This window comes from uncultured Nisaea sp., assembly GCF_963974195.1.
Classification (GTDB): domain Bacteria; phylum Pseudomonadota; class Alphaproteobacteria; order Thalassobaculales; family Thalassobaculaceae; genus Nisaea.
This window is the reverse complement of the sequence record NZ_CAXBDC010000018.1, coordinates 1-52,626: the sequence shown is the minus strand read 5'-3', so window position 1 is coordinate 52,626 and position 52,626 is coordinate 1. Positions and strand designations below refer to the sequence as shown.

The 52,626-nt window shown below is 61.8% G+C and carries 47 protein-coding genes; 30 read left to right on the top strand and 17 right to left on the bottom strand.

The features are described 5' to 3' along the window. A partial coding sequence (locus AAC126_RS06315) for an FAD-binding oxidoreductase (RefSeq protein ID WP_339851195.1) occupies window positions 1-438 on the top strand: 438 nt, incomplete at its 5' end. 64 nt (window positions 439-502) lie between these two features. On the opposite strand, the gene AAC126_RS06310 is transcribed toward AAC126_RS06315, so the two are convergent. Beyond that, the gene (locus tag AAC126_RS06310; RefSeq protein ID WP_339851192.1) at window positions 503-2,794 is read right to left on the bottom strand and encodes an arginine/lysine/ornithine decarboxylase; all 2,292 of its coding nucleotides are present in this window, start codon (window positions 2,792-2,794) and stop codon (window positions 503-505) included. 297 nt (window positions 2,795-3,091) lie between these two features. Here AAC126_RS06310 and AAC126_RS06305 point away from each other — a divergent pair, with 297 nt between their 5' ends. From AAC126_RS06305 to AAC126_RS06295, 3 genes are all read left to right on the top strand, one after another. Beyond that, entirely contained in the window at window positions 3,092-4,690 is a 1,599-nt protein-coding gene (locus AAC126_RS06305) for an MBL fold metallo-hydrolase (RefSeq protein WP_339851189.1), read from the top strand. Between the two features lie 120 nt (window positions 4,691-4,810). After that, entirely contained in the window at window positions 4,811-5,719 is a 909-nt protein-coding gene (locus tag AAC126_RS06300; RefSeq protein WP_339851186.1) for a LysR family transcriptional regulator, read from the top strand. Window positions 5,720-5,839: 120 nt separating this feature from the next. Continuing rightward, complete coding sequence (locus tag AAC126_RS06295) at window positions 5,840-6,829, top strand: zinc-dependent alcohol dehydrogenase family protein (RefSeq protein ID WP_339851183.1); 990 nt, start codon at window positions 5,840-5,842, stop codon at window positions 6,827-6,829. 45 nt (window positions 6,830-6,874) lie between these two features. Here the strand turns inward: AAC126_RS06295 and AAC126_RS06290 are convergent, their stop codons facing one another. After that, entirely contained in the window at window positions 6,875-8,074 is a 1,200-nt protein-coding gene (locus AAC126_RS06290) for a CoA transferase (protein WP_339851181.1), read from the bottom strand. Between the two features lie 347 nt (window positions 8,075-8,421). Between AAC126_RS06290 and AAC126_RS06285 the strand changes: the two genes are divergently transcribed. Together AAC126_RS06285 and AAC126_RS06280 are read left to right on the top strand one after the other, a co-directional pair. Next, complete coding sequence (locus tag AAC126_RS06285; RefSeq protein WP_339851179.1) at window positions 8,422-9,111, top strand: hypothetical protein; 690 nt, start codon at window positions 8,422-8,424, stop codon at window positions 9,109-9,111. A 133-nt stretch (window positions 9,112-9,244) separates the two neighbouring features. Further along, on the top strand, window positions 9,245-10,510 hold the full coding sequence (locus AAC126_RS06280) for an MFS transporter (RefSeq protein WP_339851176.1): 1,266 nt from the start codon (window positions 9,245-9,247) through the stop codon (window positions 10,508-10,510). Between the two features lie 35 nt (window positions 10,511-10,545). On the opposite strand, the gene AAC126_RS06275 is transcribed toward AAC126_RS06280, so the two are convergent. From AAC126_RS06275 to AAC126_RS06260, 4 genes are all read right to left on the bottom strand, one after another. Next, complete coding sequence (locus tag AAC126_RS06275) at window positions 10,546-12,066, bottom strand: tripartite tricarboxylate transporter permease (RefSeq protein ID WP_339851174.1); 1,521 nt, start codon at window positions 12,064-12,066, stop codon at window positions 10,546-10,548. A gap of 1 nt (window position 12,067) precedes the next feature. Then, window positions 12,068-12,562 carry a tripartite tricarboxylate transporter TctB family protein gene (locus AAC126_RS06270; RefSeq protein ID WP_339851172.1) on the bottom strand — a complete coding sequence of 165 codons (495 nt, stop codon included), beginning with the start codon at window positions 12,560-12,562 and terminating at the stop codon, window positions 12,068-12,070. Window positions 12,563-12,683: 121 nt separating this feature from the next. Beyond that, complete coding sequence (locus tag AAC126_RS06265) at window positions 12,684-13,685, bottom strand: tripartite tricarboxylate transporter substrate binding protein (protein ID WP_339851169.1); 1,002 nt, start codon at window positions 13,683-13,685, stop codon at window positions 12,684-12,686. Window positions 13,686-13,747: 62 nt separating this feature from the next. Next, window positions 13,748-15,457: a thiamine pyrophosphate-binding protein gene (locus tag AAC126_RS06260; RefSeq protein WP_339851167.1), complete on the bottom strand. Its 1,710-nt coding sequence runs from the start codon at window positions 15,455-15,457 to the stop codon at window positions 13,748-13,750. Window positions 15,458-15,616: 159 nt separating this feature from the next. On the opposite strand from AAC126_RS06260, the gene AAC126_RS06255 reads away from it, so the two are divergent. The 4 genes from AAC126_RS06255 (at window position 15,617) to AAC126_RS06240 (ending at window position 20,284) form a co-directional block, all read left to right on the top strand. Then, window positions 15,617-16,303: a GntR family transcriptional regulator gene (locus tag AAC126_RS06255; RefSeq protein ID WP_339851164.1), complete on the top strand. Its 687-nt coding sequence runs from the start codon at window positions 15,617-15,619 to the stop codon at window positions 16,301-16,303. Window positions 16,304-16,469: 166 nt separating this feature from the next. Then, the gene (fumC, locus tag AAC126_RS06250) at window positions 16,470-17,858 is read left to right on the top strand and encodes a class II fumarate hydratase (protein WP_339851161.1); all 1,389 of its coding nucleotides are present in this window, start codon (window positions 16,470-16,472) and stop codon (window positions 17,856-17,858) included. A gap of 430 nt (window positions 17,859-18,288) precedes the next feature. Next, window positions 18,289-18,720, top strand: a complete 432-nt coding sequence (locus AAC126_RS06245; RefSeq protein ID WP_339851158.1) for a universal stress protein — start codon at window positions 18,289-18,291, stop codon at window positions 18,718-18,720. A gap of 16 nt (window positions 18,721-18,736) precedes the next feature. Further along, on the top strand, window positions 18,737-20,284 hold the full coding sequence (locus AAC126_RS06240) for an alanine/glycine:cation symporter family protein (RefSeq protein ID WP_339851155.1): 1,548 nt from the start codon (window positions 18,737-18,739) through the stop codon (window positions 20,282-20,284). Between the two features lie 122 nt (window positions 20,285-20,406). Here the strand turns inward: AAC126_RS06240 and AAC126_RS06235 are convergent, their stop codons facing one another. Further along, window positions 20,407-22,413, bottom strand: a complete 2,007-nt coding sequence (locus AAC126_RS06235) for a methyl-accepting chemotaxis protein (protein ID WP_339851152.1) — start codon at window positions 22,411-22,413, stop codon at window positions 20,407-20,409. Window positions 22,414-22,823: 410 nt separating this feature from the next. Between AAC126_RS06235 and AAC126_RS06230 the strand changes: the two genes are divergently transcribed. Next, the gene (locus tag AAC126_RS06230; protein ID WP_339851148.1) at window positions 22,824-23,438 is read left to right on the top strand and encodes a flavin reductase family protein; all 615 of its coding nucleotides are present in this window, start codon (window positions 22,824-22,826) and stop codon (window positions 23,436-23,438) included. Window positions 23,439-23,447: 9 nt separating this feature from the next. On the opposite strand, the gene AAC126_RS06225 is transcribed toward AAC126_RS06230, so the two are convergent. From AAC126_RS06225 to AAC126_RS06205, 5 genes are read right to left on the bottom strand one after another with little or no spacing between them, the layout of a single operon-like run. Beyond that, entirely contained in the window at window positions 23,448-23,843 is a 396-nt protein-coding gene (locus AAC126_RS06225; protein WP_339851145.1) for a nuclear transport factor 2 family protein, read from the bottom strand. Further along, a complete protein-coding gene (locus tag AAC126_RS06220; protein ID WP_339851140.1) occupies window positions 23,840-24,739 on the bottom strand; it encodes an NAD(P)-dependent oxidoreductase in 900 nt (299 codons plus the stop codon). Before AAC126_RS06220 ends, AAC126_RS06225 begins: the two co-directional genes overlap by 4 nt. Further along, window positions 24,736-25,446 carry a hypothetical protein gene (locus AAC126_RS06215; RefSeq protein ID WP_339851137.1) on the bottom strand — a complete coding sequence of 237 codons (711 nt, stop codon included), beginning with the start codon at window positions 25,444-25,446 and terminating at the stop codon, window positions 24,736-24,738. The genes AAC126_RS06220 and AAC126_RS06215 overlap by 4 nt, the downstream gene beginning before the upstream one ends. A 41-nt stretch (window positions 25,447-25,487) precedes the next feature. Continuing rightward, window positions 25,488-26,294 (bottom strand): TIM barrel protein, encoded by an 807-nt coding sequence (locus tag AAC126_RS06210; protein ID WP_339851135.1) that lies wholly within the window; start codon window positions 26,292-26,294, stop codon window positions 25,488-25,490. Beyond that, window positions 26,291-27,139 carry an IclR family transcriptional regulator gene (locus AAC126_RS06205; protein WP_339851132.1) on the bottom strand — a complete coding sequence of 283 codons (849 nt, stop codon included), beginning with the start codon at window positions 27,137-27,139 and terminating at the stop codon, window positions 26,291-26,293. The genes AAC126_RS06210 and AAC126_RS06205 overlap by 4 nt, the downstream gene beginning before the upstream one ends. A gap of 150 nt (window positions 27,140-27,289) precedes the next feature. On the opposite strand from AAC126_RS06205, the gene AAC126_RS06200 reads away from it, so the two are divergent. The 19 genes from AAC126_RS06200 to AAC126_RS06110 all read left to right on the top strand — a co-directional run bounded on the left by AAC126_RS06200 (window position 27,290) and on the right by AAC126_RS06110 (window position 47,215). Beyond that, entirely contained in the window at window positions 27,290-29,041 is a 1,752-nt protein-coding gene (locus AAC126_RS06200; protein WP_339851129.1) for an FAD-dependent oxidoreductase, read from the top strand. Window positions 29,042-29,068: 27 nt separating this feature from the next. Continuing rightward, window positions 29,069-29,428, top strand: coding sequence for a cupin domain-containing protein (locus AAC126_RS06195; RefSeq protein ID WP_339851127.1), 360 nt, complete (start codon window positions 29,069-29,071; stop codon window positions 29,426-29,428). A 110-nt stretch (window positions 29,429-29,538) separates the two neighbouring features. Next, window positions 29,539-29,748 (top strand): PLD nuclease N-terminal domain-containing protein, encoded by a 210-nt coding sequence (locus tag AAC126_RS06190; protein ID WP_339851125.1) that lies wholly within the window; start codon window positions 29,539-29,541, stop codon window positions 29,746-29,748. Between the two features lie 110 nt (window positions 29,749-29,858). Continuing rightward, window positions 29,859-30,905, top strand: a complete 1,047-nt coding sequence (locus AAC126_RS06185) for an AI-2E family transporter (RefSeq protein WP_339851123.1) — start codon at window positions 29,859-29,861, stop codon at window positions 30,903-30,905. A 222-nt stretch (window positions 30,906-31,127) separates the two neighbouring features. Then, window positions 31,128-32,030 (top strand): PRC-barrel domain-containing protein, encoded by a 903-nt coding sequence (locus AAC126_RS06180; protein ID WP_339851120.1) that lies wholly within the window; start codon window positions 31,128-31,130, stop codon window positions 32,028-32,030. Window positions 32,031-32,128: 98 nt separating this feature from the next. After that, the gene (locus AAC126_RS06175; protein ID WP_339851118.1) at window positions 32,129-32,461 is read left to right on the top strand and encodes a hypothetical protein; all 333 of its coding nucleotides are present in this window, start codon (window positions 32,129-32,131) and stop codon (window positions 32,459-32,461) included. A 2-nt stretch (window positions 32,462-32,463) separates the two neighbouring features. Further along, window positions 32,464-32,904, top strand: a complete 441-nt coding sequence (locus tag AAC126_RS06170) for a hypothetical protein (RefSeq protein ID WP_339851116.1) — start codon at window positions 32,464-32,466, stop codon at window positions 32,902-32,904. A 137-nt stretch (window positions 32,905-33,041) separates the two neighbouring features. Then, on the top strand, window positions 33,042-33,509 hold the full coding sequence (locus AAC126_RS06165) for an NAD(P)H-dependent oxidoreductase subunit E (protein ID WP_339851115.1): 468 nt from the start codon (window positions 33,042-33,044) through the stop codon (window positions 33,507-33,509). Further along, window positions 33,506-35,056 carry an NADH-ubiquinone oxidoreductase-F iron-sulfur binding region domain-containing protein gene (locus AAC126_RS06160; RefSeq protein ID WP_339851112.1) on the top strand — a complete coding sequence of 517 codons (1,551 nt, stop codon included), beginning with the start codon at window positions 33,506-33,508 and terminating at the stop codon, window positions 35,054-35,056. The genes AAC126_RS06165 and AAC126_RS06160 overlap by 4 nt, the downstream gene beginning before the upstream one ends. A gap of 11 nt (window positions 35,057-35,067) precedes the next feature. Next, a complete protein-coding gene (fdhF, locus tag AAC126_RS06155; RefSeq protein ID WP_339851110.1) occupies window positions 35,068-37,920 on the top strand; it encodes a formate dehydrogenase subunit alpha in 2,853 nt (950 codons plus the stop codon). Between the two features lies 1 nt (window position 37,921). Further along, a complete protein-coding gene (fdhD, locus tag AAC126_RS06150; RefSeq protein WP_339851108.1) occupies window positions 37,922-38,746 on the top strand; it encodes a formate dehydrogenase accessory sulfurtransferase FdhD in 825 nt (274 codons plus the stop codon). Continuing rightward, entirely contained in the window at window positions 38,743-38,955 is a 213-nt protein-coding gene (locus tag AAC126_RS06145) for a formate dehydrogenase subunit delta (protein ID WP_339851105.1), read from the top strand. Before fdhD ends, AAC126_RS06145 begins: the two co-directional genes overlap by 4 nt. A gap of 45 nt (window positions 38,956-39,000) precedes the next feature. After that, entirely contained in the window at window positions 39,001-39,888 is an 888-nt protein-coding gene (locus AAC126_RS06140) for a LysR family transcriptional regulator (protein WP_339851104.1), read from the top strand. A gap of 126 nt (window positions 39,889-40,014) precedes the next feature. Continuing rightward, window positions 40,015-40,524, top strand: a complete 510-nt coding sequence (locus AAC126_RS06135) for a sigma-70 family RNA polymerase sigma factor (RefSeq protein ID WP_339851102.1) — start codon at window positions 40,015-40,017, stop codon at window positions 40,522-40,524. A gap of 115 nt (window positions 40,525-40,639) precedes the next feature. Then, window positions 40,640-41,617: a FecR domain-containing protein gene (locus AAC126_RS06130; RefSeq protein ID WP_339851100.1), complete on the top strand. Its 978-nt coding sequence runs from the start codon at window positions 40,640-40,642 to the stop codon at window positions 41,615-41,617. 156 nt (window positions 41,618-41,773) lie between these two features. After that, the gene (locus AAC126_RS06125) at window positions 41,774-44,254 is read left to right on the top strand and encodes a TonB-dependent receptor (RefSeq protein WP_339851098.1); all 2,481 of its coding nucleotides are present in this window, start codon (window positions 41,774-41,776) and stop codon (window positions 44,252-44,254) included. Then, window positions 44,254-45,414: an ABC transporter substrate-binding protein gene (locus AAC126_RS06120; protein WP_339851096.1), complete on the top strand. Its 1,161-nt coding sequence runs from the start codon at window positions 44,254-44,256 to the stop codon at window positions 45,412-45,414. Before AAC126_RS06125 ends, AAC126_RS06120 begins: the two co-directional genes overlap by 1 nt. After that, on the top strand, window positions 45,411-46,460 hold the full coding sequence (locus AAC126_RS06115) for an iron ABC transporter permease (protein WP_339851094.1): 1,050 nt from the start codon (window positions 45,411-45,413) through the stop codon (window positions 46,458-46,460). Before AAC126_RS06120 ends, AAC126_RS06115 begins: the two co-directional genes overlap by 4 nt. Then, window positions 46,454-47,215 (top strand): ABC transporter ATP-binding protein, encoded by a 762-nt coding sequence (locus AAC126_RS06110; RefSeq protein ID WP_339851092.1) that lies wholly within the window; start codon window positions 46,454-46,456, stop codon window positions 47,213-47,215. Before AAC126_RS06115 ends, AAC126_RS06110 begins: the two co-directional genes overlap by 7 nt. A gap of 15 nt (window positions 47,216-47,230) precedes the next feature. On the opposite strand, the gene AAC126_RS06105 is transcribed toward AAC126_RS06110, so the two are convergent. The 5 genes from AAC126_RS06105 to AAC126_RS06085 form a co-directional block, all read right to left on the bottom strand. After that, window positions 47,231-48,457 (bottom strand): SPFH domain-containing protein, encoded by a 1,227-nt coding sequence (locus tag AAC126_RS06105; RefSeq protein ID WP_339851089.1) that lies wholly within the window; start codon window positions 48,455-48,457, stop codon window positions 47,231-47,233. Next, the gene (locus AAC126_RS06100; protein ID WP_339851087.1) at window positions 48,450-50,168 is read right to left on the bottom strand and encodes a cyclic peptide export ABC transporter; all 1,719 of its coding nucleotides are present in this window, start codon (window positions 50,166-50,168) and stop codon (window positions 48,450-48,452) included. The genes AAC126_RS06105 and AAC126_RS06100 overlap by 8 nt, the downstream gene beginning before the upstream one ends. Before the next feature lie 24 nt (window positions 50,169-50,192). Further along, entirely contained in the window at window positions 50,193-50,387 is a 195-nt protein-coding gene (locus tag AAC126_RS06095) for a hypothetical protein (protein ID WP_339851084.1), read from the bottom strand. Window positions 50,388-50,484: 97 nt separating this feature from the next. Next, window positions 50,485-50,979 carry a YcjF family protein gene (locus AAC126_RS06090; protein ID WP_339851082.1) on the bottom strand — a complete coding sequence of 165 codons (495 nt, stop codon included), beginning with the start codon at window positions 50,977-50,979 and terminating at the stop codon, window positions 50,485-50,487. Window positions 50,980-51,124: 145 nt separating this feature from the next. Then, window positions 51,125-52,626, bottom strand: a 1,502-nt coding sequence (locus AAC126_RS06085) for an autotransporter domain-containing protein (protein ID WP_339851079.1), incomplete at its 5' end; no start/stop codon positions are given.

Below are 52,626 nucleotides of genomic sequence, written 5' to 3'. Positions count from 1 at the left end.
CGCTATATTCTCGATTATTACCGCCTGTCGGCCGACAAGCGCATGCTGTTCGGCGGCGGTACGGTCTATGGCGGCACGGACCCGCACGATATCAGAGCCAAGCTGCTACCGAACATGAACAAGGTTTTCCCGCAGCTGAAAGGCGTGAAGATCGACTTCGCCTGGAGCGGGAATTTCGCCCTCTCGTTCAGCCGCGTGCCGCAGATGGGCCGGATTGGCAACAACACCTATTTCGCCCACGGCTATAGCGGACACGGCGTTACCGGCTCCCACACCTTCGGCCGTATTCTGTCGGAAGCCATCAATGGCGACAGGACCAGGTTCGACGTGTTCGAGAAGGTGCCGTGGTACCCGTTCCCGGGCGGCCGGATGTTCCGGGTGCCCTATTCGGCGGCCGGATCATGGTGGTACGCGCTCCGGGACAAGCTGGGGATCTAGTTACAGAAAAGGCGCGGCCTGCGAAGGCCGCGCCTTTTGGCTTTTACAGATATAACCGCTCAACTCACTCAGCCACACAATCCGCGAAATAGTGCATCTGCCCGTCTTCGCCGACTTCCTGCACGAGGCCGTGAATATCGGTTTCGAAGCCGGGGCATTCGCGGGCGAATTCGCGATTGAATTTCAGATATTCGACGATCTTGCCGTTGAAGACCTCACCCGGAATCAGCAGCGGGATGCCCGGCGGGTAGGGGGTGACGAGGCTGGTGGTGATGCGTCCCTCAAGCTCGTCGATCGGCACGCGCTGCGTGGTGCGGCGGGCGATGTGGGAGAAGGCCTCGCTGGGGATCATGGCCGGTGTCAGGTCGCTCAGATACATGTCGGTGGAGAGGATCGCCACGCCGTATTTGGCGTAGAGCGCATGCACATGCTGGCAGAGATCGCGCAGACCCATGCCCTCGTAGCGTTTCTGGGTGGCGCAGAATTCCGGCATGGTGCGCCACATCGGCTGGTTCTTGGCGTAATCGTCCTTGAACTGCTGCAACGCGGTCAGCAGCGTGTTCCAGCGGCCCTTGGTGATGCCGATGGTGAACATGATGAAGAAGCTGTAGAGGCCGGTTTTCTCCACCACCACGCCGTGCTCGGCCAGATATTTGGTCACGATGGAAGCGGGTATGCCCCAGTCGTCGAAGCGGCCGTCGAGATTGAGGCCGGGGGTGACGATCGTGGCCTTGATCGGGTCCAGCATATTGAAGCCCGGCGCCATGTCGCCGAAGCCGTGCCAGGAATCCTCGCCGTCTGACGCCTGAACGCCATCTGCATCGGTTTTCTTCAGCACCCAGTCCTTGGTGCTGCCCACGCCTTCCTCGGCCAGCGCATCCGGTCCCCAGACCTGGAACCACCAGTCGTCCTCGCCGAATTCCTCGTCGACCTTGCGCATCGCGCGGCGGAAATCGAGCGCCTCGGCGATGCTTTCCTCCACCAGCGCGGTGCCCGCCGGCGGCTCCATCATGGCGGCCGCGACGTCGCAGCTGGCGATGATGCTGTATTGCGGGCTGGTGCTGGTGTGCATCAGGTAGGCTTCGTTGAAGAGGTGCCGGTCCAGCTTGGCTTCCTGCGAGTCCTGTACCAGCACATGGCTCGCCTGACTGATCCCGGCCAGCAGCTTGTGAATGGATTGCGTGGCATAAGTCACCGAGTGCTTCGTCCGTTCCCGCTTGCGGCCCATCGAGTGATAGGTGCCGTAGAACGGGTGGAAGGAGGCATGCGGCAACCAGGCTTCGTCGAAATGCAGGTTCTCGACATAGCCGTCGAGCATGCCCTTGATGGTTTCGGTGTTGTAGAGCACACCGTCATATGTGGACTGGGTCAGGGTCATGATCCGGGGCTTGACGCTATCGGCATCGACATCCTGAAGCAGCGGATTGGCGCGGATCTTTGCCTTGATCGACTCGATTTCGAACTCGGCCTGCGGGATCGGGCCGATGATGCCGAAATGATTGCGCGTCGGCTTCAGGAAGACCGGGATGGCACCCGTCATGATAATCGAGTGCAGGATCGACTTGTGGCAGTTGCGGTCCACCACGACTACGTCACCCGGCGCCACGGTGTGGTGCCAGACCATCTTGTTCGAGGTCGAGGTGCCGTTGGTCACGAAGAAGCAATGGTCGGCGTTGAAAATGCGTGCGGCATTGCGCTCCGACGCGCCGATCGCGCCGTTATGGTCCAGCAGCTGGCCCAGCTCCTCCACGGCATTGCAGACGTCGGCGCGCAGCATGTTTTCGCCGTAGAACTGGTGATACATCTGGCCGATCGGGCTTTTCAGGAAGGCGACGCCGCCCGAGTGGCCGGGGCAGTGCCACGAATAGGAACCGTCCTCGGCATAATCGAGCAGCGCCTTGAAAAAGGGCGGCTGAATGCTCTCGAGATAGCTCTTGGCCTCGCGGATGATGTGGCGGGCGACGAATTCCGGCGTGTCCTCGAACATGTGGATGAAGCCGTGCAGCTCGCGCAGGATATCGTTAGGGATGTGCCGGCTGGTCTTGGTCTCGCCGTAGATATAGATCGGCACCTCGGAATTCTTCCAGCGCACTTCCTCGATGAAGGTCCGCAGATTCAGAACCGCGGGATCGAGATCGGGACCGGGGGTGAATTCCTCGTCATCGATGGACAGGACGAAGGCGCTGGCCCGGGACTGCTGCTGGGCGAATTGCGACAGGTCGCCATAGGTGGTCGCCCCGAGCACTTCGAAGCCTTCGGCTTCGATGGCTTGCGCAATGGCGCGAATGCCGAGGCCTGAAGAATTTTCGGAGCGAAAATCTTCATCGATGATGACGACGGGAAAGCGGAACTTCATGGACATGTCCTAACGGGAACATTGGTTATAGGGGACGCCCGTCCCCAATCCATAGACCAGCTCAACCACCCTGCCAACGAGGATTGGAGACCGCTGGTGCGCTACCGGGTGCTCAGTTCAAGGCAGGTCATCCGTTCCGCCGTCAAGCCGCATCGAGTTTCGCGGGGTTCCGGAGCGTTTCGACGTTGCGCCGATCTTTAACCGGGGCATGCGGGCTGCCGGGCTTAATCTGTCGGTGCTTGCTGGCGGCGTCTGGTAACATTCTTGGATTGAGCGCGATCAACGGAGTTTTATCGAATGATCCTGACATTCTGCGGCGCGGCCGGGACCGTTACCGGCTCGTGCTATTGGTTGCAAACGGACCGGTGCCAGTTCCTGGTCGATTGCGGAATGTTTCAGGGATCGAAGACCCTGAAGGAGCTCAACTACGGCCCTTTTCCTTTCGATCCGAAGGAGATCTCGTTCGTGCTGCTGACCCATGCCCATATCGACCACTCGGGCCTCATTCCCAAGCTGGTCAAGCAGGGCTTCACGGGGCAGATCTTTGCCACGAGAGGGACGGTCGATCTCTTGACCTATATGTTGCCGGACAGTGGCGGGATACAGGAAATGGAGGTCGAGAGGCTGAACAGGCGGAACGCCCGGCGGGGGCGTCCGGAGGTTACCCCGATCTATGGCAGGGAAGATGCGCAGGCTGCGCTCGGCTCTTTTTCCTCCGTCGAGTACGAGACGTGGCGTGATGTTGGCAATGGCGTGCGTGCCCGCTTCTGGAATGCCGGGCACATCCTCGGCTCGGCGTCTGTCGAGGTGGAAGTGTCGTCCGGCGCCCGGGGTGCCCGCCTTTCCCGGCTGCTGTTTTCAGGCGATATCGGACCCGACCACAAGCTGTTGCACCCGGACCCGGACGCCCCGGGAAACTGGGACTGGGTCTGCTGCGAGGCAACCTATGGCGGGCGGCCACGTGTCGATGTGACTCCCGAACACCGGCGAACTGTACTGGCGGAGGAAGTGAACAAGGCACTGTCGCGGGGAGGTAACCTGTTGATCCCCGCGTTCGCGGTCGAACGAACGCAGGAGCTTTTGCTCGATCTGGGGGCGCTGTTCGACCAGAATCGTATCCCTCAGGTGCCGGTGTTCCTCGACTCGCCGCTTGCGATCAGAGCGACCGAGGTCTTCGAGAAGAACGCCTCCGTTCTTGAGGATATTCCAGTCGTTGGAGCCAGCTTCCGGCGCGAGAATGTCCGCTTCACCGAGTCCGTCGATGAAAGCAAGTTGATCGCCCGTGTGAAGGGTGGGGCGATTATCATCGCCGGCAGCGGCATGTGCGATGCAGGTCGCATCCGGCACCATCTGAAGCAGAATCTGTGGCGCTCCAGTGCGACGGTCTTGCTGGTCGGCTATCAGGCTCCCGGCTCCCTGGGGTCGCTTCTCGCGGCTGGAGCCGGTGCCGTCACGATTTTTGGTGAGGATCTCCGGGTAAAAGCGGCGATCCGGCAGATCGATGTGTATTCCGGGCATGCTGACGGAGACGAGTTAATCAACTGGTTGATGGACCGGATGCCCGTGAAGTCGGGGATCTTCCTCACACATGGTGAGGAGGAAGCTCTTTCGGCCATGCGTGCCGGTCTCGAAGCCAAGGGCGTCGAGCCGGAACGGATCGTCATCCCGCAACTGGACGATGCCGTCGATTTGTCGGCCGGCCATGCTGCGATCAAATTCAAGAAAAAAGCCCGGCGGCTCACGCCGGAAGCGGTTAGGGGGCCGGATTGGCATAACGATCTGGCGGAATTCACGCTTCGCCTCAGGGAAAAGATGGAAGCTGCCGCCGATGATCGGTCACGGCGCAAGATCATCCGCCGTGTCGTCAGAGCCCTGGATGATCCCAAACGGCTATAATTCGAATTACCAGTGGAGCTACAGGCTTGATGTGTCGCTGATCTTGCCCTGATTTCACTTGTTTGATCCGCTGAAGGCTGGTGTGTTCCCATCAGTTTTCGTGTTTTGGGTATAATCACGATGGACACCGAAGGCATTCGCCTCTTTGTGAAGGCGGCGGACATGCTCAATATCAGTGCTGCCGGACGCCAGCTCGGACTGGCGCCAGCCGTTGCGAGCGCGCGGCTTGCCAAGCTGGAAAATCAGGTTGGAGCGGATTTGTTGCACCGCTCCACCAGGAAGGTTTCCCTGTCGCTGGAAGGTGCCGAGTTTTTACCCTTTGCCAGAGAGATCCTCGCGCAGGAAGATGCCGCACTTGCCGCCCTGGGCCACGGCAGTCTCGAAGTCAGGGGAACCTTGCGCTTTGCCGCGTCCAGTTCCTTTGCCCAACTTTTCATTGCCCCGATCCTGCCGGAATTCCTCGATCGTTATCCTGGCGTGAATCTCGAGCTCAATTTCTCCGATATGCAGACGAACCTTATCGAAGGCGGTTTTGATCTCGCCTTGCGCAACTATGCCATTGAGGACAGTAGTCTCCGGGCACGAAAGCTGGCTGATGACACGCGTATTCTCTGTGCGTCTCCGGATTATCTGGCCCGGCATGGAACACCCCATCTACCCGAGGATCTGGAGCAGCATCAGATGCTGATCTTCATGAAAGGTTCTGCGCGCAATCTGCTGGCTGGTGACGGTAAGCCGGCTGGCATGTTTCCTCCGCCCGGAGCCAGAAAGCGCGTGGAGTGTGATGACGGCGCGAGCATGCGCATTGCGACCACGGCGGGTGTCGGTATTTCGGTAAATTCGATTTGGAGTGTTCACAGGGAAATCCGGGAAGGTTCCCTCGTGCGGGTTTTGCCCGATTACGAGATCGAGGATAAATCAGCGATCTGGCTGGTCTATCCAAAGTCAAATGTCCTGACGGCGAAGGTCCGGGTGTTCATAGATTTTCTGTTGGAGAAGATTGGCGATCCTCCGATCTGGGGAAGATGAGGGGCATTTGGATATATTATATTGAAAATCCGAAAACTAATTCTGATTAATGCTCGTTTATATATGTAATATAAAATTTATATCTACCGGACTGAACAGTTATCCCGCTGGAGATGTCCGATGAAAGCAATGATCCTCAACGAATATGGCGAAAACGCTACATTCACAGAGACTGAACTCCCCCAACCTTCCGTAAAGGCCGGACATGTGCTGGTCCGTGTCGCTGCGACAAGCGTGAACACGGTCGATACGATGATCCGTCAAATGGGGCAGGAAAATCTGCCTATATCACCCGATCTGCCGGCAGTGCTCGGTATGGATTTCGCCGGTATCGTTGAAGCGGTTGGCGAAGGTGTCACCGGTTTCGCGCCGGGCGACGAGATCTATGGCTGCGCCGGAGGGCTCATGGATTTGCAGGGAGCGCTCGGGGAATACATTCTGGCAGATAGCAAGCTGATCGCGCACAAGCCGAAATCCCTTTCGATGCGCGAGGCGGCGGCGCTGCCTCTCGTTGCCATCACTGCCTTTGAAGGCCTGCAGCGCGCCAATATTCACGCCGGCCAGAAGGTTCTGGTTCATGGTGGCGCAGGCGGTGTTGGACATGTTGCTGTCCAGCTCGCCAAGCATTCCGGGGCCGAGGTCTATGCAACGGTTTCCGGCGGGGAGCAGGCTGGGATCGTCGAAGGATATGGCGCCATCGTCATCAATTATAAAACCGAGACCGTTTCGGACTATGTGAACAAGCATACGGGCGGTGCCGGGTTCGATATTGTCTATGACTCGGTCGGTGGCGCCAATCTGACGAACTCCTTCGAAGCGGCTGCCTTGAACGGTCACGTCGCCACAACGGTGTCCATGGTTGAGCTGGATCTGACAGCAGCGCACTTCAAGGGGCTGTCCCTGCATGTCGTCTTCATGCTGATCCCGATGATCCACGATTATAAACGGGAAGAGCACGGAGCGATCCTGACGGAACTTGCCGGAATCGTGGATTCCGGCAAGCTGACGCCCCTGCTGGATGAAAAGACGTTCGGGCTTGCCGATGTCGGGCAGGCCTATGACCGGCTGACCAGCGGGCAGGCCATTGGCAAGGTTGTCGTCGAGATCTGAACGCTCGCCAAGACCGGATAAAGGGTGGAGAGGGCGGTGAGCCGCTCACTCCACCCCGGCGAGGATGGCGTCGATTTCCTCCGGTGTGCAGTTCAGCTCTTCCAGGATCGCGCGGCTGTCCTGGCCGACCCTGACCGGCGCGCTGGCCTGGGTCATCGGGCCGTCCTCGTTGGCCAGGAAGGGCGCACCGACCAGCTCTGGTTTCCCGTCAAGACCGTCACCGGATGCCGTGACCAGAATGCCCCGGTGCGCGAGTTGCGGGTCCGAAAGCGCTGCTTCCAGGCCGCGTACTTGCTGCACCGCGACGCCATGCTGTTTCAGGACCGGGAGCCATTCCTCCGCGGTCCGGGTTCTCATGGCGGCCTGCACCAGTTCCCGGCCTGTCCCGAAATTTTCCTGACGTGCGGTCTCCGTTGCGTAGCGCGGGTCCTGCAGGCTTTTCTCAAGCCCGAGGGCACGGAAACAGGCCTCCTGCTGCGCCGGTGTCAGGGTCGCCAGCAGCAGGAGGCCGTCGCGTGTCTCGAAGGCGCCTGCAGTGGGCTGCGCCATCGGCGAGCCATTGCCGAGCAGGCCTGGGAGATTGCCGCGCATCATGTAGTCCGCCGCCTGGCAGGACATCATCTGAAGGGCGGTGTCGTACATCGCGACGTCGAGATACTGGCCCTGGCCGGTGACCGCGCGCCGGTACAGCGCGGAGGCAATCGCGTAGGCCGCCGAGATGCCGGTGGTCATATCGATCAGCATGAAGCCGACGCGGGTCGGGCCAACTTCCTTGTGGCCGGTCAGGGTCATCATGCCGGAATCGGCCTGCACGGCGACATCATATGCCCGTTCGGTGCTTTTCGGGCCGGTCTGGCCGTAGCCGCTGATCGAGCAATAGACCACGTTCGGGTTGGCCGCGCGCACGCTCTCGTAATCGATACCGAGCTTGGCCGCGACACCCGGAACGAAATTCTCCACCACCACATCCGCGTTCTCGACCAGTTTGAGCGCGGCCGCCCGGCCGGCGTCCGACTTGAGGTCGAGCGCGATGCTGCGCTTGTTGAGATTGACGGTGAGGAACGCGGGGGACATCCGCTTTGCCGCCATTTCCGGATCCGTCAGAACGCCGCGCAACTGATCGCCGTCGCCCGGCGGTTCGATCTTGATCACGTCGGCATCGAGCAGGCCCAGCATCTGCGTTGCCACCGGCCCGGACAGCACGCGGCTGAAATCGATGACCCTTATGCCCTTGAAGGCTTTCATGCGCTTGCTCCCTGAAATCCTTGCATTTCGCAATTGTTCGACCGGTCTCTCGAACCGGCCTTTTGTTTGCTTGATAATGAATGGACCGGGGTGAGTAGTCCCGATTTTTATGCGGTTTTCTGCGGGCTTGAATTTGCGGCCGGTCATTGCCTTATGGATTGCTCGTGGCCGGGTTTTCGGGGCTTGGAGCAGGTAAATTCATCATCGGATTTTAGTCGCCAAAACCCATCTTCCCCTGAATAATTACTCTCGAAATACCGTATCCGGAAATTTCCAGTGCGATGCCGCCGACCGGGGCGGAATCGTTACGCGCCAGGCTCTGCTGCGCGAAAGAAAGCTGATCTCGAATGGGCAATACATACAAGGTTCAGGTGCTTCATTTCTCCAATATCCTGGAAATAGAGGGCGCGCGGACGACACGCGATTTCGAGGCGCTGCTCGATGCCATGGAATACGGTGACCTGTCCGGGCTGAGCGACGCGGAGAAGCGGGAGATGTGCATCCTGTCGCTGCAGGACCGGGAGCCCGAGGAGGCGGCGTATCTGGTGCTGAAGCACGATATGGCAGACGTCCTTCGCGACGGGCAGATGCGCAACGCCGCCGGTGAGATGCAGGACGAGAAGCTCTGGGAGGAATATTCGAATTCCACCCTGCACGAACGGTTCTTCAATGCCGGGAGCCTGCTCTATGCGGCTTTTCCCAAATCTTTCCCGAAGCCCGATGCGGTCCGTCTGGAGCTTCAGATCACGGCGGCCGGGGCGGGCGCGAAGCAGCTGCTGAAGAACGTCGATAACGAGTCGTTTCTGGTCCGGCTGCTGGCGGATGGCATGGATGATCATGCCATCCTGCACCGGTTGTACGGCGATCAATTGTCCGGAAAATCGTTCCCAAATGCCGCCGAGATTGTCTGGACCGTGCGCGCGGAGCCTGCGGGCGAAGACACGGTAAAACTGGAGGTCATCAGCTCCGGCTATTGGCTGGACGCGCTCGAGCGCACGAAGAATTATGAGTCCGCCGCCTATCCCGATGCAGCCTAACGCAGGGACCGCACACTCACAGGCGGGGGCAGGTATCCTATCTTTCCTTTCCGCCACCCGGTGCCTCGGCTAGATTCCTCCCGCCGCACCAATACGGACGGCTCCTGAATCATTCAGCCAGGCAGGTCATTAAATGAGTATCGCGTCCATACTTGCGGTGCGGGAAGTCGACAGCCCCTACGCCTGGTTTCGGCTCTCCATGTCGTTGCTGATCAGCATGATCGGCGGTGTCGGCCTGTGGTCCGTCGTGGTCATTCTGCCGGCGGTGGAGGCGGACTTTAATCTGGCCCGGGCCGATGCCTCGCTGCCCTATACGGTGACCATGATCGGCTTTGCCGTCGGCGGTATCCTGATGGGAAAGCTGGCTGACCGGTATGGCATCGTGGTGCCGCTGCGTTTCGGCGCGGTCGCCCTTGCGCTCGGCTACGGCCTGTCCTCGCAGGCGGAAACGCTCTGGCAGTTCGCGCTGCTTCAGGGGCTGCTGGTCGGCATGCTCGGCAGTTCCGCCAGCTTCGGGCCGGTGATTTCCGACGTCACGCACTGGTTTCAGCGCAGGCGCGGGATTGCCGTCGCCATCGGTGCCAGCGGAAGCTATCTCGCGGGCACGATATGGCCGCCCATGGTGCAGTATTTTGTCGATGCGTATGGCTGGCGCGACACGCACATGATCATCGCGGGCATCTGCCTCTGTACCCTTCTGCCGCTCTCGGCGGCGCTGCGGGCACGCACGCCAACCGCCCCCGTGCCGGCGCCGGGCACATTGTCAGGCACGGCGGCCGGCGGTGTACAGGAGAGCTATGAAGGCGCCTTGCCGCGCCCCGCCGTGCAGGGGTTACTCCTTGTCGCCGGTATCAGCTGCTGTGTCGCCATGGCAATGCCGCAGGTTCATATCGTCGCCTATTGCGGAGATCTCGGTTACGGCACGGCACGGGGGGCGGAGATGCTGTCCCTGATGCTGGCCACCGGCATTGTCAGCCGGCTTCTGTTCGGCTGGATTGCGGACAGGATAGGCGCCTTGCCGACGCTGCTTCTGTCGTCGGTCATGCAGGGGCTGTCGTTGTTGTTGTTCCTGCCCTTTACCGGGCTGTTTTCCCTCTATGCCGTCTCGGCCCTGTTCGGCCTGGCCCAGGGCGGCATTGTGCCAACCTATGCGCTGATCGTGCGGCGGGTCTTCCCGGCGGCGGAAGCGGGCACCCGGGTGGGGCTCGTCCTGTCGGCGACGCTGCTTGGCATGGCGCTTGGCGGCTGGATGTCGGGCAAGATCTACGACATGACCCTGTCCTATGACGCGGCCTTCCTGAACGGCGTGGCCTGGAACCTGCTCAATCTCGGCATTGCCCTGTTCCTCTGGTACCAGCTCGATGGACGGCGCCCGGCGCGGGTCGCCGGGGCCGCCTGAGAGCTGGAAGCCTGAGAGGTCTCAGGAAGTGAGGGTCAGGCCTGCCCCGCAGCATCCCGGCGGGCGCGCCGCGCCGGACGGATCCGCAGAAGCCAGACGAACAATCCGGTCAGCACGAGCAGAATGACGCTTGCGGGACTGCGCAGGAAGATCGTCGGATCGCCATCGGAAACGATCAGGGATCGGCGCAGGAATTCCTCGAAATAGGGACCGAGGATCACGCCCATGAGCGCAGGCACCACCGGATAGCCGAAGGCGCGCAGCAGGAAGGCAAGCACGCCGATCGCCAGTGCCATCCACATCTGGAAGATCGAGAAGGAGGAGGCGTAGACGCCGACCATCGAGATCATCGCGATGAAGGCATAGAGCAGGCCCCGGTTGATCTGCGAAAGCCGCAGATAGATCGGCCCGAAAGCCAGAACCGAGACGAAGACGAGGATCGAGGAGACGAAGAGGGCGGCGAACATCGGCGCGATCACGCCAAAATTGCTGCCGAGCAGTGCCGGCCCCGGAACCAGACCATGGATCAGCAGCACGCCGAAGATGATCGCGGTGACCGCGTCGCCGGGGATGCCCATGGTCAGCAGCGGAATCACGGCACCGCCGCACATGGCATTGTTCGCGGACTCGGAGGCGGCCAGTCCTTCATAGGAGCCGTTACCGAATTTCTCCGGATGTTTGGCACCGCGTTTGGCTTCGGCATAGGCGATGAAGGATGCCATCGAGGCCCCGCCGCCGGGCAGCATGCCGATCAAGACTCCGATGACGGAGCTTTTCAGGTAGGTGACGACGCCGACTTCCTTCAGCTTCTCCCGGCTCGGCAGAAAATCCCTGCGTCTGGGACGGTCGGCCTTGGCGACTGTCCGGGCCATACCGGCGGCGGCCGGCAGGGCTGCCTGGGCGATCAATTCGCACACGGCGAAGAGACCGATCACAGCCGGCAGCAGGCCGATGCCCTCGATCAGGTGATAGCTGCCGAAATCGAAACGTCCGACCGGGACCATCGGGTCGATGCCGACGGTGGAAATCATCAGGCCGATCGCCATGGCGGTCATGGCCTTCATCAGCGATCCCGAGGCGACGATGGTGACCGTCACGATGGCCAGCAGGACCAGAGAGAACTTGTCCGGGGTCTGGAACAGCAGGGCGAGGGAGCTGACCGGCTGGGCCAGGGCGATCAGCACCACGGCACCGATCAGCCCGCCGATGGCGGAGGAGAGCGCACTGACGCCGAGAGCCTGCGGGCCTTCCCCGCGTTTCATCAGGGCATGGCCGTCAATCGTCGTGATCGCGCCTGACGGCGCGCCCGGAATGTTCAGCGTGATGCCGGTGATCGAGCCGGAATAGATCCCGGCCATATAGATCCCGGCGACCATCACCAGCGCATCGGAGACGTTCATCCCGAAGGTGAAGGGCAGCAGCAGGGCAATGGCCAGGGTCGCGGTCAGGCCGGGAATGGCGCCGAACACCAGACCGAGCAGGAAGCCGCCGATCAGATGCAGGAAGGTGAAGGGATTGGCGAGTGCGAGGAAGCCGTCAGCTATCTGGGCAATCATCTCAGAACTCCCAAACCGGCAGATAAAGCTCGAATACCTGCACAAAGAAAAGCCAGCCGAAAAGCGTGACGCCAAAAGCGATCGCAGCGGCGAGGAGGGCGGACGGCAGCCAGACGCCGCGCCGCTCGAAATCGAAGAAGAAGGCAATCATGAACGTGTAGAGGAAAGCCGAGACCAGATAGCCGAGATAGAAGAAACCGATGATGAACAGGACTGTCAGCCCGACGGCGATCAGAGGCCCGACGAGCCGGATGTGGGGCACGTGCTCTGACTGGATGGCGTCGGTTGCGGCAGGTGCCTGGGCGCGGATCTCGGTGAAGAGGATACGTGCGACCGCCAGATAGATGAAAATGCAGAGCATCGAGGGCAGGAACGCCGGGCCCGGCTCGCCAGAGGCGAAGGGCAGGTCCATTTGCAGCACCTGGCTCGCATAAACGGTATTCAGCGCGGTGAGCGCGAGGGCGAATATGACCTGACCGTTCAGTATCCTTGTCATTTCGAAGTCTCTTCCCTGTATATCGGGGCGGTGTCGGCCGGAAAGACTCCGGGCATTCTCCGGGATTGAAACGGGGGATGCACCGGGTCCGAACTGATGTCCGGACCCGGCAGTATCACATTTATTTGCTGAGCAGGCCCGCTTTGACGAGGTCGTCGATCAGCTTGAACGCTTTTGTCTGGGAAGCCTTGACGTAAGCGGTCGTTTCTTCCGCGTTCATCCAGACGGCGCCCATGCCGGTTTCCGCGGAGGTCTTCTGGAATTCAGGCATGTCGAACACCTTGGCGAAGGCATTTTCCAGCACCTTGCGCTGTGCCGGGTCGACGTCGGCCTGGGTGGCGATCAGACGGAAGCTGCCCCAGACAACGTCGAAGCCCTGTTCCTTGAAGGTCGGGACATCCGGGAACAGATCCGAACGCTTGTCGGACATCACGCCGAGAACCCGTGCCTGGCCGGACTGAACGGCGGCGAAAGCAGCAGAAAGGCTGGTGGATGCCGCGTCGGCTTCGCCGGAGAGCAGTGCTTCACGCTGCGGGCCGGAGCCTTTCGGATAGGGCACGTGCTGTACCGTGATGCCGGCCTGCTGTTCGAAATCGATGGCCGGAAGATGCCAGACGCCGCCGGTGCCGACATTGGCGATCTTCAGCGTACCCGGTGCAGCCTTGGCGGCGGCGACGAATTCCTCAAGATTTTTCCACGGAGCGTCCGCCTTCACGATGAGGGCGGTCGGGTGCACGGTCACGGAACCGAGATAGGCGAGCTGCTCGGTGTCGTAACCCGGAACCAGCTTGTAATACGGAACGGTGATGACGCTGTCCCAGGTCAGGGAGCCGATGGTGTAGCCATCGGGACGGGACTTCATCAGACGCAGGGTGCCGACGCCGCTCTGCGCTCCGGTCACATTCTGGGTGTTGATGCCCACGCCAAGCTGCTTCTCGGCGAAGTTCATGAAGGTGCGCATCACGGTGTCCGTGCCGCCACCGGCGCTCCACGGCATGATGTGCATGATATCCTTGCTCGGATAGTCGGCCGCAGTGGCGGTGGAAGTGGCGGTGCCGGTGAACGGCAGTGCCAGCGTGGTCGCCACTAGCAGCGTCTTTGTCAGTTTTCCGAAGAGTTTCATAATCGTCCTCTCTGTCAGGGTTGTGGGTGAGATGTGGCGCGTTGCCCGCGCCTTCGTAATTGTCAGGTGAAGTAGGGAAGATTCTTTTTCTTCGCGGCACGCACCCAGGAGGGCACGAAGGGAATGATCTTGTCCTGCGACGGAACCATGATCTCGATGAAGCTGGCGCCTGGATGTTCGATCGCGGCGCGCAGTGTCGACTCTATCTCGCTCTCGGAGGTGATCCGGGCGGTCTTGAAGCCGAAGCCTTCGGCCACCTTGATATAGTCCACGGCACCGAAATCAGTCGACCACGGCTCGTCGACATCGTCCAGCAGGATCGCTTCGCCGCGAATCCAGCCGTAATTGTCGTTCCGGGTCAGGATGACGGTGATGTTTTTCCCGCTGCGTTTGATGGTTTCGAAATCTCCAAGGACGAAGGCAAGTGAGCCGTCGCCGGTGAAGGATATCACAGGTCCGTCATTCGCGTAGGAAGCCCCGATTCCGGCCGGAACCGAATAGCCGAGCGCGCCCATCGAGTAGTTGGTGATATAGCCCCGGCCCGCCTGTTTCAGCGAGAGCAGGGCGGAGGGATAGATCGCGCTGACACCCGGTTCCGCCGTGACAATGGCGTTGGCCGGCAGAATGGCATCCAGCGCCTGGGTCAGCTTGACCGGCGAGATGGTGCCTTCCGGCATTGGGATATTGGAGTTGAAGACGTTGTCGAGCGCGGTGCGCTTGATCTCGGTAAGGTCGAGTGTCTCGCGCTTCAGGTCCGGGTGCCCGTCCTTGATCAGCTCGACCATGTATTCGAGCGTGGCGCGGGCATCGCCGACGAGGCCGACCTTCAGCGGAAAATTGTTGCCGACATGGGCTTCGGCGATATCCAGATGCAGGAAGGTCTTGCTCTTCGGGTCGCCATAGAGCTGCCAGTGATCCGTCGAGCTCGAATCCGTGTTGGTGCCGATAAAGAACACCGTATCCGCGTCTTTTAGATAGGCATTCGAATATTCCATGCCGCCGCGCGCGCCGATGACACGGAGTGAGAGCGGGTGCGTTTCGGCGATGGTTCCCTTGCCCGGCGTGGTCGTCGCGACGGGGATCTGCAGCAGCTCGGCGAGTTCGACGAGAACTTCCGACGCGCGGGAAATCAGTCCTCCCTGGCCGCAGACGATGACCGGCTTCCTTGCGGCGAGCAGAGCCGCGACGGCCTCCCGGACCTTCGCATGGTCGGCCACCGGACGGTGTGCCGGATAGTGCTGGTATTCGGGCTCGGCATAGAGATCGTCAATCTCGGCCGTCTCGTGGAAGACGTTGATCGGCACCCGGATATGCACCGGTGCCGGCCGGCCGGAGGTGGCCACGCGGAAGGCGCGGCGCAGCATGAACGGGATTTCCTTCACGTTGGTCAGGTGGAAGGATTCCTTGCAGATGCTGGCATAGAGCGCCGTCTGGTCAACGCCTGTCAGCCCGTGCTTCTTGTCCTGGTTCACCGGGATATCGGAGCTGAAATAGATCACCGGAACGGAGCTCAGATAGGCTTCCGTGATGCCGGGCGTGCAATGGGTCACGCCGGGGCTGGGAGCTTCCAGCACGCAGGGGCGGCCCGTGATCTTGGCATAGGCTTCGGCGGCAAAGGATGCGGTACGCTCATCCCGCGTCAGGACGTACTCGATCTTCGAATGTTGCCGCCACTCCTTGTACCAGCCGATCGTCGTCTCGCCGGGCAGTCCGAAGACATGCGCCACGCCATGGAGCTCCAGCATCTTCAGGATGGCCTGTGCGCCGTTCATGGTACTTCCCACCGGAGAGTCTCCCTAGTTAGGCTAAAAAGAGGAATGCAGTTCTGTATACAGAGTGATACACAGCACTAAATACGAATCAATTGTTTTCTCTCGAACATACTTTACAGTGACGGAGAGCCAGTCAGTGAAATCGGACTTCGAGTAAGAATGACAAGACCCCAGGGCACGGTCGAACGGACCTATTGTCAGCTCAAGGAAATGGCTGCCAACTACGCATTCAAGCCGGATTCCCGTCTGAACGAGAGCGAGTTGTCGAAGAAGCTGGAAACCAGCCGGACGCCGCTGCGCGAGGCGCTGAACAGGCTGGTGGCCGAAGGCTTTCTGACCTCCCGGAGCGGTCAGGGATTCTTCTGCCGTTCGCTTAACCCTACCGAGATCATGAATCTGTACGAGGCGCGCGCCGCGATTGAATGCGAGGCGGTGAAGCTGGCCGCGATGCGGGCGAACCCGGCGGATGTGCTTGAGCTCGAGCGTCTGCTTGAGCAGTCCCATGCCGCGGAATACCAGCCCGGCACGTCGCCGGTGGCTCTGGTCAAGCTGGACGAGGATTTTCATCTGCGTCTGACGGGGCTTTCCGGCAATGCCGAGATGGTCCGCATGCTGGAGAACATGAACGGCCGGATCCATTATGTCCGCCTGATCGACCTGAAAACACTCTCCGAACGCGACGGCCCGGACGTCATCACCACGGAGCCGCATAAGCGCATCCTGGACGCGGTGAAGCGCAAGGACCCGGATGCCGCGCAGCTTGAAATGCGCAGGCATATCGAGCGCCGCCTGGAAGCCATCACGATTAATGTCCGGAGCGCCTTCGCGCAGCTTTATGCGCCCTGATTGCTCCCATCAGGACTTGAATGGCGGGTCAAATCGAGGCATTGAAAACCCGCAATACGACCCGCCGTTAAAGGCGGGCACTGACGGCCTTCCGCCGCCACAATCCTCGGAGCGATGCTGGTCTGAACCATAACCGGGCCCATATGGAGCTATCGGAGGACCGATCATGACCGACACACGCATTGAAACCGACACGATGGGCGAGATGTCCGTTCCGGCGGACAGATACTGGGGCGCCCAGACCCAGAGATCCCTGCAGAATTTCAAGATTGGCGGGGAGCGGATGCCCGTCGCGCTGATCCGCGCCTTCGCGATCCAGAAGAAGGCCGCGGCGCTGGCCAACATGGATCTTGGCAAACTGGACGCGGAGCTTGGCAAGGCCATGGTGGCGGCTGCCGACGAGGTGATCGCGGGCACGCTCGACGATCATTTCCCGCTGGTGGTCTGGCAGACAGGCTCCGGCACCCAGACGAACATGAACCTCAATGAAGTGATCTCGAACCGGGCCATCGAGCTGATGGGCGGCGAGATCGGCAGCAAGCAGCCGGTGCATCCGAACGATCACGTCAATATGGGGCAAAGCTCGAACGACAGTTTCCCGACCGCCATGTCGATTGCCGGTGTGCTCGAGATCGACAGGGCGTTGTTGCCCGCGTTGCAGGAGTTTCATGCGGCTCTGCTGGTGAAAGCAGAGGAATTCTCCGGCATCGTCAAGATCGGCCGGACCCATCTGCAGGACGCGACGCCGGTGACGCTGGGGCAGGAGTTTTCCGGTTATGCCCGGCAGATCGAGCTCGGCATCGAGCGTGTGCGCGGGGCGTTGCCGAGATTGATGGAGCTGGCCCAGGGCGGCACCGCTGTCGGCACGGGGTTGAATGCGGCTCCGGGTTTTGCCGAGAATTTCGTGGAGAAGGTCCGGGAGCTGACCGGTTTGCCCTTCACCAGCGCGGTGAACAAGTTCGAGGCGCTGGCGGCGCATGACGCAATTGTCGAGATGTCGGGTGTTCTCAATGTTCTGGCCGCGAGTTGCATGAAGATCGCGAACGATGTCCGGATGCTTGGCAGCGGTCCCCGCAGCGGGCTTGGGGAGCTGCAATTGCCGGCGAACGAACCCGGCTCGTCGATCATGCCGGGCAAGGTCAACCCGACCCAGTCCGAATCCCTGACGCAGGTTTGTGCCCAGATCATGGGCAATCACACCACGATCACCGTCGCCGGTGCCACGGGGCATTTCGAGCTGAATGTCTTCAAGCCGGTGATGATTTTCAATCTGTTGCAGTCAATCAGGTTGTTGGCCGACGGGACGCGCAGCTTCTCCACCAACTGCGTGGCCGGGATCGAGGCCAATGAAGAGCGTATTCAGCAGCTGATGCAGCAGTCCCTGATGCTGGTGACCGCGCTTAATCCGCATATCGGCTACGACAAGGCAGCCCAGATCGCGAAGAAGGCCTTCAATGACGGCACCAGCCTCAAAGAGGCGACGACCGCTCTCGGACATCTGACGGCCGAGCAGTATGACGAATGGGTGCGGCCGGAGAACATGGTCGGGAAGTAAGCCCGGACATCCTCAGCATTGTTTCCGAACAATAGAACGCCGGCGGGTTTCCCTCCGGCGTTCAGCTTTTACGGGCTTCGGCGTCCTTCTTCAGGGCGCTGCGCGCGACAAGCCAGACGCGCCAATAATTGAAGATATCGCCGGGGACGAAAACCGCGCCGCGCGTCCTGCTTCTCGCCGAACAGGCCGAGGGCGCGTAGGCGGTTCGGGAAAAAGTAGGGCACCCGGCCTACCCTAAAACGCGGAAATGAAGATTGCGGGAATGCGGCATTTGACGGGCCGAGGGTCAATATCGGCCCGCTTCCGCGCCTTAATGCACTGAAATTACATGTCGTATTGGCGATAGACCCTTTTCAAAGCTTGTCTTAAGCTGAACGGATAAACAACCGATGGGGGATAATCCTTTCGGATATGAATAGGGGGTATCAGAATGAAGTTAATTATCGGACTGGATGGTCACGGTTCTGGCGAGCGCGCATTGCAGTTCGGCCAAAATCTGGCATCGGCGGGGACCGACTGTGAGCTCCTCGTTGTTTATGTGATTGAATGGTCACCCTTCTCCTTTCAAACAGCGGAAGAAAACGCTCAGCGTCATAAGCGGCGTGAAGAAGAAATCGCCCTGGCGATGGAACGGGTTGTCGCCCCTGCGGTCGATACACTGAAAAAGGCGGGCGTGAATGCGCGTGGCATGGTCCGGCATGGAAATGTCGCGGACACATTGAACGCTGTCGCGAGTGACGAAAAAGCGGATCAGATCATTGTGGGCCGGACGTCGGAAGGGGGCATTGCCAGCCGCCTTTTCGGCAGCGTCACGGCAAATCTGGTCATGCATGCGGACGTACCGGTAACGGTCGTTGCTTAAAGGGAGGGGGCTCGTAATGAAACGATTTAATCTGGGGGCATTGTTCGCATTGCTCATCGGGGTGGTCAGCACCCCGGCTCTGGCGCAGGAAGCTGAAAGCCTGGACGCAAAGGTCAACGCGATCTTCGCAACGGTAACCGGCCCGTTCGTCAGTCTTATCTTCGCCCCGATCCCGGGAACCAGCTTTCCCTGGATCGTGATGTGGCTGGTTATCGCCGCGACGATCTTCACGCTGTATTTCGGCTTCGTTCAGTTCCGCTTCTTCAAGCATTCCATCGAGCTTGTGAAGGGCGACTATTCCGATCCGAATGATGCCGGTGAGGTCAGCCACTTCCAGGCCCTTGCCACGGCACTGTCCGGCACGGTCGGTCTCGGGAATATCGCCGGTGTGGCGGTTGCCGTCGGGATCGGTGGTCCGGGCGCGACTTTCTGGATGATCCTTGCCGGTCTGATGGGCATGGCATCCAAGTTCACCGAATGTACGCTCGGCGTGAAATACCGGAACGAATATGCGGACGGCACCGTCTCCGGTGGCCCGATGTATTACATCTCCAAGGGGTTTGCCGAAAAGGGGCTTCCCGGCGGCAAGATCCTGGCGGTTCTGTTCGCGATCTTCTGCATCCTTGGTGCATTGGGCGGCGGGAACATGTTCCAGGCCAACCAGGCGCATGCCCAGATCTCCGGTATCGTCGGCGACTTCCCGGGCTGGATTACCGGTCTTGTCTTCGCTGCTGTTGTCTTCCTCGTCATCGTCGGCGGCATGAAGTCGATCGCCAGCGTGACCGAGAAGATCGTGCCGTTCATGGGCATTCTCTACGTCGCGGCGGCGATCATTATTCTGATCGTGAACTACCAGAATATCGGCTGGGCATTCGGCCAGATTTTCGAAGGCGCCTTTACCGGCCTCGGGATTGCCGGCGGTTTCGTCGGGGCCTTGATCCAGGGCTTCAAGCGGGCCGCTTTCTCGAACGAGGCCGGTGTCGGTTCGGCCGCCATCGCGCACTCCGCGGTGCGGACGAAAGAGCCGATCACGGAGGGTTTCGTTTCCCTGCTGGAGCCGTTCATCGATACAGTTGTCATCTGCACGATGACGGCCCTGGTGATCACGATCTCCGGACAGCTGATCGTGGACCCGGCGACGGGGAATTACATGCTCGACGGCTCGCACATCGCGACGATCGACGGGAACTCGGGCGTTGCCCTGACATCCGCTGCCTTCGGCTCGGCGGTCAGCTGGTTCCCTTACGTGCTGGCCATCGCGGTCATCCTGTTCGCGTTCTCGACCATGATCTCCTGGTCCTATTACGGACTGAAGAGCTGGACCTACCTGTTCGGCGAAGGGAAAACAGCGGAACTCGTCTTCAAGCTCCTGTTCTGCGTCTTCGTGGTGATCGGGGCTGCTGCCAATCTCGGCCCGGTGATCGACTTCTCCGACGCGGCGATCTTCGCCATGGCGGTGGTCAATATCATCGGCCTCTACTTCCTGATGGGCGTGGTCAAGAACGAGATGACCTCCTATGTCGAGCGCCTGAAATCGGGCGAGATCCGGAAGTTCAAGAAATAAAGGGCACCTAAAGCGCCAACCGACCTCGTAACGAAAGGAGGCACCTTCACAGGTGCCTCCTTTTTCTTCGGATATGTTCTTAGCGCTGGTGCGGGACGCGGCCGCCCCGCTCGGGTTCCGCGTTATGCGGCCTTGACGCCGGTGAGGAATTTCTCGACCTGGGCGCGGAGCCGGTCGGCCTGAACATTGAGCTCACCGGCCACGCCGGTCACCTGGGTTGCCGCGCTGCCGGTTTCACCGGCGGCCTGCATGACTTCGGTAATGTTGACGGTGACTTCCTGGGTGCCCATTGCCGCTTCTTCGACATTGCGGGCAATCTCGCCTGTTGCTGCCCCCTGCTCATCGACCGCTGCCGCAATGGCTGTGGCAACCTCGTTCAGCTCGTTGATCGTCGCGCCGATGGCGTCCATTGAGCTGACTGCGGCATCGGTTTCCGTCTGGACCCCCCCGATCTGCTGGGAAATCTCTTCCGTTGCCTTGGCCGTCTGGGTCGCCAGGTTCTTCACTTCGGAGGCGACCACGGCAAAGCCCTTGCCGGCTTCTCCGGCCCGCGCCGCCTCGATCGTGGCATTGAGGGCAAGAAGGTTGGTCTGCTCGGCGATGTCGGAAATCAGGTTGATCACCTCGCCGATCTGCTGGGCTGTCTTCGCGAGACTCTTGACCTGATCATTGGTCGCGGTGACCTGATCGACAGCCCGTTTGGACGTATTCGAAGAATGGGCAACCTGACGTCCGATCTCGGCGATGGAAGAGGACAGCTCCTCGGCCGCCGTCGCGACCGTCTGCACATTGGCGGAGGCCTGATGCGCTGCGGAGGCGACAGCCGTGGCGCGTTCATTGGTCTGGTTGGCGATCTGGGACATGGAACCCGCCGTGGCTTCCATTTCCGTCGCCGAGGAGGTCAATCCGTTCAGCAACTCGGAAATACCGGCATCGAATTCCTGGGTAAGCTGTTCGATCCGGCGGCCGCGTTCCTCGCGTGCCTTCGCGGCTTCCTGCTCGCGGGCGGCCATTTCGTCATTCGCGATCATGTTTGCCTTGAACACCTGAACGGCTTCGGCCATGTCGCCGATCTCGTCCTTGTGGTCCTGCCCGGGGATCTCGATGCTCTTGTTACCGTCGGCCAATGTCTTCATGGCAGCGGTAATGTTCTGGATCGGACGCGAGATGCCGGTGCCGATGAGCCATGCGGCAAGGGCGCCAACCACAATGCTGACGACGGAAATCACGATGGTGAACGTGACGGCGCTCTGCATCGCTGCGCTGGCCTGCGGTCCGAGCGTGTCCTGTTCCTGCTTGATCTCGAGCTTCAGGTTTTCAAGATCCCGTGCGACTTGCGGGCCGACCCGATCCAGCGTTCCGGTGATGATGCTGTTGCGGGAAGCTATGGTTTGCTGAACCTTTCTGACCGCGTCCTCATATGTGGCATGCAGAGTTTCGATCTCCGTTGCCAGTTTCTGGCGGGCAGGGTCCTGCAGATCGGCGAGCATAAGCTCGTAATTCTTGGTCATCGTCACCGACTCTTTCAGCACGCGTTCGAATGCTGACGCTTCGTTGGTAACCAGGAATTTTGTGGCATAGAGACGCATCAGGAGCAGGTTGCGTTGCACCATGCCCGCATGGAAAGCAGCGGAGACATCCTGATCGTCATAGGCACTCTGCATGATTTCGGTCAGCGTCTTTTCCATCTGGGGGCCGACGACGTCCAGCGTGTTGAGCACCAGATCGTTCCGGGTGTCTTGCAGGCTGGTGACGTCATCGAAAGAGGTGGAATATTGCTCCAGCTCTTCTCCGGATTTCTTGATCAGCGCGGTCTTCTCATCGCTTGTGACCAGGCCAAGAAACTGTTCCTTCAGCGCCAGGGTCGTGCCGATACGGGTCTTGACCGTCTGGATGCTTTCCTTGCTGCCGTCGATAATGAAATTTTTGACCGCGAGCCGTGCCTCCAGAAGATTGGCCTGGACCCGGCCAGCCTGATTGCTTTGAAGGGCAATGGACCGGTATCGGGTGAACGTGTTGTTGGCGCTGCTTAATTCGTTCCACGCAGTGAACGCGATTACCAGGAGCAGGCCAATGATGATGGCAAAGCCACCAAACACTTTCGCCGATATCTTTACGTTTTTAAGCATGCTCGCCTTGTCTCCGTTAATTCCGCAACCGGTGCTGCTGGATACTTTGTTGGTGCAAGCAGAGCTTATTGACGGGATATGATTTAAAATTCGTAAAAAAATACCCTGAAGTTTATGGTTGTTAACGATATATTTTGAGCGTGTGGTTGGGTTTTCATCGTTAATAGTAAGCAAAAACAATCAACTAAATTCACTTTGAATTTTTTTGAGCGGTTTCGTGCAAAGTATAACGCATAAAAAGCATGGATTTATGGTTGGTCAAATGTGGCGGGCCGGTTACGCAGCGTTTTCGCTGATATCGCTCTGCTCCGTTACCAACAGGCTGCGGACGCGTTATGAGTGAATGCGTCGAGGGTCTCTCGACGCTTTCCCTTTTGCCATCTCTCCCTGCCATGAAACGGACCCCGTAAATGAAGAGCTTTAATCTGGCCGATTTGTCGGCGACTGATGCTTATAAGCTGCTGCGCAATGTGGTAACGCCGCGCCCCATCGCGCTTGTGACCACAATCGATGAGGCGGGGGTCGTGAATGCCGCGCCGTTCTCTTTCTTCAACGCCATCGCCTTCGATCCCTGCATGGTCGTTCTCGGGCTGGAAGCGCGGCCGGACGGCTCTCCGAAGGATACCTCGCGGAACATCCGGGACAGCCGCGAGTTCGTGGTCAATATTGTCGACCGGGCCATGGCCGAGAAGATGAATGCCTGCTCGACGCCTCTGCCACATGGCGAGTCCGAGATCCCGCTCGCCGGGTTCACGGTGGAGCCGTCCGAGACCATCAGGCCGCCCCGCGTTGCCGAGGCGCCGGTTGCACTGGAATGCACCCGTCACACGACGCTTGAGCTGGGCAATCGCCGCGAGATCGTTGTCGGCGAGGTGCGCAGCATTTCCGTCCGCGATGCGCTGGTGCTCGACGAGGAGAAGCTGCATATCGATCATATCGGTCTCGACACCATCGGACGGCTGGGTGCGAACTTCTATGCAACCAGCCGCGATACCTTCGAGATGAAGCGCCCGGACGGTCGTTAGGTACGGCCGTTAGGTCTTGCGCTCCAGGGTGTTCTCTCCGGCCATATAGACGGCGACGGAGTTGAATTTTCCGTTCTCAATGCTGAAGAAATTGCAGTTCGACTTATAAACCTGCGTTCCGTCATGCAGCGTGTTGACGACCCGGAATTGCGTGGCGATTGTGCCATTTTCCGGGTCGCAGACATAATGGAAGCTGTCATGAAGAACGGCTTTGTGACGGCCCCATAGCTGCCGCATCATCCCGCCGATCTCTGCATGACCGGTGAGCATCACGCCATGGGTTTCAACGGAGAAGCGGCAGGTCTCCGTCAGTGTCGCAAGCACCTGATCCAGATCCTCTCCATCCACGCCGGAAAAATAGCGCTGCACCAGGGTGATTTGCGCCTCGCGCGTCATGTCTGTCACGCGTTCCGTCCGGGCCGGTAATGCGCGATGGTCTGCGCGATGCCGTCTTTCAGCGATGTGCGCGGCAGCGGGCCGAGCAGATCCCCGGTCGGGGTCGGTTCCATATGTGGCGGGATCGGCAGCAGGGGGCCGTCCCAGTCGATCCGCGCGCCCGGCACCTGATCCTGGATGGCCTCGGCGAGGACGCTGACATCGGCCCGCTCTCCGGACAGGGTGATGGTGTGGGCGCCTTCGAAGGGCTTCAGGGCCGCCGCCTCGCAGAGCGCCGCAACATCGTCCACGAAGATCAGATCCGCCTCGCCGGAATAACCGATGGTGTAGGGCCGTCCGGCCACTGCCTCTCGGCAGGCCACTGACGGACCGGCGGAGATGCCTGTTTCCCGTGCCGGGCCGTAGACGATGGCCGGGCGGAAACCGATGCTGGAAATGCTGGACTCGATCCAGTAGGCCCGGGCGCAGCCTTCGCAGGCCAGCTTGTAGGCGCCGTAATGGGTGACCGGGCTGAGATCCGCGCAGTCGTCCGGCGCCAGTGCCGAAGCGCTGCTGGCATAGGCGATGCCCCGCATGCCTTCCGCCTTGGCCGCCTCGAAGACGTTTAGCGTGCCGATCAGATTGACCCTGGCGCCGAGAACCGGGTTGGCGGCGCAGTCCGGGGTCAGCAGAGCGGCAAGATGGACCGCGAAATCGCACCCCCGCGCCGCGTCCCGGACCCGGTCGGTGTCGGTGATGTCGCCGATCACCCAGTCGATGCTGTCCGCCGCGTTGCCGATGATCTCGCGCAGGATGGAACGGTCTTCCTTGCGGTCGAACACCCGGGCTTCGATACCCCGGGCAAGCAGCCGCTTGACGAGCCAGGCGCCGAGGAAGCCGCCGCCTCCGGTGATCAGGACCTTCATTGTGCGGCTCCCGTACCGGCCATATCCGCAGCGGTGAGCTGATAGGCGAGATTATAGACGATGGTCTGCGGGTTGGTGACGCCGCTGCCGCTTTCGGCGATGACGGCCTCGAAGGCGGGGATTGCTGTTTCCAGCTCGGGAGCGCCGCTGCCCTCGATCAGCACCACCATGTCGAATTCCTTTTCCGCCATGCCGGGGCGCAGCTCTGTCTCCCTGGTCTTCACGCCGGAAACCTCGGTGCGGGCAAGGCCGATATGAACGCAGCAGGCACCGGTGACCGTGAGCAGGGTATCGGCGAGGCTCTGCGCCCGGGTATGTACCGCGTCCGGCCCGGCGCCGCTTTCGTAGTCGAGCCGGATGGTGGCCATCGCGCCACCGTCACCGACGCCGGCGGAGGCGATCCGGTCGCAGGCCACGCGCAGGAAGTTGCGGAAAGTCGGCTGCACCTTGTTGGACCACTCGGTCGGGTTGTTTAGCCGCTCGAGATAGGCGGGCGAACGGAAGACCTCCACATTCTCACCGCCATAGACCGTGCCGTAGCGATATCGCGGGACGGTGTGATTGATCAGCCGCTTGCCGATGGTGAAGCCCGGAATAGACAGTCGCTCCGGCATATGCTCGCGGGTGTGCCATTCCATATATTCGGTCCAGGATGGCGGGGCGATATCGTGCCAAAGCGCCAGAAAGGCGCTGCCGGTCAAAGCCATGATGTTTCACTCCCTTGGTTTATTATTTTGTGAGTTGGGTGTCAGTCGCCGAGCAGTTCCTTCGTTGCCTGCAGCGCCCGCCGGGCAACCTCGGAGGCTCCGGCGGTTCCGGCCAGAGCGTGGTTCGGAACCTCGACGCTGATGGTCATCCCTTCCGGGATCAGGCCGGCGATGGATGCGAGGTCGATGCCGCCTTCTCCGGGGATCAGCCGGGCCGTCCGGGCGACCCGGATCAGCTCCTCGTCCGACGGGTCATAGGGCACGGGGCCGTCGCAGATCTGCACATAGTTCATCAGGCCCGGCGGCAGGGCGGCGAATTCTTCCAGGGTGGAGGTACTGCGACCGAAATGCAGGCTGTCGAACAGCACCGCGGCGGCCGGATGATCGGCGGTCTCTACCATGCGCCTTGCATGGGCCAGATCCTTCACACCGGTCCAGGGCATGAATTCGAGATCGGCGGTCAGGTTGTAGGTGCCGAGCAGGGCGCAGAGGGCGGTGTAATTGTCCTGGCTGCGGACGTGATCGGGATCGTCGACGGCGACCAGCACGTGGCGTGCGCCGAGATCGGCAATCCGGTCGAGAAACGGGGTGAAATCCTCAAGCCGGGTTTTGGCATTCAGGCGGATCATCTCCGCGTCGGCCATGCTTACGCCGGTATCGCGCAGCGCGGCCTTCACCTCGCGCAGCAGGGCATCGTCCGTGAGCAACGGGAAAAGGCTGTCTCCCGGACCGGCTGGCAGCAGGCGGAAGCTCACCATGTTATAGCCGTGTTCGGCGGCAATGCCGACGGCAGCCACCGGATCGACGCCGTTACAGGTCAGATAGGCGAGGGAATAGGCGCGGGTCATCCGGATCTCGCCGTTCTGGTTCCGGTCAGGCCGGGCGTGCCGCTGGTCTCGCGCCCGAGCCGGCTGAAGAAGTGCGAGGCATCGGCGGCGGCGGAAAGTTCGGCGGCGGCTTCATTCAGGATGGGTGCCAGAGCGGTCACGCGCTCCCGGTCGAGCCGGACGGAGGGGCCGGCGATGGAGAGGCAGCCGACGACGGCGCCACCGGTACCGTAGCGGACGGGCACAGCCATCGCGGCCATGCCGATCATGTAGCTGTTCACGGTCAGCGCATAATCCTTGGCGCGGGCTTCGTTCAGGGCGCCCAGCAGCGCCTTCAGGGTCGGGGGCGCTCCGGGGCCGGGCTCGAATTCGGTCGGACGCAGGCCCTGCCGGTTGACCAGAGCCAGAGCATCCTCGTCATTCATGCTGGCGAGCCAGGCCTGACCGCCGGCGGTGCTGGCAAGATGCACCACAACACCCTGTTCGCGCCCCGGATCGTACCGTAGGCCGCCGGTCGCGCCCTGTGCGACCGCAACCCAGACCAGTTGGTCCCCGTCGATGACGGAAAGCCGGATCAGCTCGGCGCTGGTTGCCGCCAGCCGGTCGAGGATCGGCTGGGCAATGTCGGTCACGCCGGAGCGGCCAAGGAAGCTGAGACCGAGGGCGGACAGCTTGACGCTGAGCAGGTAGTCACCCTGCTCGCGCGCCTGCCGGACATACCCGAGCCGGGCCAGTTCCTTGAGCTGCCGGTGGACGCCGGACACAGGCATGTCGAGTAGGGCGGCAATCCGGCTGACGGGCAGGCCGGCCGGGTGCGTGACCATCAATTCCAGGATGCCGAGACCGCGTTCGAGGGCGCTGCTCAATGTGATATCCGCTCAAAAGTCTCCCCGTTCAACGGGGTGGAGGAAACCAGACTACATCTGCGAATATGAAAAATGGAAAGAGATTCTAATTTTTGAATTCGTTGGCCTATGCTTCGCCTGTCCGTCCCGTCCAGCAGGAAGATTTCATCCATGCCCGGCTCCGAAAGCACACCAGCAGAAAAACAGGCCGAAGTCTGGGATGTGGTCGTGCTTGGCGGCGGCGCGGCCGGGATGGCGGCGGCGGTCTTTGCCGCGCTCGATGGCGCGCGGACGCTCCTCGTTGAATGTTCAGGCTCTGTTGGCGGCACCTCTGCCCTGTCCGCCGGGACGGTCTGGATTCCGAACACGAGGCACGCCGCTTCGGCTGGAGCGGAAGACAGCCCGGAGCAGGCGGCCGCGTTTCTTGATGCCGCCGTCGGGAACCGGGCGCCGAAGGTGATGCGGGATACCTTCCTCCGCGCGGGGCCTGAAGCGGTGCGCCATCTGGAAGAAAACACGGCGGTACAGTTCCGTGCCCGCCCCTTTCACCCCGATTATCTCTTTGAGCTGGAGGGCTCGGTCGCGGGTGGCCGCGCCCTTGAAGCGCTGTCATTCGATGGCGGCATGCTCGGGAAAGCTCTGCATCTGTTACGGAAGCCGATCCCGGAATTCACGATCCTGGGCGGGATGATGGTCGACCGGGACGATATTGGCCATCTGCTGAAGATGACGCGATCACTGAAATCCCTGACCCATGGTGCCGGGCTGGTTGCCGGATATGCCGTGGACCGGATGCGGTATGGGCGCGGCGCGCGGCTTGTCATGGGCAATGCCCTGACCGGCAGGCTGCTGAAGAGCTTGCTGGATCTTGATGTCACGATATGGACGGATGCCGAGGTCACCGATATTTCCGCCGGTGCCGATGGCACGCGTGTCCGGGTCCGCAGCAAAGGCAAGGAAATCAGCCTGCATGCGGCGGGCGGGGTCATTCTGGCGTCCGGCGGGTTTGCCCGGCATCCGCAGCGGCGGGCAGAGTTGCTGCCGGAACCGCAACCTGAATTCAGTCCGGCGGCACCCGGTAATACCGGAGCTTTGCACGACATCGCTCTCAGGCTCGGTGCCCGTTATGGAGAAGGCGGCGCGCAACCGGTCTTCTGGGCGCCGGTATCGCGCCGCCGCCGGAAGGACGGCAGCATGGCGGTGTTCCCGCATTTCGTCCTCGACCGTTCCAAGCCCGGTATTTTCTCTGTTGGCCGGGACGGGCGGCGCTTCGTCAATGAAAGCCGCTCCTATCATGAGTTCGTGGTGGCGATGTATGGCGCGGACCGGGATGGCTCCACCATCCCGGCTTTCGAGATTACTGATGCCGACGGGCTCAGGAAATACGGGCTCGGCATGGTCCGGCCAGGCGGGCGCGGGCTCGGGCCGTTCCTGAAAGACGGATATCTGGTGCGGGCGGACTCGCTGGCGGATCTGGCCGGGCGGCTCGGCATCGATCAGGATGGTCTTGCGGACACGGTCTCGCGGATGAACCGCTTTGCTGAAACCGGCGTGGATCTGGATTTCGGCCGGGGGACGACGGTTTATGAGCGGGCCAACGGCGACCCATCGCACAGGCCGAACCCGACACTCGGCCCGGTCCGGACGCCGCCTTTCTATGCCATCCGGCTCTGGCCGGGGGATATCGGCGCGGCCACCGGATTGCTGACGGATACTGACGCGCGGCTGATCGATGCGGAGGGGAAAGCGATCGACGGCCTCTATGCCTGCGGTAACGACATGCAGTCGGTGATGGGCGGCGTCTATCCGGCGCCGGGCATCAATCTGGGGCCGGCCATCGCCTTTGCCTATATCGCCGGTCGGCATGCGGCGGCACGAAGCCGCGGGCCGCAACAAGAGCAGTCATCCGCCGAAGAACGCTAACGTAAAGAAAAACGGGAGGACGTATCCATGAGCAAAGCATTCATCCGCAACATTGCCGAGGTCGAGTGGAAGGAATTCCCCGGCCACCACGGCGGCGCGCTGTCCAAGCCGCTGGTCGCCGCCGATACCTCCGATGCCAGGCTGATCGATCACCGGATCTCCTGCTACCAGCCAATGGCCTATGTCGAGCGGCACAGCCACAGAGTGCAGGAGCAGGTTTATCATGTGCTGGAAGGCGAGGGGCTGATGGAGATCGCGGGCAAGAAACAGGTGGTCCGGCGCCATGACGTGATTTTCATCCCGCCGGGGATCGAGCACGCGATCCAGAATTCGGGCCTGTCCGACCTTGTCTTTCTGGTCATCACCACGCCGATGACGGACGGGTAGGCCCCGCGCGGCGGTTGATTTTCCGGTGTCGGACCTGTCTCCGGAGATCTTCCGGGGCACCCGTCAGGGAACCATCCAGGCATCGGCGCGTTGTTAAGGCAGAAACAACAATGCGAGTCGAAGCCATGGAAATCTTTTCAGGTCTATTTGCCCTGATCATTCTGATCGCCGATATTTATGCCGTGATCCAGGTGCTCTCCAGCGGCACTTCCGGCGTGAACAAGCTTGTCTGGACCCTCCTGATTATCGTGCTGCCGGTGATCGGCCTCATCATCTGGATGTTTGCCGGCCCGCGTGGTTCTTCCGGGGTCAGGGTCTAGGGACCTTGGAGCAGACAACAGAAATATCGCCTGCCCGCGATACGTCGCAGGCGGAGCCGAAGGATACCGTTAAAGCATCCTCAAGCCGCGCCCTCCACCGGAGGGCGCGGTTGCGTGATGTTCAGTCCTATGCGGTGATCGGTCTGTTCGTGCTCGCGGCGGGCTCGGCGCTCTATGTCGCGTCCGAGCTTTTCCTGCCGATCTTTCTGGCCCTGTTCCTCTGCGTCATTCTGTATCCCGCCGTGCGCACCATCAGTGCGGTGGGGGTGCCTGACTGGTGCGGTGCCCTGTTGGTGGTCGGCGGACTTGTCGGCGCCACGGGGCTTGCCCTGTTCCAACTTTCCGATCCGGCGATGTATTGGCTCGACGAATTGCCCGAGATCGTCAGAAAGCTGGAGCGCGAATTCTGGGGGCTGAGGCAATCCATCGAGGAAGCCTCGGAAGCGACCGAAAAGCTCAAGGACATGGCAGGCAGTGGCGGCGGTGGCGGCGGTGACACGGTTGTCATCCAGGGGCCGTCATTCCTGCGGCAGTTGGCCAATTATACCTGGCTGACCATGGCGCAGATCGTGATGACGCTCGGCCTGCTTTACATGCTGCTCGCCCAGGGACGCCGTGCGGCACGGTCGTTCATCCGCCGCATCGACAACCGGTCGGCCTTTGTCGATTTCATGGGCGCGGTGCAGGAAAGATTCTCCACCTATGTGCGGGCACTGACGGCGATCAATCTCTGTGTCGGTGCGCTGACCGCGCTGGCCATGCTGCTGCTCGGTATGCCGAACCCGGTCATGTGGGGGCTGCTGGCCTTCTTCCTGAACTTTCTGCCGTTCGTTGGCCCGCTGGCCATGCTGGCGATCCTGACGCTCGCCGGTCTCGCCAGCTTCGATACCTGGCTTTCCGTCGCGTCCGTGCCGGCTGCCTTCGCAGTGATCAATGCAGTCGAATGCTATGCGGTGACGCCGGTGGTGTTGGGGCGAAAAATGACGCTCAGCCCGATCCTGATTTTCATCTCGATGCTGTTCTGGACCTGGTGCTGGGGGATGCCCGGCGCATTTTTGGCGGCCCCGATCGCCGTCTTCGCGAAGCTTGTCTACGACTTCCTGATAGGCCAGCCGGCCGATCTGGCGCGATCTGAAGCGGCAGCGGAAAGCAAGTAAGAGACAATTCAAATTGTTCTGATTGTATCAGGCCGTTCTCAATTCAATTTTTGAAAGAACGGCCTGATTTCAATAAAAAAATATTCCACACAAAAAAATTATATTTAGCAAAAAAATCGGGAACTTCATTCGGGGTGAAACGTTTCTTTGTTGAGGGTGGCGCAATACAGGCCGCTCGCAAAACGGAACTCTATATTTCTTCATTAGAAGAGGAGAGAAACCATGATTCGCAAGCTTCTTACGACGACAGCTCTTGGTGCAACCATCGCTATCGGTGGGCTGATGACGGCAAATGCCGCCGGCTCCGATGCTGCAAAGGGAACGGGTGTTTTCGCCCCTAATTCCAGCACCTCCGGCAACGCGGAAACCGCCCCCTATCTGAAAGCCGGAACGGACCAGATTTTGGCCTCCGTGCTGATCGGCCAGTCCGTCTATGGCTCCAGTGCCAAGGACGCGGACCCGATCGGGGATATCAACGACGTTGTCATGACCACCAGCGGTGACGTTCTGGCCGCTGTGGTTGGTGTCGGCGGCGTGCTCGGCATCGGCGAGAAGGATGTCGCGGTCGATATCAGCCGGCTGAAATGGATCCCGCTCGAGGATGGCCGCCGTCTGGTGGCTGACGCAACCAAGGAAGAGCTGAAGAGCGCTCCGGCTTTTGACCGGGACCAGTTCGAGGATTACGCCACGCTCGGTTTTGCCGGTCCGGCCATGAAGAAGGTCGGTGAAGGCTTTACGTCCTTCAAGAAAAGCACCGAGGAAGCGCTTAATTCGATGACCAAGGACGGCGAGAAGCTGGTTACGGTCGATCCGTCCAAGGTGAAGAACGATGATCTGATCGGTGCCCGTGTCTATGGCGCGGATAACGAGGATATCGGCGAGATCGACAAGGTGCTGCGTGGTGCCGGTGATCGTGTCGAGGCCTATGTCGTCGATGTCGGTGGCTTCCTGGGAATGGGCGAGAAGCCGGTTGCCCTTGCCTCGGGCGCTGGCCGTCTGATGCAGAGCGAGGGCGGCGGTGACGTCGAAGTGCATGTGCCCTTTACCCAGGCACAGCTCGAATCCCACACGGCTTATTCGGACAAGGATTACAGCACGGCGCCGGATGCGATCATCCTTCGCTAAGCCATCCCTGACCGGGAAATGAGCTTCTGACATCTGGAAATCGGGGCGCTGCTGAACCGGCGCCCCGGATCCAGCCCCTCTTTTTAAAGGAGACTATCGTGGCTACCACCCAGACCAAAACCGCAGCCAATGGAACCGGTCCGAAGGCTGGCGATATCGAAGCCCAGCTCGAGGCCCTTCGTTCCGATCTTTCCGATCTGACGAACAGTGTGTCCGATCTCGGCCGGAGCCGGACAAGCGATCTCAAGCATCGTGGCGAGGAAGCCATGGCGAAGATTGCCGAGAGTTCTTCCGCCGCCGCCAAACGGGTGAAGAATGATCTCGACCGGATCGAGAAAGGTGTGAGCACGGGGGTTCGTGCCAAGCCGATCCGCTCTCTCGCAATTGCTGCCGGTATCGGCCTCGCGGTCGGTTATCTGGTCAGGCGCTAATCGTGCTTGACCGTCTGGCATCCCACGCCACCCGCATAGCCGCCTGGAACGCCGGGCGGCTGGCGGTGCGGACAAAGCGCAACACGGCCCTTTACGGTCTCGCCATCCTTTTTGGCCTGACCGCCTACGGGGCCGCTGTTGCCGCCGGCGGGCTCTGGCTTGCCGAGCGGGTCGACGCGATTGCGGCGCTTGGCATTCTGGTGCTTGTCTCCGGGTCCCTGGCCATCGCTGTCTGGACGATCACGGCGGCCGTCAGCGCTTACGAGCGCCGGCATGAAGCCGAAATCCGCCGGCAGAGCCTGAGCGCGGTTTCCGCTGCCCTTGCCGTGGCCCCGATAATCGGCCGCTCTTCCCCTCTGTTGCTCGCCCTCGCCGGTGCGGGTCTTGCCTACTTCGCTTTCAGTGGAAATTCCGACGATGCCGACGAAGGGGCGGAGGAGTAATCCCGGACGGCCAATCATAGAGAGCGCCGATTGACCTATCGGGATTAACGATTGGATCGGATCGGCTGCGTCGGGGAAGCTTTCTCTTCAAAGCTCGCGCAAAGCGGGTGTGAAACAGAGATAGCTGAGAGACTCCGATGCCACAGGCTTTACCTACTGCCGATGCGGCGCGCGCGATCTGCGCGCAACACGGGAATGCCGCTTCGGAGCTGCTGGAAATCCTGCATGATGTGCAGGACCGGCTCGGCCATATCGCTCCGGACTGCCTCCCCGTCATTGCCGACAGTCTGAACCTCTCCAAGGCGGAGGTTCATGGCGTTGTCAGCTTCTATCATGATTTCAAAACAGAACCGGACGGCCGTGTGGTCGTGAAGATCTGCCAGGCGGAAGCCTGCCGGTCGATGGGCGCCGTTGCGCTGACCGAGCAGATCCTGTCCCGTCATGGCGTGTCCCTGTCCGAGAAAACCGCCGCAGGCGTGGTGTTCGAGCCTGTCTATTGCCTCGGCAACTGCGCATTGGCCCCGACCGCGATGGTCGGTGGCGCGCTGCTTGGCCGGGTGCGCGGCGCGGATGTGGATGACGCTCTTGAGGAGGCCGCGCGATGAGCGTGAAGCTCTTCATTCCGGACGATGCGGCCGCCCTTTCGATCGGTGCGGACAAGGTCGCCGCCGCGCTCGCCGGTGAGGCGAAACGGCTCGGAATTGACCTGCATATCGTCCGCAACGGCTCACGCGGCATGCTCTGGCTGGAGCCGCTGGTGGAATGGGAGAGCACGGACGGACGCATGGCGTTCGGGCCGGTCCGCCTGGGCGATGCATCCGCGTTGCTCGCTGCCATTCTTGGCGACGGCAGGCATCCTCTGGCGCTCGGCCCGACGGAAGAGATCCCGTATCTGAAACATCAGGAACGCCTGACCTTCGCCCGCGTCGGCCTGATCGATCCCCATTCCCTCGCCGATTACGAAACCCATGGCGGTCTTGCCGGTCTGCGTGCGGCGCTGAAGATGACGCCGGAGCAGATCTGCGAGACCGTTCTCGATTCCGGTCTGCGCGGGCGCGGCGGTGCGGGCTTCCCCGCCGGGATCAAGTGGCACACGGTCCGCAAGCAGGACAGCACCGAGAAATATATCTGCTGCAACGCGGACGAGGGCGACAGCGGCACCTTCGCCGACCGCATGCTGATGGAAGGCGATCCCTTCACCCTGCTTGAAGGCATGGTGATCGCCGGCATCGCGACCGGCGCGCGGGAAGGCATGGTCTATATCCGCTCCGAATATCCCCACGCCATCGCCAAGATGAAGCGGGCGATCGAGGTTCTGGAGACTGCCGGCTGGCTCGGCGAGGGCATTGGCGGCAGCGATTATTCCTTCCGGATCAGGCTGCGGCGCGGCGCCGGTGCCTATATCTGCGGCGAGGAAAGTTCGATGTTGAACAGCATCGAGGGCAAGCGCGGCACGGTGCGCTCGAAACCGCCCATTCCTGCCATTCACGGCCTCTTCGGCAAGCCGACGGTGGTGAATAACGTGCTCACATTGGCGACGGTGCCGATCATCCTGGCACGCGGGGCCGCCTTCTATAAGGAATTTGGCGTTGGCCGCTCACATGGAACGCAAGCCTTCCAGCTTGCCGGGAACATCAGGCACGGCGGGCTTGTCGAAAAGGCGTTCGGGGTCAGCATCCGCGATCTGGTTGAGACCTTCGGCGGCGGCACGGCGACCGGCCGTCCGTTCCGGACGGCCCAGCTCGGCGGTCCGCTTGGCGCCTATATTTCCGAAGACATGCTGGATCTGCCGATGGATTACGAGGAACTCGCGAGGAACGACGCGATGCTCGGCCATGGCGGCATCACGGTGTTCGACGAGACGGTGGACATGGCCGAAATGGCCCGCTTCGCCTTCGCATTCTGCGAAGAGGAAAGTTGCGGGAAATGCACGCCCTGCCGGATCGGCGCGGTACGCGGCCGGGAAACCGTCGAAAAAATACTCCGGGGCGAGAATGTCGCCCGCAACATCGCGCTGATCGAAGACCTCTGCGAGTTGATGACGGACGGATCGCTCTGCGCCATGGGCGGTCTCACGCCGATGCCGGTGATGTCCGCCATCCGGCTGTTCCCGGAGGATTTTGAACGCAGCCCGGCCCTCGCGGCGGAATAGGGAGATCGAGCATGACCTACCAAAGGCAGAATGATCACGGCACGGCAGCGGGCGAGGGGGCGCCGGTCACACTCTGGATCGATGGTGTTGAGGTGAGCGTGCCGGAAGGCAGCTCGGTGATGCACGCGGCCTCCGTAATTGACCGGCCGATCCCGAAGCTCTGCGCGACCGATATGGTCGATCCCTGGGGCTCCTGCCGGATGTGTCTGGTGGAAGTCGAGGGTATGCGGGGCACGCCGTCCTCCTGCACCACGCCGGTCGCGGAAGGCATGCGGGTGACGACCCAGAACGCCCGGCTGGAGAAGATCCGCAAGGGCATCATGGAGCTTTATATCTCCGACCACCCGCTGGATTGCCTGACCTGCCCGACCAACGGCGATTGCGAGCTGCAGGACATGGCCGGCACGGTCGGTCTGCGGGAAGTCCGCTACGGCATGGACGGGGAGAGCCATTTCGCGCCGGAGAGCAAGGCCGGGATCGACACCTCCAATCCCTATTTCCAGTACGACCCGTCGAAATGCATCGTCTGCTCCCGCTGCGTGCGGGCCTGTGAGGAAGTCCAGGGCACCTTTGCGCTGACCATCGCCGGGCGCGGCTTCGAGAGCCGGGTGTCCGCCGGAACCGGTGCGGATGATTTCTTTGCCTCCGACTGTGTTTCCTGCGGTGCCTGCGTGCAGGCCTGTCCGACCGCGACGCTGGTTGAGAAATCCGTGGTCGAGAAGGGCATCCCGTCACGCAGTGTGGTCACCACCTGTGCCTATTGCGGTGTCGGCTGCTCCTTCCGCGCCGAGATGCAGGGCGACGAGGTCGTGCGCATGGTGCCGTGGAAGGATGGCGGCGCGAACGAGGGGCATTCCTGCGTGAAGGGCCGCTTCGCTTTCGGCTATGCCACTCACAAGGACCGGCAGACCGAGCCGATGATCCGCGACGCGATCTCCGACCCCTGGCGCAAGGTCTCCTGGGACGAGGCCATCGCTTTCGCCGCGGACCGGCTGAAGGCGGTGCAGGCGACATATGGCAAGGGTTCCATCGGCGGCATCACCTCCTCGCGCTGCACCAACGAGGAAGTCTATGTCGTCCAGAAGATGATCCGGGCGGCCTTCGGCACCAACAATGTCGATACCTGCGCCCGGGTCTGCCATTCACCGACCGGTTACGGGTTGAAGACCACCTTCGGCACCTCGGCGGGCACGCAGAACTTCAAGTCGGTGGAGAAATCCGACGTCATCCTGCTGATCGGCGCCAACCCGACGGACGCGCATCCGGTGTTCGGCAGCCGGATGAAGAAGCGGCTGCGCGAGGGCGCGCAGATCATCGTGCTCGATCCGCGCCGGATCGATCTCGTGCAGTCCCCGCACATCAAGGCGGCACACCATATCCAGCTTCGGCCGAGCACCAATGTGGCGGTGATGAACGCGCTGGCCCATGTCATCGTCACCGAAGGGCTGGTTGACGAGGCCTTTGTGCGCGAGCGCTGCGATACGGAGGAATTCGCCCGCTGGACCGCCTTCGTCGCGGAAGACCGGAACAGCCCGGAGGCGATGGCGGAGACCATCGGCGCTCCGGCGGAGGAAATCCGCAAGGCCGCGCGCCTGTTCGCTTCCGGCGGCAACGGAGCGATCTATTACGGCCTTGGCGTCACCGAACATTCCCAGGGCTCGACCATGGTCATGGCCATGGCCAACCTTGCCATGGCGACGGGAAATATCGGCCGCGAGGGTGTCGGCATTAACCCGCTGCGCGGTCAGAACAATGTGCAGGGCTCCTGCGACATGGGCTCCTTCCCGCACGAATTGCCGGGATATCGCCATATCGCCGACGATACGGCCCGCAGCCTGTTCGAGGCTGACTGGGGCGTTTCCCTACTGAATGAGCCGGGCCTGCGTATCCCGAATATGTTCGCGGCGGCGGTGGATGGCAGCTTCAAGGGCATGTTCGTGCAGGGCGAGGATATCGCCCAGTCCGACCCGAACACCCAGCATGTCGAGGAAGCGCTGAGATCGCTGGACTGCCTGATCGTGCAGGACCTGTTCCTGAACGAAACGGCGGCCTTCGCCCATGTCTTCCTGCCGGGCACGTCTTTCCTGGAGAAGGATGGCACCTTCACCAATGCCGAACGCCGCATCAACCGGGTGCGCCCGGTGATGACGGAGAAGTCCGGCCTCAGCGAATGGGAAGCGGTGTGCCGTCTGGCCAATGCGATGGGATATCCGATGTCCTATGCTGGTGCCCACGAAATCATGGATGAGATCGCGCGCCTCACGCCGAGCTTTGCCGGTGTCTCTCATGCCCGGCTCGATGCGGGCGAGCAGTTGCAATGGCCGGTGAACGATGCTTTCCCGAACGGCTCCCCGATCATGCATGTGGACGGGTTCGTGCGCGGCAAGGGCATGTTCATGGTGACCGAATATGTGCCGACCACGGAACGCAGCACCCGGATGTATCCGCTGATCCTGACCACGGGCCGGATTCTGAGCCAGTACAATGTCGGCGCCCAGACAAGGCGGACGGAAAACAACCGCTGGCATGGCGAGGACATTCTGGAGATCCATCCGTTCGACGCGGAGGAGCGCGGGATCGCGGACGGGGACATGGTCTCGCTGGCGAGCCGGATGGGAGCGACCACGATCCGGGCGGAAGTCTCCGACCGGATGCCGCAGGGCGTCGTTTACACCACCTTCCACCACCCGCTGACCGGCGCCAACGTCATCACCACGGATAATTCGGACTGGGCGACCAATTGCCCGGAATACAAGGTAACCGCCGTGCAGGTGAACCGCTCCAACCAGCCGTCCGCCTGGCAGGACGAGCATCAGGAAGCTGCCCGGACCAATTACCGGATCGAGATAGAGGCGGCGGAATAGGATGCAGGTGAGGCATTTCGACACTATCGCGCCGCCTGTTTCCCATGATGTTTGGGGCACGCTCTGTGGCGGAAACCGCGCGGAACCCGTGCGCTGGTCGATCGCGGAAGAGGTGCCGGTCGCGGTGCTGGTCAACGGCGCGCATTTCGCCGTCGTCATGGCGACCCCGGCGGATCTGGAAGACTTCGCACTCGGCTTTGCCCTGAACGAGGGCATCCTGCGGCAACCGTCGGACCTCCAGCGCCTCGCCATCGCCGAAGTGGCGGACGGGTATCTCGTCAATCTCAGGGTCAGCGATCAAAGAGCAACGGCAGCGGAGGCCCGGCGCCGGAACCTGCCGGCACGCGCGGGCTGTGGTATTTGCGGCGCCCAGACGCTGGCGGCGGCGGTTCCTGCCTTGCCCCGGATCTCCGGAATCATGCCCAATACGGACGCCGTGCTCCGGGCCTACCGGGCTTTCCCGGGCTGGCAGGAGATGCGGGCGCGGAACCGCTCCACCCACGCGGCGGCGCTCTGCGATCTGTCCGGTGAGGTTCTGGCCGTGCGCGAGGATATCGGACGGCACAACGCGCTGGATAAACTGGCGGGTTTCGCCGCCGGGCAGGAACTGGATACCTCCCGTTGCTTCGTTCTGCTCTCCAGCCGGATCAGCTTCGAGATGGTGCAGAAAGCGGCCCGGATCGGCGTGCCGCTGGTTGCCGCCGCCTCGGCGCCGAGCGCGCTGTCCCTGCGGGCGGCGGGGCAGGCGGGAATGACACTTGCGGTGGCACTGGACACGGAACTGATGATTTTCACCCCGGAACGGGCAGAGGAGCCGGCAGCATGAATTCCGAGGAACTGATCCGCATGGCGAACCAGATCGCGGAATTCTTCACGCCCTACGCCCATGATCACGCGGTAAAGCAGATCGCCCAGCATATCATCGACTTCTGGGATCCCCGGATGCGGGCGGCGATGACGGAAACGCTCAACAGCGGTGCCGAAGGGTTAACGGATCTCGCCCGCGAGGGTGTAGAATTGGCAGTCGCCAGGTAATTTAGTTTCACGACCCAGCCAGTCTCGCCTGAAAGTTTCCCTGTCATGGATATTCGTCAACTCCGGTACTTGATCGCGCTCGCGCAGGAAGAACATTTCACGCGCGCGGCCGAGGTCTGCAACGTCACCCAGCCGACATTGTCCGGCCGGATCAGGCAACTGGAACAGGAGCTTGGCGTTTCCATCGTCAAGCGCGGCCATCGCTATCACGGCCTGACGGGCGAGGGCGCGCGCGTGCTGAGCTGGGCCAAGCGGATTGTCGAGGATTGCGAGGGCATGCGCGGTGAGCTGGAGGCCCTGACGGGGGATCTGACCGGCTCCATCACCCTTGGCGTCATTCCGTCGGCCCTGCCGATGATCGCGGATCTGACCGGGCCGTTGCGCAAGCTCTATCCGCAGGTCGGCTTCACCATCATGTCGCGCACATCCAATGAAATCGCCCGCCAGATCGAGGATTGCTCGATCGATGCCGGGGTGACCTATCTGGATAATGAGCCGCTGGATAATTACCAGACCTGGCCGCTTTACCGGGAATCCTACCGGCTGTTCGTGAACAGCGATCACCCCTTCGCGGACCGGGAAACGGTGACCTGGGCGGAAGTGGCGTCCGTGCCGCTCTGTCTGCTGACCCCGGACATGCAGAACCGGCGGATCGTGAATGCCGCTTTCCGTCAGGCCAATTGTGTCGCCGTGCCGGAAGTCGAGAGCAACTCGATCATCAGCCTGTGCGTCCATGTGCAGGAGAGCAATCTCGCCGCCGTGCTGCCCGAGAATGTCCTGCGCATCGTCAAGGGGCAGGATCAGTTGCGGGCAATCCGGATCGTCGAGCCGATGGCGGAATATACAGTTGGTCTTGTTGTCCAGGATCGCGACCCGCTGCCGATTCTGGTGTCCTCTCTGGCGTCGATTGCCGAGACGTTCGCGGCGGATTAAACCGACTGCATGCTCCCTTACACAAGTGATGTTGAGAATCGTTCTCAATTAAGGTAGCGTCTGCCCGAATTTCACAGCGGACGCTTGCGCCGCGCGTTTGGCCACGGGCGGGGCCTCGGGTAGAGAATGTCGGAATCGCGGCTGGTTGAAGCGTTCAGGGAGAATGAGCGCGACCTGATCCATTTCCTGATGCTGCGGCTGAAATCGGCCTTCGCGGCGCAGGATCTGGCGCAGGAACTGTATGTCCGCGTCCGCAATCACGAGGATACCGAAGAGATCCGCAATGGCCGGGCCTATCTGTTCCGGATGGCCCAGAATCTTGCCGTCGATCATCTGCGCAAGGAAGCCCGGCATGCGGAGCTGCAGGAAGAAGCCGGGCGATTTCTCAATGAAGGGATGTCACCGGCCACACCGGAGCGGATCGTTCTGGCGCGGGAAGAACTGGCGAGAATGGAACGCGCGCTTGCCGAATTGCCGCCGCTGACACGAAAGATCTTTGCCCTCAGCCGTTTCGAGGAGAAACCGCAGCGGGAAATCGCTGCGCTTGTCGGGCTGTCTCCCGCCGGTGTGTTCAAGCATATCCGCCGGGCGATGGACCATCTGTCCCGTGCGCGTGATGGCGGGCTCGAAGAATGAGCGCCGATTGGGTAAACAATTGGCGGCGTCATTCGTCTTATCTAAGGACAGGGCCGGTTGCGGGCGTCAGCCCGGGCGGCAAACTCCGAACCCGCAGTCGCAAGGCGAATGTCACGTGAACCCCGAGCAGGAAACCATGCAAGAGACGCCGGTTGATGCTGCCCGCGACTGGGTCATCCAGTTGGCGTCGGGGGATGTCGGCGAAGCGGATATGCAGGCGTTCAAAGCCTGGCTGGCCGAGACGCCGGAACATCAGGCGGCCTTCGAGCAAGAGCGTCAATTCTGGCAGCAGATGGAAAGCCTGCGGGGCGCGGCTGATGCCATGGCACGCCGGGAATTCGTGCCGTCGCGCGGATACGGGCGCAAGACATGGCGGACAGCACTGGTTGGCGGTCTGGCGGCCGCGTGTCTCATGCTCGGCGTTTTCTTCGGCGAGGATGTCCGGATTTCAATGCTGTCCGATTACAGCACGGTGCAGGGCGAGCAGCGTACCGTCGCACTGCCGGACGGCTCGACCGTCTATCTCAATACCGATACGGCTATTGCGGTGACTTATGGCGATGACGAGCGCCGGGTCGAGCTGCTGCGCGGCGAAGCCCTGTTCCAGGTTGCCTCCAATCCGGACCGGCCTTTCCGGGTGATCGCCGAAGGCGGCATGACCGAAGCGGTCGGCACGGCTTTTGTCATTCGCGAAGATCCTGCGGATACCGTCGTGACGGTGACGGAGGGCGTCGTGGAAGTACGCTCGCCTCTTGGCGCGGCTGGTTCGGAGGCCTCTGTCCGGGCAAAGCGCGGGCAGCAGACCCGGTACCGGACGGGTGCGGCGCCGGGCAAGCCGGTATCCGTGGATGTCGCCGCCGCTACCCTGTGGCGCGACGGCGTGATCCGGATGGACGATCTACCGCTGGACGAGGCGATCGCCGAGCTGGACCGTTACCGGCCCGGGCGCATCCTGCTTCTGGGAAATGCCCCTTACCGCGCTGTCGGCGGCGCGTTTGATATCTCGGACATTGACGGGGCGGTCGCAGGCCTTGCCGCGACCCATGATCTGACAGTCACGCATATCTCGCCTTTCCTCGTGATTTTGCGCTGATGACGGCCCCGGTCGAAAAAAATGTCCGGCCGGGGGTAAGCAACCGGTAGTCCCCGTTCGTCATAGGCCTGACAAAAGATGCGAATGACTGTCATTCGCATTGTTGGTGTTGAGTGCGCCGGCCATTTTCGTGGCGGCGAAGGGGAAAATCGGGGAATGACAATGAACCAGACGGATAGGCTGGGCCGCCGGGTATGGCTGCGCCGTATTTTGATGTCGACGACTGCCGCCGCGTTGATCGGTGCCGGCATGGCGGCGCCAGCGATGGCAGCGAGCCAGATCGAGCCGAAAGCAGTGGAACAGATCGCCCAGGCCGCGGCGACTGAAGCGGCATACGCCATTCCGGCGCAGGGCCTTTCCTCGGCCCTGCTGCAGTTCCGTGAACAGTCCGGCTTGCAGGTCGCTTACGAAAGCGCCGTGATTGCCGGGGCGGAAACGGCAGGCGTTTCGGGGAACATGACGGCGGGCGCCGCGCTTGACCGGTTGCTGCTCGGCACCGGCCTGACCTTCAGCTTCACGGCGGAGCGCACGGTCACCATCACGCGCCAGAAACAGGGCGATGCCGCGCAGACGCTGGAGCCGATTGTGGTCGACGGCCAGGGCGTTACGGAAGATACGGCGCAGATCGGTATCGTTCCGGCGGAATATGCGGGCGGACAGTTGGCGCGGGGCTCCGGCCTTGGCCTGCTTGGCAACCGCGACATGATGAACACGCCGCTCGCCACCAGCAGCTATACAGCAAAGACCATCGAGGACAGCCATGCGGTGACCGCCGCCGATGTGCTTGAAAAGGATCCGTCGGTCCGGCCCAGCGGCACCAAGGGCGGCATTCTCGATGCCTTCTTCATTCGCGGCTTTCCGATCGGCGAGGGCAATCTCGGTGAAGTGGCCTTCAACGGCATGTTCGGCGTCGCGCCGAATTACCGGGTGATGGCCGACTATGCCGAGCGTATCGAAGTGGTGAAGGGGCCGTCCGCCCTGTTGAACGGCATGTCCCCGAACAGCAGCGTCGGCGGCACCATCAACATCGTGCCGAAGCGCGCGACGGACGAGCCGGTGACTAATCTGACGCTCGATTATGCCCAGGACACCCAGTTTGGCGGCCATGTCGACCTTGGCCGGCGGAGCGAGGATGGCAAGTGGGGCATCCGGGTCAATACCAGCTATCGGGATGGCGACACGGCGCTCGACAAGCAGGAGCGCGAGGCCTTTGTCGGCGCGGCCGCGCTCGATTACCGGGGCGAGAGGTTCCGGGCGACGATTGATATCGTCAATCAGATTGAAAATCTCGATGCGGCCGTGCGTCCCTATCTCGTCGCGTCAGGCGTGCCGGTGCCGGACGCTCCGGGCGGCGCAACCAACGTTTCCCAGAACTGGGCCTGGTCGAAGATCGAGGATCAGTCGGTGCAGGGGCGCGTTGAATATGACGTGACGGACCAGGTCACCGTCTTCGCCGGTGCCGGTATGGCGAATACCGATGTCAGCCGCTATTCCGGCCAGGTGCCGTTCATCATCAACGCGGCGGGTGATACCCAGGCGACCCCGTCCTATTACAAGTTCGAGGTCGACCGGGTAACCTACGATGCGGGTGTGCGGGCCGACCTGCAGACCGGCATGATCGGGCACAATGTGTCTTTCCAGGTCAGCCGTTACGAGGACGAGCTGTCTCGTGGCGCCAGCTCTGCGTCCAGCACGCTGTTTTCCAACATCTACAACCCGGTGGACAGCGCGGAGCCTCCGGTGACGGAGCCGGGCAGCGTGCCGAAAGTATCCGACAGCGCCCTGACCGGTCTGGCCATCGCGGATACCCTGTCGGCCTATGACGACAGGGCACAACTCACTCTCGGTGCGCGTTTCCAGAAGATCGAGGCGAGTAATTTCAACGCGGCGGGGGCAACCACGTCCTCCTATGATGATGACGCGGTGACGCCGATGGTCGGCCTTCTGGTCAAGCCGTGGCAGCATGTCTCGCTCTATGCCAACTATATCGAGGGACTGAGCCGAGGCGACATCGCGCCGTCGACCGCCTCCAATTCCGGCGAGGCGCTGGCACCCTATATCGCCAAGCAGCATGAGGTCGGCGTGAAGTTCGATTTCGGCAACATCGCGGCTGCCGCTGCCCTGTTCCAGATCGAAAAGCCGTTCGGCCAGCTTGAGAACGGCACCTTCTCCGACGGTGGAGAGCAGCGGAACCGTGGTCTTGAGCTGTCCGCGTTCGGTGAAGTGACAGACGGCGTCCGGCTCTATGGTGGCGTGACCTTCTTCGATGCCGAGCTGACCAAGACGAACAGTGCCGCGACCAAGGGCAACCGGCCGATTGGCGTGCCGGAGATGCAGGCCAATATTTCCGGTGAATGGGACATGCCCTTTCTGGACGGCCTGACCCTCGGCGGCAGCGTGATCTATACCGGCGAGGAATATGTCGATACCGCCAACAGCCAGAGCATCGACGGCTGGACCCGGCTGGATCTGAACGGCCGCTATGCGGCGGAAGTCTACGGCACGCCGGTGATCTTCCGGGCCACGGTCGAGAACGTGTTCGACGAAGGCTACTGGTCCGGTGTGGCCGGCAGCTATGGCGGCCTCGGCCTTGGTGCCCCGCGTACCGTGTCGCTGTCGATGACCGCGAAGTTCTGATGCCTCTCCCTGCCCGAGGATGCCGGGGCCTTCTGGTCCCGGCGCTTCTGGTTCTGGCCGCCCTGTTCCTGATGGATCGGGCGGCCAGTGCCGTTGAGGCCCCGCAAGAGAGCATCATTGTCACCGATATTGTCGGCCGCCAGGTTCAGGTTACGGTGCCGGTGCGGCGGGTGCTGCTCGGGGAAGGGCGGCAGCTCTATATCGCCGCCATGCTGGACCGGGAAGACCCGGTCGGGCGCATTATCGGCTGGCGGGACGATCTGAAAAAGGCGGACCCGGATACCTATGCGCAATATGCGCGGAAATATCCGGCTCTCGATGCGTTGCCGACCTTCGGCGGCGTGGCCCAGGGGGCGTTCGATGTGGAGCAGGCGGTGGCTCTTGCCCCGGACGTGCTGTTCCTGAATTACGAAGCCGAGACCGCGGCGGAGGAAGCCCGCTTCGACCGGAAGCTCGGCGCGCTCGGTATCCCCGTTATCTATGTCGATTTCCGGCACAAGCCGATGGAGAATACCGAAGCCAGCGTCCGCCTGTTCGGCAGGATCTTCGGCCGGGAGGAGAGGGCGGAGGAATTCCTCGCGTTCCGGCGGGAGCAGATCGCCCGGGTGACGGATGTGATCCGGGACCGGCAGCCCGCCCGGCCGAAAATCTTTATCGAGCGGATCGGCGGCTATACCGAGGATTGTTGCCTGACTTTCGGGCAGGGCAATTTCGGCACATTGGTGGAGATGGCGGGTGGTGTGAACATCGCCGCCGATCGTCTGCCCGGCACCTTCGGCCAGCTCAATCCCGAATATGTCCTGCTTGCCGATCCGGATCAGGTGGTTGTCACCAGTGCGCGCTGGGAGGCCTATGTGCCCGGCGGTAACTGGATCGGCGTCGGCCCCGGTGCGGATCTCGCGGAAGCCCGGCACAAGCTCGAAGGCTATCTCACCAAGCCTGCCTATGCCGGGATCAGGGCCGCCCGGACGCGCCGGTTTCACGCCATCTGGCACCAGTTCTACAACAGTCCTTTCCAGTTCGTGGCGCTGCAGCAGCTTGCCCGCTGGTTTCACCCGGATCTGTTCCCCGGTCTCGATCCGGATGCAACCTTCCGCCGCCTGCATGAGCGGTTCCTGCCGGTTCCCTACGAGCCGGGCTATTTCGTGAGCCTCAAATGACGGATCAGACAACGAGGCCGAGCGGCATCTATCGCAGCCGCGTCCGCCGCAAGAACCTGTTGCTTGCCCTGTTGCTGCTGGCCCTTGTTGCCAGCGTGTTAAGCGATGTGGCGATTGGCCCGGTCAGCCTTGGCATCGGGGATGTGCTGCGCGGCCTGTTCGATCCGTCGGGGACGGAGCTGCGCACGCGGGTGGTGCTGTGGGAAATCCGGTTGCCGGGGGCGCTGATGGCGGTGGTGGCTGGCGGGGCGCTGGCCCTGGCCGGGGCGATCATGCAGACGATCCTGAACAATCCGCTGGCCAGTCCCTTCACCCTTGGAATCTCGGCAGCCGCCGGTTTCGGCGCGTCGCTGGCGCTGGCATTCGGTGTCGCCGTGCTGCCCTTCGCCGCCTATATCGTGCCGGCAAACGCCTTCTTCATGGCCATGCTGACAGCCTTCCTGATCCATCTGCTTTGCCTGAAGCGGCAGGCGACGGCGGAGACCATCGTGCTGTTCGGCATCGCGCTGGTCTTCACCTTCAACGCCGCACTGGCGCTGGTTCAGTATTTCGCCTCGGAGCGGGCGGTGTCGGCCATCGTGTTCTGGACCCTGGGCAGCCTGACCAAGGCAAGCTGGGAGTCGCTGGGTATTACCGCGGCAGTTCTGGCATTGGCGGCACCGCTTCTGGCGCGGCGCGTCTGGGCGCTGACGGCGCTGCGGCTCGGGGATGAGAAGGCGGTCAGTTTCGGCATCAAGGTGCCGCGCCTGCGGCTGCAAGCCCTGATGCTGGTCAGCCTGCTTGCCGCCTTTCCGGTCGCCTTCGTCGGCACCATCGGGTTCATCGGCATTGTCGGCCCGCATATTGCCCGGATGCTGATCGGTGAGGACCAGCGCTATTTCCTGCCCGCCGCCACGCTTTGCGGCGCTCTGATCCTGTCGATCAGCTCCATCGTCAGCAAGTCCCTGATCCCCGGCACGATCTTCCCCATCGGCGTCGTGACCGCGCTGATCGGCGTGCCGTTCTTCATCACTCTCGTTCTCTCCAGCCGGAAGCCGACATGGTAACGCTTCGTCTCGATGCCCTTGGCGCCTGCTACGGCAGGAACCCGGTTCTGAGCGATATAACCACCGCCGCGTTCAAGGGTGGTGAGGTGGTGGCGCTGATCGGCCCGAATGCTGCCGGAAAGTCGAGCCTGTTCAAGCGTATGGCCGGGATCATCGACGGGCCGGGCCGGGCGGTGATCGAGGGGGCACGCGGAAACGGCATCGTCTACATGCCGCAGGACAGCGCGACCAATGCGGTGCTCACTGTCTATGAATCCGTGCTGCTGGCGCGCAAACAGGATGCGTCCTGGTCCGTCGGCCAGGCGGATCTGGCCATTGCCGACGAGGTTCTGGGCAAGCTCGGCATTTCGGGGCTCTCGATGCGTAATCTGGGCGAGCTCAGTGGCGGCCAGAGGCAACTGGTCTCCATCGCCCAGGTGCTGGCACGAGAACCCGAGATCCTGATGATGGACGAGCCGACAAGCGCGCTTGATCTGAAGCGGCAGATGCAGGTGCTGGAATTTATCCGGGGACTGGCGACGGAACGGGGACTGCTGATCTTCCTCGCCATCCATGACCTGAACCAGGTCCTGCGGTTCGCGGACAAGGTCATGGTGCTGGCCGGTGGCGGGTTGCACGCGGCGGGCGCGACCCGTGAGGTGTTGACGGCGGACATGCTGCGCCGGGTGTATGGCGTCGATGCCCGGATCGAGGCCTGCTCGCGCGGGATTCCGCAGATCATCGTCGATGGGGCCGTGGACGAAACGCCTGCCTAGCGTGGCTTCGTCCTGCTAGTTCACCGTCTTTGGCGCGGCTGTATCCCTGCCGGCTGCGCCGGTGAATTTATCCAGCCATTCTCCCAGTGTCTGATCGGGGAGCTGACCGTCGCCGGGCAGGCCACCGGCTGGCGCTGTGCTGGCTCCGGATTGGACCGGAGCATTTGCCGGGGTCGGTTGTTGCGGTGCCGCCGGTGTGCCGGGGGGCGTCATGCTGTCTTTCTGTATCGCGGCGCCGGAGGCCGTCAGGGGCGCCGGTCCGGCAAGGGATGGTGAGCCCATCAGATCGCTGCGCGGGCCAAGCGGATTGCCCATCGGGTCCGCCGCGTTTTCATTGGTCGCGTCGCTTCCCTTCATGGCCGGATCGGTATTCAGGATGATCGGCAGACCGTCCGCGCCGCCGATCACGATGACCTTGGCATTGTTGGACTGAGCGAGTTGCAGTGTCGCCTCGATACCGCGCCAGCGCAGATAGCTCTCGGTGATGCCGGGGGCGACGATTTCCTGGAAACTGCGGATGCCTTCGGCCTCGATCCTCTTGCGCTGGCGTTCCTTCTCTTCCAGCCGCAGGCGGAAATCATAGGCCTCGCTCATATGGCGGACCCGTTCCTTCTGTTCGATCGCGTTGCGCACGAAGGTCGGCAGCTCGATTTCCTCGATCAGCACGTCCTCGAGATGGATGTAGGCATCGTCGAATGGGACGTTCGAGGAGATGTTCGCCAGCTTGCTCTGGAACTGGGTCTGCACGATGGTCTGCACCTGCTCGCGGCGTGTCGAGTACAGGTCGGATGCCTCATTCTCGGAAATATAGGTGAGGATCAGGGTCCGAAGCTGCGGCCGCATCAGCGTCTCGGAATAATTCGGCCCGATGCTCTTGTGCAGAAAACCCGCATATTCGCTGTTGATGACGTACCGGCTGGAGATATTGAGGGTGATTTCCAGACCGTCGACACTCAAGCCCTTCACGCTCTCGTCGATGCGCTGCAGGCGCGCGTCGTACATGTAGATCTTGTCCCAGGGGAGGATGAAGTGAATGCCCTCCTGGAGCTGGCCGTTCTTCTCGGTCACGGTGCCGCCGAAGAAACGGTACCACATCACGCCAACGGACCCCGGCGGCACGGTGTAGACGATCAGCGGCCACAACACGATGATCATGAGCAGCAGGATCGCGCCGGTGGCGAAAAACTCGACCCAGTGCTGGTTCGTCCAGCTCGACGCCTGTTTAAAGAAGCGACTAATCATGGAACAGCTCCGGGTCGTAGGCCGCCATCATGCCGTCTTCCATATGCATCTGCCTGTCGGCGGCATCGAAGAAGCGGTTGTCATGGGTGACGGCGATAATAGTGGCTCCGCGTGATCGCAGCATGCCCAAAATTTCGCGATAGAATTTGCGCCGGAACATCGGGTCCTGATCGGCGGCCCACTCGTCCAGCACCAGAACCGGCCGTTTCTCCAGGGCTGCCGCCAGCAGGGCAAGGCGCTTGCGCTGGCCGGTGGAGAGGTCGGTGGTGGAAAACCGGCGGCCGTTGAACTGCACCTTGTTGTTAATCTCCAGCGTGTCGATCCAGTCGGGGGCATCTTCCAGAGCCTCGTCCGAAACGCCATAAAGCTCTGAGAACAGGTGGAAATCCCCGAACACGGTGGAGAAGATCTCGCGATAATCCTGCAGGGCCGTCTTGGGCAGGGCCTTGCCATCCACCAGCAGCGTGCCTTCCTGCAGGGGGTAGAGCCCGGTCAGCACGCGCAACAGGGTGGACTTACCGGAACCGTTGCCGCCGGTGATGAACAGAACCTCGCCGCGGGTGACCGTCAGATCGATAGGGCCGACGGTGAAGGACTCACTGGAATCACCGTTCGGCGGGGTGTAGCGGAACACGGCCCTGCGCAGCTCGATGGTCGTGAAATTGGCGTAGCGCGTGCTGTCCGACACCGGGGCATCGGCGAGCGGATGGCCGTCTTCATCGACAGGGAGGTCAACTCCGGACAGCCGCTTCAGGTGGCGTTCCAGATCCATGATCGCCTCGGAAGCGGCCGAGGCGTTTTCGAAGATCGGGATCGAGCCGATCAGGCCGGAGATCGGTCCGATAATGAACAGAACGGCGGTGGTGGATTTCTGAACCTCGTCGGAATAGCCGGAGGTCAGGAGCGGGACCACGAAGACCATTGTGCCGAGCAGCAGGTAGAAGGCGGTCTGGGAAAACACGAAGTTTTTAGCCAGCATGATCTGGGTGACGCCGCGCATCTCCGAGGCGCGCTGGCTGATCTCCTCGATCCGGGAGACGATGGCCCGGGCCTTGCCCCGGCTCAGCTTTGCTTCCTTGAAGCCGTCCAGCAGGTCGTCGATCGTGGTGTAGACGTCGTTGTCCATCGCCAGCGTGCCGCGCAGATCGTTCCGCACCGAGTAGGATTTCCGCCAGTAGACGAACAGCGCAACGCTCATGAAAGCGACCAGCGCGATGAAGGACGTGACCGATATCCAGGCGATATAGAGCGCCGTGAACAGAATCAGGATCGACATCTGCACGGCGATGGTCACGGTCGAGGCGGATTGCGACAATGTCTGCATGTGACGAGCGATGCCGCTATAGATCACCGCCCGGCCAAGCTGTTCGACATCGAGCAGCTCGCAATGCTGCAGATGATTGACGATGCGCATGCGCACCCGGTGGATCATCGCCTCGACCTGTTCGGCGGCCTGGGTCAGGATCCAGCGCTGGGCAACGACATAGAGCAGCATCGCCGCGGCAAAGAATATGGCGTAGAGCGGCCGGGATTCCGACTGCTCCGCATGTTCGGCGGCGGTATTGATGATCGCCAGAATCATGGCGTTGGTCAGGCCGGCGACAGCGGCCACGGTCAACGCCTTGCGCGGCGATAGCGTGGCTTCGCGGCGCAGAAACTTGATCAGGCCGTTAGACGCAACCAGATCGGCAGCGGCGGAACCGGTCTTCATCGCGGAAATCCCTCCCGGGGCGGGTTAGCCTTCTGCAGAAGTGCCGGATGAAGTGGTCTTGGGAAACGGCCGCACCAGGGCCAGGACCAGCCCGACCAGAAGCGGCGTGAGGATCACGCAACACAGAAAAACACCGAATGCACCGATCCGGGTATGCCGTCCGGCAAAAGCCAGGATCAGAGAAAGCAGTATATAGAGGCCGAGCGGGACAAATTGCATGGGCGCGATCCGTTATGAGCGTCTCTGCGACATAACAACCGACCGGAGCATGTCTGGCCCGGTCGGTTGTCCGAAGTTTTTCAGCCGCGCTGGGTGATCAGGCGGCGGCCTTCTTCGTTTCGGACGGCTCGTCCGATGCCTTTGAAACGCCTTCCTCGAAATCGGACTTGAAATGATCGCGGATAGAGTCCGGATCGAGATTCATGACGTTGCCGCCGGCTTCGAAATGCCGGATGAAGACCTTGCCGATCGCATAGGTCGAGGCCGTGGTGAAGACGGGGGAGGTCAGCGCGCCAAGCACTGTTCCGACACCCGGAATGGCCTTGATCAGGCTGGAGGCGCCGCGTGCGACCCCGGCCGGCACCAGGCTGCCCAGGAGGCTGGCGATGATTGTTTTCACGACATTGCGCGAGAACGGCACTTCGTAGAGTTTCGCCAGATCGGCGACCATCTTGACCTGAACCAGGGTAACCGCTGCCAGATCGGCAAACGGAAGCGGGATGAAACTGGCACCGGCGGACCAGCCCATATAGGTGTTTACGATGCTCGTGGCTTCGACGCGCCGAGCAGCCAATACATCATCTTCTTCCATCAATTTTCTCCAGACTGGGTGAAGCACTGTTTCACAAAATGCTGCGTAGCCAAGCGGTCTCCCAAGGGTATTCCGCGCCAGGCCGCTCGAAGGTCTTTGTCAATCATTTCAAGCATATCTGAATCAACCTCCCGTGTACAACGGATCAGAAACTTTTAGCGATCCTCAGTTGCGGCAGGATGAAACTTTCCTCGCCTCCGGCGCCAATCGAGGCGGCAACCCGTAACTCCGCCCGAAGCCCGCCGGTCGCGAGATAGCGCAGGCCCCCCGTCAGGTTGAACAGATCCTGTGCCGCCGCGCGGGAATCGGCGCGAATGGTTTGGCCGGAGGACAGCCTTCCGTCGATTTCACGTTCCGCGTCGAGCAGGTCGCGCTCGTACCCGGCGCCGAGATAGGGCTGCAGGATGCCGCTCGTGGTGTCGACATCCGTCCAGACGGTGAAATCCACTCCGGCCTTCACCTCGGCGACATCGCTGTCATCAACCGTCAGGTTCAGGAAGCTCGCGCCGCTTTCCGTAAAGCCGTCGAGGGTGGTCCAGCCGGCACCGAGACGCCCGGTGGCGGCATAGCCGATGCGACGCTGGCCGATTTCGACATCATTGTCCCAGCGCGCTTCCAGCTCGGCATTGGCGCCCCAGCCGCTGGTGTCACTGCGGGCTGTCGGCATGACCGAGAAACCCGTGTCGCGCTTCACGTCATCGACCGTGTGATAGGACAGGCCTGCCTGCAGCCCGAGGCTGAATGCCCCGCTGCGCCAGCCACCGAAACCGCCGACCGTCACCGCGTTGTTTTCGAAGGAGCCGCCGCCATTAATGGACGAGTCCATGCTGGCGTAGCTCAGATGGGCACCGAAAACGACATCCCTGCCGGTTTCGGCAGGCCGGTAGGCAACGCCGGCAATCGCCATCTGGCTGTCATAGTCGTAGCCGGAAAAATCCCCGTCCTTGTCCCGGCTGCCGACACCGTTCTCGGCGATGACGAAAACCGTGCTGTTGCCGAATTCCTGGCTGCTGACCGGGGCCGTTCCCGCGCCCGCGAAGCCTGGCCCGCCGTGCAGATCGTGGATCTGCCCGCGCAGGGCGGACATCACCGCGCGCTGCTGTTCGAGGCCTGAATCGGCAAGGGTCGAAAGCCGGCCGCCATCGGCATCGACGGCTTGCAGCGTTGCCGTCACCAACTCGGCGATATAACCGTGGGCCGCTGTCGTCGGGTGCTGGCCGTCCCAATAGAGCGTGGCAGCCTCGCTCGCGGCGTCGGGGCATTGGCCGTTTGCGGCGTTGTTGGTGATGCAGGAGCCTGTGGTGTTGGTGAAACCATAGAGGCCCGGCCGCGCATCGATATCGTCATAGAGCGCATCGAGATCCACCAGGATGATCTCAAGGCCGGTATTCGCCCGGGCGTTGGCCAGCATGGTCGGCATGCCGGCATTATGCGCGGCCGACAGCTGTCCGGATTGCGCGAGCTGCTCCGCGTTGAAAGCCGATATCAGGGTGGGCACCCGGTCGAGATCGAACAGGTTGAGCACGATCGCCCGCCGGGCTCCGAGAGCCGAGGCTTTTTCCAGACCTGTCTGGACGTTGGCGAGGGTCTGGTCGACGATGCCTTGCTCGCTGACGCCCGGATTGGCGCCGAGAACATAGTTCGTAT

Bases quoted from the DNA above. Each gene is read 5' to 3' on its own strand.
- AAC126_RS06270 (WP_339851172.1), bottom strand. From the start codon at position 12,562: ATGACAAGGATACTGAACGGTCAGGTCATATTCGCCCTCGCGCTCACC.
- AAC126_RS06135 (WP_339851102.1), top strand. From the start codon at position 40,015: ATGTCGGAATCGCGGCTGGTTGAAGCGTTCAGGGAGAATGAGCGCGAC.
- AAC126_RS06305 (WP_339851189.1), top strand. From the start codon at position 3,092: ATGATCCTGACATTCTGCGGCGCGGCCGGGACCGTTACCGGCTCGTGC.
- AAC126_RS06255 (WP_339851164.1), top strand. From the start codon at position 15,617: ATGACAAGACCCCAGGGCACGGTCGAACGGACCTATTGTCAGCTCAAG.
- fdhF (WP_339851110.1), top strand. From the start codon at position 35,068: ATGACCTACCAAAGGCAGAATGATCACGGCACGGCAGCGGGCGAGGGG.
- AAC126_RS06215 (WP_339851137.1), bottom strand. From the start codon at position 25,446: ATGGCTTTGACCGGCAGCGCCTTTCTGGCGCTTTGGCACGATATCGCC.
- AAC126_RS06090 (WP_339851082.1), bottom strand. From the start codon at position 50,979: ATGGAAGAAGATGATGTATTGGCTGCTCGGCGCGTCGAAGCCACGAGC.
- AAC126_RS06210 (WP_339851135.1), bottom strand. From the start codon at position 26,294: ATGACCCGCGCCTATTCCCTCGCCTATCTGACCTGTAACGGCGTCGAT.
- AAC126_RS06140 (WP_339851104.1), top strand. From the start codon at position 39,001: ATGGATATTCGTCAACTCCGGTACTTGATCGCGCTCGCGCAGGAAGAA.
- AAC126_RS06265 (WP_339851169.1), bottom strand. From the start codon at position 13,685: ATGAAACTCTTCGGAAAACTGACAAAGACGCTGCTAGTGGCGACCACG.
- AAC126_RS06200 (WP_339851129.1), top strand. From the start codon at position 27,290: ATGCCCGGCTCCGAAAGCACACCAGCAGAAAAACAGGCCGAAGTCTGG.
- AAC126_RS06105 (WP_339851089.1), bottom strand. From the start codon at position 48,457: ATGATTAGTCGCTTCTTTAAACAGGCGTCGAGCTGGACGAACCAGCAC.
- fumC (WP_339851161.1), top strand. From the start codon at position 16,470: ATGACCGACACACGCATTGAAACCGACACGATGGGCGAGATGTCCGTT.
- AAC126_RS06095 (WP_339851084.1), bottom strand. From the start codon at position 50,387: ATGCAATTTGTCCCGCTCGGCCTCTATATACTGCTTTCTCTGATCCTG.
- AAC126_RS06145 (WP_339851105.1), top strand. From the start codon at position 38,743: ATGAATTCCGAGGAACTGATCCGCATGGCGAACCAGATCGCGGAATTC.
- AAC126_RS06180 (WP_339851120.1), top strand. From the start codon at position 31,128: ATGATTCGCAAGCTTCTTACGACGACAGCTCTTGGTGCAACCATCGCT.
- AAC126_RS06115 (WP_339851094.1), top strand. From the start codon at position 45,411: ATGACGGATCAGACAACGAGGCCGAGCGGCATCTATCGCAGCCGCGTC.
- AAC126_RS06245 (WP_339851158.1), top strand. From the start codon at position 18,289: ATGAAGTTAATTATCGGACTGGATGGTCACGGTTCTGGCGAGCGCGCA.
- AAC126_RS06230 (WP_339851148.1), top strand. From the start codon at position 22,824: ATGAAGAGCTTTAATCTGGCCGATTTGTCGGCGACTGATGCTTATAAG.
- AAC126_RS06295 (WP_339851183.1), top strand. From the start codon at position 5,840: ATGAAAGCAATGATCCTCAACGAATATGGCGAAAACGCTACATTCACA.
- AAC126_RS06280 (WP_339851176.1), top strand. From the start codon at position 9,245: ATGAGTATCGCGTCCATACTTGCGGTGCGGGAAGTCGACAGCCCCTAC.
- AAC126_RS06285 (WP_339851179.1), top strand. From the start codon at position 8,422: ATGGGCAATACATACAAGGTTCAGGTGCTTCATTTCTCCAATATCCTG.
- AAC126_RS06165 (WP_339851115.1), top strand. From the start codon at position 33,042: ATGCCACAGGCTTTACCTACTGCCGATGCGGCGCGCGCGATCTGCGCG.
- AAC126_RS06310 (WP_339851192.1), bottom strand. From the start codon at position 2,794: ATGAAGTTCCGCTTTCCCGTCGTCATCATCGATGAAGATTTTCGCTCC.
- AAC126_RS06195 (WP_339851127.1), top strand. From the start codon at position 29,069: ATGAGCAAAGCATTCATCCGCAACATTGCCGAGGTCGAGTGGAAGGAA.
- AAC126_RS06220 (WP_339851140.1), bottom strand. From the start codon at position 24,739: ATGAAGGTCCTGATCACCGGAGGCGGCGGCTTCCTCGGCGCCTGGCTC.
- AAC126_RS06100 (WP_339851087.1), bottom strand. From the start codon at position 50,168: ATGAAGACCGGTTCCGCCGCTGCCGATCTGGTTGCGTCTAACGGCCTG.
- fdhD (WP_339851108.1), top strand. From the start codon at position 37,922: ATGCAGGTGAGGCATTTCGACACTATCGCGCCGCCTGTTTCCCATGAT.
- AAC126_RS06125 (WP_339851098.1), top strand. From the start codon at position 41,774: ATGACAATGAACCAGACGGATAGGCTGGGCCGCCGGGTATGGCTGCGC.
- AAC126_RS06290 (WP_339851181.1), bottom strand. From the start codon at position 8,074: ATGAAAGCCTTCAAGGGCATAAGGGTCATCGATTTCAGCCGCGTGCTG.
- AAC126_RS06235 (WP_339851152.1), bottom strand. From the start codon at position 22,413: ATGCTTAAAAACGTAAAGATATCGGCGAAAGTGTTTGGTGGCTTTGCC.
- AAC126_RS06120 (WP_339851096.1), top strand. From the start codon at position 44,254: ATGCCTCTCCCTGCCCGAGGATGCCGGGGCCTTCTGGTCCCGGCGCTT.
- AAC126_RS06300 (WP_339851186.1), top strand. From the start codon at position 4,811: ATGGACACCGAAGGCATTCGCCTCTTTGTGAAGGCGGCGGACATGCTC.
- AAC126_RS06260 (WP_339851167.1), bottom strand. From the start codon at position 15,457: ATGAACGGCGCACAGGCCATCCTGAAGATGCTGGAGCTCCATGGCGTG.
- AAC126_RS06190 (WP_339851125.1), top strand. From the start codon at position 29,539: ATGCGAGTCGAAGCCATGGAAATCTTTTCAGGTCTATTTGCCCTGATC.
- AAC126_RS06275 (WP_339851174.1), bottom strand. From the start codon at position 12,066: ATGATTGCCCAGATAGCTGACGGCTTCCTCGCACTCGCCAATCCCTTC.
- AAC126_RS06240 (WP_339851155.1), top strand. From the start codon at position 18,737: ATGAAACGATTTAATCTGGGGGCATTGTTCGCATTGCTCATCGGGGTG.
- AAC126_RS06110 (WP_339851092.1), top strand. From the start codon at position 46,454: ATGGTAACGCTTCGTCTCGATGCCCTTGGCGCCTGCTACGGCAGGAAC.
- AAC126_RS06160 (WP_339851112.1), top strand. From the start codon at position 33,506: ATGAGCGTGAAGCTCTTCATTCCGGACGATGCGGCCGCCCTTTCGATC.